50 protein-coding genes, 1 riboswitch and 1 other annotated feature are annotated in these 52,725 nt (G+C 29.4%); of the genes, 35 read left to right on the forward strand and 15 right to left on the reverse strand.

Translation table 11 applies throughout. The features are described from left to right. Nucleotides 1–74: 74 nt before the first annotated feature. Genes J418_RS0111745 through J418_RS0111755 form a run of 3 tightly spaced genes read right to left on the reverse strand, consistent with a single transcriptional unit; the run spans nucleotide 75 to nucleotide 2,741 of the window. A complete protein-coding gene (locus J418_RS0111745; RefSeq protein ID WP_017895659.1) occupies nucleotides 75–797 on the reverse strand; it encodes an NAD-dependent protein deacylase in 723 nt (240 codons plus the stop codon). A gap of 53 nt (nucleotides 798–850) precedes the next feature. Next, nucleotides 851–1,786, reverse strand: a complete 936-nt coding sequence (locus J418_RS0111750) for a S66 peptidase family protein (protein ID WP_017895660.1) — start codon at nucleotides 1,784–1,786, stop codon at nucleotides 851–853. A gap of 13 nt (nucleotides 1,787–1,799) precedes the next feature. Continuing rightward, nucleotides 1,800–2,741 (reverse strand): magnesium transporter CorA family protein, encoded by a 942-nt coding sequence (locus J418_RS0111755; RefSeq protein WP_017750912.1) that lies wholly within the window; start codon nucleotides 2,739–2,741, stop codon nucleotides 1,800–1,802. A gap of 340 nt (nucleotides 2,742–3,081) precedes the next feature. Between J418_RS0111755 and J418_RS0111760 the strand changes: the two genes are divergently transcribed. From J418_RS0111760 to J418_RS0111820, 13 genes are all read left to right on the forward strand, one after another. Then, nucleotides 3,082–3,294 carry a sigma factor G inhibitor Gin gene (locus J418_RS0111760; RefSeq protein ID WP_017750911.1) on the forward strand — a complete coding sequence of 71 codons (213 nt, stop codon included), beginning with the start codon at nucleotides 3,082–3,084 and terminating at the stop codon, nucleotides 3,292–3,294. Further along, nucleotides 3,273–4,700, forward strand: coding sequence for an aminotransferase class I/II-fold pyridoxal phosphate-dependent enzyme (locus tag J418_RS0111765; protein WP_017895661.1), 1,428 nt, complete (start codon nucleotides 3,273–3,275; stop codon nucleotides 4,698–4,700). The genes J418_RS0111760 and J418_RS0111765 overlap by 22 nt, the downstream gene beginning before the upstream one ends. Nucleotides 4,701–4,716: 16 nt before the next feature. Next, entirely contained in the window at nucleotides 4,717–5,403 is a 687-nt protein-coding gene (locus tag J418_RS0111770; protein WP_017750909.1) for a dTMP kinase, read from the forward strand. 102 nt (nucleotides 5,404–5,505) lie between these two features. After that, a complete protein-coding gene (locus J418_RS0111775; RefSeq protein ID WP_017750908.1) occupies nucleotides 5,506–5,835 on the forward strand; it encodes a cyclic-di-AMP receptor in 330 nt (109 codons plus the stop codon). 16 nt (nucleotides 5,836–5,851) lie between these two features. After that, on the forward strand, nucleotides 5,852–6,796 hold the full coding sequence (locus J418_RS0111780; RefSeq protein WP_017750907.1) for a DNA polymerase III subunit delta': 945 nt from the start codon (nucleotides 5,852–5,854) through the stop codon (nucleotides 6,794–6,796). Between the two features lies 1 nt (nucleotide 6,797). Continuing rightward, entirely contained in the window at nucleotides 6,798–7,712 is a 915-nt protein-coding gene (locus J418_RS0111785; RefSeq protein ID WP_017750906.1) for a PSP1 domain-containing protein, read from the forward strand. Nucleotides 7,713–7,729: 17 nt separating this feature from the next. Then, nucleotides 7,730–7,933 carry a heavy-metal-associated domain-containing protein gene (locus tag J418_RS0111790; protein WP_017750905.1) on the forward strand — a complete coding sequence of 68 codons (204 nt, stop codon included), beginning with the start codon at nucleotides 7,730–7,732 and terminating at the stop codon, nucleotides 7,931–7,933. An 87-nt stretch (nucleotides 7,934–8,020) separates the two neighbouring features. Beyond that, nucleotides 8,021–8,194, forward strand: coding sequence for a DUF362 domain-containing protein (locus J418_RS0111795; RefSeq protein WP_017750904.1), 174 nt, complete (start codon nucleotides 8,021–8,023; stop codon nucleotides 8,192–8,194). 152 nt (nucleotides 8,195–8,346) lie between these two features. Continuing rightward, nucleotides 8,347–9,141: a flagellar motor protein gene (locus tag J418_RS0111800; protein WP_017750903.1), complete on the forward strand. Its 795-nt coding sequence runs from the start codon at nucleotides 8,347–8,349 to the stop codon at nucleotides 9,139–9,141. After that, the gene (locus tag J418_RS0111805) at nucleotides 9,138–9,917 is read left to right on the forward strand and encodes an OmpA/MotB family protein (protein ID WP_017895662.1); all 780 of its coding nucleotides are present in this window, start codon (nucleotides 9,138–9,140) and stop codon (nucleotides 9,915–9,917) included. The genes J418_RS0111800 and J418_RS0111805 overlap by 4 nt, the downstream gene beginning before the upstream one ends. 83 nt (nucleotides 9,918–10,000) lie before the next feature. Beyond that, on the forward strand, nucleotides 10,001–10,768 hold the full coding sequence (locus J418_RS0111810; RefSeq protein ID WP_017750901.1) for a tRNA1(Val) (adenine(37)-N6)-methyltransferase: 768 nt from the start codon (nucleotides 10,001–10,003) through the stop codon (nucleotides 10,766–10,768). Then, nucleotides 10,755–11,600, forward strand: a complete 846-nt coding sequence (gene rsmI / locus J418_RS0111815) for a 16S rRNA (cytidine(1402)-2'-O)-methyltransferase (RefSeq protein WP_033372200.1) — start codon at nucleotides 10,755–10,757, stop codon at nucleotides 11,598–11,600. The genes J418_RS0111810 and rsmI overlap by 14 nt, the downstream gene beginning before the upstream one ends. Before the next feature lie 460 nt (nucleotides 11,601–12,060). Beyond that, nucleotides 12,061–13,155: a C40 family peptidase gene (locus tag J418_RS0111820; RefSeq protein WP_017895663.1), complete on the forward strand. Its 1,095-nt coding sequence runs from the start codon at nucleotides 12,061–12,063 to the stop codon at nucleotides 13,153–13,155. 135 nt (nucleotides 13,156–13,290) lie between these two features. Here the strand turns inward: J418_RS0111820 and J418_RS0111825 are convergent, their stop codons facing one another. Beyond that, on the reverse strand, nucleotides 13,291–13,536 hold the full coding sequence (locus tag J418_RS0111825) for an AbrB/MazE/SpoVT family DNA-binding domain-containing protein (protein WP_017750898.1): 246 nt from the start codon (nucleotides 13,534–13,536) through the stop codon (nucleotides 13,291–13,293). A 393-nt stretch (nucleotides 13,537–13,929) separates the two neighbouring features. Between J418_RS0111825 and J418_RS0111830 the strand changes: the two genes are divergently transcribed. Then, the gene (locus J418_RS0111830; RefSeq protein WP_017750897.1) at nucleotides 13,930–15,324 is read left to right on the forward strand and encodes a tRNA nucleotidyltransferase/poly(A) polymerase-related protein; all 1,395 of its coding nucleotides are present in this window, start codon (nucleotides 13,930–13,932) and stop codon (nucleotides 15,322–15,324) included. A 150-nt stretch (nucleotides 15,325–15,474) separates the two neighbouring features. Here J418_RS0111830 and J418_RS0111835 read toward each other — a convergent pair whose 3' ends face one another. Genes J418_RS0111835 through J418_RS16700 form a run of 3 tightly spaced genes read right to left on the reverse strand, consistent with a single transcriptional unit; the run spans nucleotide 15,475 to nucleotide 17,404 of the window. Further along, nucleotides 15,475–16,128, reverse strand: coding sequence for a hypothetical protein (locus J418_RS0111835; protein WP_017895664.1), 654 nt, complete (start codon nucleotides 16,126–16,128; stop codon nucleotides 15,475–15,477). A gap of 29 nt (nucleotides 16,129–16,157) precedes the next feature. Continuing rightward, nucleotides 16,158–16,814 (reverse strand): PspA/IM30 family protein, encoded by a 657-nt coding sequence (locus tag J418_RS0111840; RefSeq protein ID WP_017895665.1) that lies wholly within the window; start codon nucleotides 16,812–16,814, stop codon nucleotides 16,158–16,160. Nucleotides 16,815–16,831: 17 nt separating this feature from the next. Further along, a complete protein-coding gene (locus J418_RS16700; RefSeq protein ID WP_182915945.1) occupies nucleotides 16,832–17,404 on the reverse strand; it encodes a hypothetical protein in 573 nt (190 codons plus the stop codon). A 283-nt stretch (nucleotides 17,405–17,687) separates the two neighbouring features. Between J418_RS16700 and J418_RS0111855 the strand changes: the two genes are divergently transcribed. Next, nucleotides 17,688–18,302: a DUF1836 domain-containing protein gene (locus J418_RS0111855; protein WP_026093861.1), complete on the forward strand. Its 615-nt coding sequence runs from the start codon at nucleotides 17,688–17,690 to the stop codon at nucleotides 18,300–18,302. A gap of 4 nt (nucleotides 18,303–18,306) precedes the next feature. Here the strand turns inward: J418_RS0111855 and ispF are convergent, their stop codons facing one another. Next, nucleotides 18,307–18,786 (reverse strand): 2-C-methyl-D-erythritol 2,4-cyclodiphosphate synthase, encoded by a 480-nt coding sequence (ispF, locus tag J418_RS0111860; RefSeq protein WP_017750891.1) that lies wholly within the window; start codon nucleotides 18,784–18,786, stop codon nucleotides 18,307–18,309. Between the two features lie 76 nt (nucleotides 18,787–18,862). After that, a complete protein-coding gene (locus J418_RS0111865) occupies nucleotides 18,863–19,045 on the reverse strand; it encodes a hypothetical protein (protein WP_017750890.1) in 183 nt (60 codons plus the stop codon). Nucleotides 19,046–19,825: 780 nt separating this feature from the next. Here J418_RS0111865 and J418_RS0111870 point away from each other — a divergent pair. The 4 genes from J418_RS0111870 to metG all read left to right on the forward strand — a co-directional run bounded on the left by J418_RS0111870 (nucleotide 19,826) and on the right by metG (nucleotide 25,228). Then, the gene (locus tag J418_RS0111870) at nucleotides 19,826–20,725 is read left to right on the forward strand and encodes a polysaccharide deacetylase family protein (protein WP_017750889.1); all 900 of its coding nucleotides are present in this window, start codon (nucleotides 19,826–19,828) and stop codon (nucleotides 20,723–20,725) included. 42 nt (nucleotides 20,726–20,767) lie between these two features. Further along, the gene (locus tag J418_RS0111875; protein WP_017895667.1) at nucleotides 20,768–22,261 is read left to right on the forward strand and encodes an Ig-like domain-containing protein; all 1,494 of its coding nucleotides are present in this window, start codon (nucleotides 20,768–20,770) and stop codon (nucleotides 22,259–22,261) included. Between the two features lie 103 nt (nucleotides 22,262–22,364). Next, nucleotides 22,365–22,925, forward strand: coding sequence for a uracil-DNA glycosylase (locus J418_RS0111880; protein ID WP_017751703.1), 561 nt, complete (start codon nucleotides 22,365–22,367; stop codon nucleotides 22,923–22,925). Nucleotides 22,926–23,293: 368 nt separating this feature from the next. Continuing rightward, entirely contained in the window at nucleotides 23,294–25,228 is a 1,935-nt protein-coding gene (gene metG / locus J418_RS0111890) for a methionine--tRNA ligase (RefSeq protein WP_020381130.1), read from the forward strand. Between the two features lie 43 nt (nucleotides 25,229–25,271). Here metG and J418_RS0111895 read toward each other — a convergent pair whose 3' ends face one another. Then, the gene (locus tag J418_RS0111895) at nucleotides 25,272–26,903 is read right to left on the reverse strand and encodes an NAD-dependent malic enzyme (RefSeq protein WP_017751706.1); all 1,632 of its coding nucleotides are present in this window, start codon (nucleotides 26,901–26,903) and stop codon (nucleotides 25,272–25,274) included. A 167-nt stretch (nucleotides 26,904–27,070) separates the two neighbouring features. On the opposite strand from J418_RS0111895, the gene J418_RS0111900 reads away from it, so the two are divergent. Both J418_RS0111900 and J418_RS0111905 read left to right on the forward strand, forming a co-directional pair. Then, on the forward strand, nucleotides 27,071–27,847 hold the full coding sequence (locus tag J418_RS0111900; RefSeq protein WP_017895670.1) for a TatD family hydrolase: 777 nt from the start codon (nucleotides 27,071–27,073) through the stop codon (nucleotides 27,845–27,847). A 226-nt stretch (nucleotides 27,848–28,073) separates the two neighbouring features. Continuing rightward, nucleotides 28,074–29,123, forward strand: coding sequence for a 3D domain-containing protein (locus tag J418_RS0111905; protein WP_017751708.1), 1,050 nt, complete (start codon nucleotides 28,074–28,076; stop codon nucleotides 29,121–29,123). A 24-nt stretch (nucleotides 29,124–29,147) separates the two neighbouring features. On the opposite strand, the gene J418_RS0111910 is transcribed toward J418_RS0111905, so the two are convergent. Continuing rightward, on the reverse strand, nucleotides 29,148–30,077 hold the full coding sequence (locus J418_RS0111910; protein ID WP_017751709.1) for a response regulator: 930 nt from the start codon (nucleotides 30,075–30,077) through the stop codon (nucleotides 29,148–29,150). A 4-nt stretch (nucleotides 30,078–30,081) separates the two neighbouring features. After that, complete coding sequence (locus J418_RS0111915; protein WP_017895671.1) at nucleotides 30,082–31,212, reverse strand: ATP-binding protein; 1,131 nt, start codon at nucleotides 31,210–31,212, stop codon at nucleotides 30,082–30,084. Between the two features lie 468 nt (nucleotides 31,213–31,680). Between J418_RS0111915 and J418_RS0111920 the strand changes: the two genes are divergently transcribed. The 7 genes from J418_RS0111920 to J418_RS0111950 all read left to right on the forward strand — a co-directional run bounded on the left by J418_RS0111920 (nucleotide 31,681) and on the right by J418_RS0111950 (nucleotide 37,896). Next, on the forward strand, nucleotides 31,681–32,958 hold the full coding sequence (locus J418_RS0111920) for a cation:dicarboxylate symporter family transporter (RefSeq protein WP_017895672.1): 1,278 nt from the start codon (nucleotides 31,681–31,683) through the stop codon (nucleotides 32,956–32,958). A 146-nt stretch (nucleotides 32,959–33,104) separates the two neighbouring features. Then, nucleotides 33,105–33,638, forward strand: coding sequence for a ribonuclease M5 (rnmV, locus tag J418_RS0111925; RefSeq protein ID WP_017751712.1), 534 nt, complete (start codon nucleotides 33,105–33,107; stop codon nucleotides 33,636–33,638). Nucleotides 33,639–33,661: 23 nt separating this feature from the next. Continuing rightward, nucleotides 33,662–34,498 carry a 16S rRNA (adenine(1518)-N(6)/adenine(1519)-N(6))-dimethyltransferase RsmA gene (gene rsmA, locus J418_RS0111930; RefSeq protein WP_017751713.1) on the forward strand — a complete coding sequence of 279 codons (837 nt, stop codon included), beginning with the start codon at nucleotides 33,662–33,664 and terminating at the stop codon, nucleotides 34,496–34,498. A 67-nt stretch (nucleotides 34,499–34,565) separates the two neighbouring features. Next, on the forward strand, nucleotides 34,566–35,918 hold the full coding sequence (locus tag J418_RS0111935) for a DUF7922 domain-containing protein (protein WP_017895673.1): 1,353 nt from the start codon (nucleotides 34,566–34,568) through the stop codon (nucleotides 35,916–35,918). A gap of 1 nt (nucleotide 35,919) precedes the next feature. Next, on the forward strand, nucleotides 35,920–36,504 hold the full coding sequence (locus J418_RS0111940; protein WP_017895674.1) for a PsbP-related protein: 585 nt from the start codon (nucleotides 35,920–35,922) through the stop codon (nucleotides 36,502–36,504). A 167-nt stretch (nucleotides 36,505–36,671) separates the two neighbouring features. Then, complete coding sequence (locus tag J418_RS0111945; RefSeq protein WP_017751716.1) at nucleotides 36,672–37,529, forward strand: Mrp/NBP35 family ATP-binding protein; 858 nt, start codon at nucleotides 36,672–36,674, stop codon at nucleotides 37,527–37,529. A gap of 175 nt (nucleotides 37,530–37,704) precedes the next feature. Then, entirely contained in the window at nucleotides 37,705–37,896 is a 192-nt protein-coding gene (locus J418_RS0111950) for a ferredoxin (protein ID WP_017751717.1), read from the forward strand. 59 nt (nucleotides 37,897–37,955) lie between these two features. Here J418_RS0111950 and thiT read toward each other — a convergent pair whose 3' ends face one another. Beyond that, the gene (gene thiT, locus J418_RS0111955; RefSeq protein WP_017751718.1) at nucleotides 37,956–38,579 is read right to left on the reverse strand and encodes an energy-coupled thiamine transporter ThiT; all 624 of its coding nucleotides are present in this window, start codon (nucleotides 38,577–38,579) and stop codon (nucleotides 37,956–37,958) included. A 52-nt stretch (nucleotides 38,580–38,631) separates the two neighbouring features. After that, a riboswitch (TPP riboswitch) is annotated at nucleotides 38,632–38,727 on the reverse strand. A gap of 27 nt (nucleotides 38,728–38,754) precedes the next feature. Next, nucleotides 38,755–38,946 (reverse strand): hypothetical protein, encoded by a 192-nt coding sequence (locus J418_RS0111960; RefSeq protein ID WP_017751719.1) that lies wholly within the window; start codon nucleotides 38,944–38,946, stop codon nucleotides 38,755–38,757. Between the two features lie 279 nt (nucleotides 38,947–39,225). Here J418_RS0111960 and nrdD point away from each other — a divergent pair, with 279 nt between their 5' ends. From nrdD to J418_RS0111975, 3 genes are read left to right on the forward strand one after another with little or no spacing between them, the layout of a single operon-like run. Then, complete coding sequence (gene nrdD, locus J418_RS0111965) at nucleotides 39,226–41,334, forward strand: anaerobic ribonucleoside-triphosphate reductase (RefSeq protein ID WP_017751720.1); 2,109 nt, start codon at nucleotides 39,226–39,228, stop codon at nucleotides 41,332–41,334. Nucleotides 41,335–41,361: 27 nt separating this feature from the next. After that, nucleotides 41,362–41,868 carry an anaerobic ribonucleoside-triphosphate reductase activating protein gene (nrdG, locus tag J418_RS0111970; RefSeq protein WP_017751721.1) on the forward strand — a complete coding sequence of 169 codons (507 nt, stop codon included), beginning with the start codon at nucleotides 41,362–41,364 and terminating at the stop codon, nucleotides 41,866–41,868. 49 nt (nucleotides 41,869–41,917) lie between these two features. Further along, complete coding sequence (locus tag J418_RS0111975) at nucleotides 41,918–42,283, forward strand: ArsR/SmtB family transcription factor (protein ID WP_017751722.1); 366 nt, start codon at nucleotides 41,918–41,920, stop codon at nucleotides 42,281–42,283. A 35-nt stretch (nucleotides 42,284–42,318) separates the two neighbouring features. On the opposite strand, the gene J418_RS0111980 is transcribed toward J418_RS0111975, so the two are convergent. Then, nucleotides 42,319–42,954, reverse strand: coding sequence for an MBL fold metallo-hydrolase (locus J418_RS0111980; RefSeq protein ID WP_017895675.1), 636 nt, complete (start codon nucleotides 42,952–42,954; stop codon nucleotides 42,319–42,321). Between the two features lie 142 nt (nucleotides 42,955–43,096). Continuing rightward, nucleotides 43,097–43,324: a binding site (T-box leader), on the forward strand. A gap of 54 nt (nucleotides 43,325–43,378) precedes the next feature. Between J418_RS0111980 and ileS the strand changes: the two genes are divergently transcribed. From ileS to J418_RS0112000, 4 genes are all read left to right on the forward strand, one after another. Further along, on the forward strand, nucleotides 43,379–46,486 hold the full coding sequence (ileS, locus tag J418_RS0111985; protein ID WP_017751724.1) for an isoleucine--tRNA ligase: 3,108 nt from the start codon (nucleotides 43,379–43,381) through the stop codon (nucleotides 46,484–46,486). A gap of 175 nt (nucleotides 46,487–46,661) precedes the next feature. Next, entirely contained in the window at nucleotides 46,662–47,657 is a 996-nt protein-coding gene (locus tag J418_RS0111990; protein WP_017751725.1) for a LacI family DNA-binding transcriptional regulator, read from the forward strand. Between the two features lie 62 nt (nucleotides 47,658–47,719). Continuing rightward, the gene (locus tag J418_RS0111995; RefSeq protein ID WP_017751726.1) at nucleotides 47,720–48,325 is read left to right on the forward strand and encodes a DedA family protein; all 606 of its coding nucleotides are present in this window, start codon (nucleotides 47,720–47,722) and stop codon (nucleotides 48,323–48,325) included. 193 nt (nucleotides 48,326–48,518) lie between these two features. Then, nucleotides 48,519–52,625, forward strand: a complete 4,107-nt coding sequence (locus J418_RS0112000) for an AAA domain-containing protein (protein ID WP_017895676.1) — start codon at nucleotides 48,519–48,521, stop codon at nucleotides 52,623–52,625. Nucleotides 52,626–52,725: the final 100 nt, after the last annotated feature.

Genomic DNA, 52,725 nt, shown 5'->3' on the forward strand with positions numbered 1-52,725 from the left:
TGGCAGGGTAGGTAGTTGCCAGGTAATTTTTTAAACGCTAAACATTTATGTTTAGCGTTTTTTATACTTGATTATTAAATTGCACTTTTGAGAACTTTACCTATACTGTCATGTATTGCAATATTGGCTTTATAGTCGTATTGTGTAGAAGATTTGTTTATAAGTACAAGATATTTTCCTTTAAAATAGTCTACTAATCCAGCTGCTGGATATACTACAAGTGATGTTCCCCCTACTATTAAAACATCTGCATTTTTGATATATTGAATGGCACTGTTTAATATGTCCATGTCAAGCCCTTCTTCATACAGAACCACATCAGGCTTTACTAGCCCTCCACAATCATCACATTTGGGTATACTACTATTATTTAGTACATAGTCTAAATCAAAAAATTTTCCACACTTGGTGCAGTGATTTCTATGAATTGATCCGTGAAGTTCCAGTACATTTTTTGAACCAGCCATTTGATGTAAACCATCTATATTTTGAGTCACAATAGCTTTTAGTTTACCACGTTTTTCAAGTTCGGCCAAAGCATAATGTGCATTATTAGGTTTTGCATTTTTGTATACCATTTTAGCTCTGTAAAAATCAAAAAAATCCTCTGGATGAGATTTGAAGAAACTATGGCTTAACATAACTTCAGGAGGATAGGAAAAATTATTTTTAGTTTTATATAATCCTGCTTCAGATCTGAAATCAGGTATATTAGATTCTGTAGAAACTCCAGCCCCCCCAAAAAATACGATATTATCACTTGAGTCTATAGCAGATTTTAGTTTTTCATAACTCATGTTGTTCACCTCTTAGTCAATATTATATCATAAGTGTATTTATTTTATAGATATTACTTTACAACTGGTTCAAGTACATGAATTGTTTGATTAACACAATCCATTTTTACATTAGCACCAATTGGAAGAGTTAATCTTGGATAAGAATGTCCACATTGAAAATTAACTATAGTAGGTTTATTAAAACTTAGAATTCTGTCTTCTAACACTTCATCTAATGTTAGACTGCGATTGTAATTTGGAAGTGTGCAATTGTGAAATTGTCCTAATATTATACCGTTGCATGCTTTAATTTTTCCACTGAGAATAAGTTGAGTCATCATTCTGTCAATTTTATAAGGATCTTCACTTATATCCTCTATGAATAATATCTTGTTTCTAGTATCAATTTCATAAGGTGTACCAATAGTACTTGATAGGAGAGAAAGATTTCCACCAACCAAAATTCCATTAGCTGAAGGTTCGTTGAAGTAATTAGAATTTATAAAATAATTACAAGATTTTTCTTCAGGGTTCTTTATAGTGAAAGGTTTGTATCCATAAGTTAAGACATTTAAAAAACTTTCCAAAGTTATTTTGTCTTGAAAGTTTGAATTACACATAGGGGAATGGAAAGTTATAATACCGCATTTCTGATATATGTTATTTATTAATGTAGTTATATCACTAAAACCAGCAAATATTTTTGGATTATTTTTTATAATATTAAAATCTATAAGAGGAAGGATTCTCATAGTTCCATAACCACCTCTTACACACAATATCATATCAACAGTAGTATCCAAAAACATATCCATGAGGTCTTGAGCCCTATCTTCATCTTTTCCAGCTAAATATCCCCATTTATCATATATATGTTTTCCCCCTTTTACATTAAATCCCAATTTCTTTAGGAATTCTACACTTTCTTGAATATCTTCATATTTTAGAGGACCCGCAGGAGATACAAGCCCTATAGTACTATTTTTTACAAGTCTGTTACCTAACAAAATTATCACATCCTTAAAATAAATCTTTTTTCTTTAAGAAAATTACACATGCTATACATATTAAAGCTGTAACACCATATATATACCAAAAACCATGAGGATTTTTATATAGTGGAATACCCATAAGATTCATACCAAAAGAACCGAATATTATATTAGGTATTGCCATAACTATTGTTATTGAAGCGAGAAGTTTCATTACAATATTTAGATTATTTGATATAAGTGAACCAAAGGCATCCATAGTTCCATTTAGTATATTACTGTATATATTAGTCATCTCTATAGCCTGTTTGTTTTCAATTATAACATCTTCGAGTATATCCTGATCTTCTGGATACTTCTTTAATAATTCTAATTTTAACATCTTTTCAAGAGTTATTTCATTAGCTTTTAATGAAGTAGAAAAATAGACTAATGATTTCTCCAGAGACAGAAGTTGAATAAATTCCTTATTTCTCATCGACTTATGAAGTTTTTGTTCTATGAGGACACTTTTTTTATCTATCTGTCGCAAATATAAAAGGTAATATACTGATATTCTATAAAGAATTTGTAAAATGAACCTTGAGCGTTTAAATGTATAAAAAGATTTAATTTTATTATTTATAAAGTCAGTTAATATTTTACTGTTCTTTAAACATATAGTTATTATAGTGGATTCTGTATGGATTATAGCCAAAGGATAGGAATCATACGTTAATGAATTATCTTCCATTTCGGTAAAAGGTATATCCACTATAACCAATAAATTGTTATCCTCTATATCTATACGAGAGGTTTCTTCTTCATCTAGAGCTGATTTTAGAAATTCCATAGGTACTTCGGATTCGCTTGATACAATTTGTAATTCTTCTTCAGAAGGAGCAACAATATTTATCCAGCAACCATGCTGAATAGTGTCAAGTGCTTCAAGAGTCCGCGATTGATCTATAGTTTTATATATTGAAATCATTTAATTTCCTCCTATGTAAGTAATGTAATACATCTTATTATTAGGAATGATGTTGAAAGTGATTAAAATACTATTTTATAAATAAAAAATATCCTATTATATTATAGCTTATATAATAAACTTTTGAATATGTGATAAAAATAATTATTTATTATAATAAATTTATTTTAAAATATGAATATACTATTAATGGAGATAAATTTACAAATATATATAGAAAATGAAAACTAACCCCGTGGATTAAATATTATTACACTAAATAAAAAAATATAATAAACTTGAATATTATTTGTTTTGAAGTCAATAATTTTAATAAGATATTTTAATTGGGGGAATTTTTGTGAATAAAAAACGTTGTATTATATGCGGCAGACCTTTAAATGATGGTATAATTATAGATAATAGAGGTATATGTAAATCATGTGAAGAAAGATTAATTAATGTTAAACATGATACCGACTTTTATAAATATTATAAAACATGTATAAAGAGATTTATAGTGCCTTTAATTATAAGAGAAGAGGAATGGAATTGTCAGAATTACCACTTTTAGAAGGTGTACTGGATTATATCAAGGAAAACAATATATCATTTTGTATGCCCGGTCATAAAAATGGCAAAGGGTTTTTCAATACTTCCATAGGAAGGGAATTTTTGAAAAATATAACTAAATTTGATGTTACAGAGGTAGATGGAGTAGATAATCTACATGATCAGAGTGGAATAATTTTAGAGGCAAGCAAAAAACTTTCTGAACTTTATTGTAGTGAAAAGTCATATTTCTTAGTTAATGGAAGCACTTCAGGTAATATGATTATGATATTCTCCAGTTTAAATGAAGGTGATAAAGTAATAGTTGAAAGAAATTGTCATAGATCTATTTTAAATGCCTTGATTATGAGAAAAGCTGTTCCTATATATGTACAAAATGTTGTGGATACTAAAATAAATGCTCCTGGAGCTTTGGATTTGGAGCATTTTTTAAAAACTATACAGGCAAATAAGGATGCAAAAGCTGTAATTATTACCTATCCTAATTACTATGGAATATGTACCAATTTAAGATATGTAATAGATATATCCAGAAAGTATAATATGAAAGTACTAGTAGATTCAGCTCATGGTGCACATTTTGGGATATGTAATGAGTTACCTGAAAATGCAGTAAAATTAGGCGCAGATATGGTGGTTATGAGCGCTCATAAGACATTACCAAGTTTTACTCAGACAGCATATCTTCATGTGAATAATAACTGTGATATTAACAAAGTAAATTTTTATTTTAATGTATTTATAAGTACAAGCCCCTCATATCTTGCACTTTGCTCTATGGATTATGCAAGATTTTATCTTGCTACATATGGTAAAGATAAGTATAAAAAACTTATCTGTGAGCTTGATTATTACAAAAATAAAATAAATACAATAGATGGAATGAGGGTGTTAGATAAGCGGTATATTGATAATTTAGATTTTGCATGGGATATAGATTCAACAAGATATGTAATAAATTTAGATAAATATTATAGTGCACATCTATTGTTGAAATATCTGAGGAAAAATAAGATACAGTGTGAAATGAGTGATAGTTCCAATGTTGTATTAATTTTTTCTCCATTTAACAATAGAAGTGAATTTGAAAAATTATATCAAGTTTTAAATACTTGTAAATTGGAGAATTTGAGAACTGATAGTATAAAGATTACAAATTATGAAATACCTAAAATGAAACTGCTGCCTTATGAAGTTATTTTTAGGAAAAAGGAATTTATGGATTTAAATTATTCATTAGGAAGAATTTGTGGTGACAGTGTGATACCATATCCACCAGGAATACCTATAATATGTGCAGGAGAGATTATAGATTTAAATGTTTTAGAAACTATAAAATATTATAAACATAATAATATAGATTTAATAGGAATAAGTAAAAATTATATACAAGTAATATCAGATTAAAGCTGGGAGGACAAATATGAGAGGAAAGTTAATAGTCATAGAAAGTGGTTCTGATGGAAGTGGTAAGGCTACTCAATCCCAAAAATTATTTAATAGACTATATGATGAAAATTATAAAGTTAGAAAAATTGAATTTCCTAATTATAAAAGTAATTCATCGGCGCTTGTTAAGATGTATTTAAATGGAGAGTTTGGTAGTAATCCGGAAGATGTAAATGCTTATGCTGCATCTACTTTTTATGCAGTAGATAGATTTGCATCATACAAAACTGAATGGGAGGAATTTTACAAAGCTGGAGATATTATTATAGCAGATAGATATACTACTTCAAATATGGTTCATCAGGCTTCTAAAATAAATGATGAGAAAAAAAGAGATGAATTTTTAGAGTGGATAAGCAATCTTGAGTATAATTTATATAAACTTCCAAAACCTGATTGTGTTATTTTTTTAGATATGCCTCCACAGTATAGTAATAAACTTATAGAAAATAGAATTAACAAGTTTACTGGAAATGAAAAAAAGGATATACATGAAAAAAATTATGAGTACTTAAAGAGATGTTATAATAACTCACTTTATATAGCCAATAGGGGAAATTGGAATAAAATAAAATGTATAGAAGACAATAAAATTAAAACCGTAGATGAAATACATGATATTATATATTCAATAGTAAAAAAAGAAGTAATTTCAGTATAAATTATGATAAAATCAAATTAGATAATTATGTATAATTTCAAAAAATTCAGCATATTAGATGGCTGATTATGTGAAATAACTATGTTGGGGAGGAGATTTTTAATGAAATTGATTATAGCTATTGTTCAAGATGATGATACTAGTGATTTGATAGAAGGATTGACAGAAGATGGCTTTAGGGTGACTAAACTTGCTACAACTGGAGGATTTCTAAAATCCGGCAATACTACCTTGATGATAGGAGTAGAAGATAAGAATGTAGATAAAGTAATAGGGGATATAGAAGAAGTTTGTAAAACTAGGAATCAAATTATAACCACACCTTCAAGTGTTGCAGGTACCACAGGAATCTATATGCCTTATCCTGTGGAGATAGAAGTTGGTGGAGCAACAGTATTTGTTGTAAATGTAGATAAATTTATAAAAGTTTAGTGGGAGGAATCTTTGATTGAATTTCGATGAAATAATAGGACATTATAAAATAAAAGATCAAATAGTTAAATCAATAAAATTAAAAGATTTTTCTCATGCTCATATTATTGTAGGAGAGGATGGAATAGGCAAAAGTATTATTGCCCGGGAAACAGCTGCTCTTATACTCGGCAAAAGTAGTGATACCCAATGTGTAGATATTGTTGAATGTAGGATAAATGGCAATAAGAAGTCTATTGGTATAGATGAGATTAAGGGAATAATAGAAGAAGTTAATAAGAAACCTTATGAAGGGGATAAAAAGGTAATTATAATTTATAATGCGGATAAAATTACTGAAGTAGCACAAAATGCTCTTTTAAAAACTATAGAAGAACCACCAAACGGGATATATTTAATTTTATTATGCGAAAAATTAGATAGTATTTTAGATACCATTCAATCAAGATGTGAGACATATAAATTGAACAGATTGAAAGATGAAGATATAGTAATATTTTTAAATAGGAACTTCCCTAATTTACCTGAAGAAGAACGAAAATCAGTTATAGCTTTTAGTGATGGAATACCGGGAAGAGCTGAAAGATTTGTAGAAGATTCTTCACTCCATGAGATAAGGGATGTAACTGCACAAGTTTTATTGGAATTACAGGCAGAAGGTATAGAATTTATATCGAAATACTCTTTATTTCTATTTAAACATAAAGATGAATGGCAGGAGATACTTACATGTATATTGTCTTATATAAGAGATGCTCTCATATATAAAGAAACTGGAAATAAGAATTTTCTTATAAATAGTGATAAGTTCAATGATATAAAGAATATGTGCGAAATATTCTCATTTAATAAGTTAAATGGTATCATTAATATTATAAAAAGAACAAGGATGAAGCTAGAGGATAATGTAAGCCCAAGTCTGGTTTTTGACTCTATGTTGGTAAACATGCAGGAGGTGTGATATGGTAACAGTTATAGGAGTGCGTTTTAAGAAAGCTGGTAAAATATATTATTTTTCACCAGGTGATTTAGATATAAAAAAAGATACTTATGTTATAGTGGAGACAGCCAGGGGTATAGAATTTGGAGAATGTGTTGTAGAACCCAAACAGATAGAAGAAGATGATATTGTATCTCCATTAAAAAACGTATTGAGAATTGCCTCGGAGGAAGATATAAAAAAACATAATGAAAATAAAGCTAAGGAAAAAGAAGCTTTTTCTATATGCATAGATAAAATAGAGCAGCATGATTTAAAAATGAAACTTATAGATGTAGAGTATACTTTTGACAATAATAAGGTGATTTTTTATTTTACTGCAGATGGAAGAGTTGATTTTAGAGAACTTGTAAAAGATCTTGCATCTATATTTAGAACAAGAATAGAGCTCAGGCAAATAGGAGTTAGAGATGAAGCTAAGATGATAGGAGGTCTGGGCCCTTGTGGAAGGGCTATGTGTTGTTCTACATTTTTAGGAGATTTTGCACCTGTATCAATAAAGATGGCCAAGGAACAAAATCTATCACTTAACCCTACAAAAATTTCAGGTATATGTGGCAGACTTATGTGTTGCTTAAATTATGAACAAAATACTTATGAAGATATAAGAAGAATACTTCCTAAAGTCCAATCCATTGTGGATACACCTTATGGAAAAGGCGAAGTTTTAAGCAATTCTGTAGTGGAAGAAAGCATTAAGGTAAAGATAAAAAGCAAAGATGGAGAGGACATGATAGAAAAAGTTTCAATTAAGGATGTAAAGCTTATTTCAGGTAGTTATGAAGGCAATATTAATGAAGATGAAATTAACAAAAAAGATGTTGAAATTAATGACATACAAGATAAAGATTCAGTAGATAAGCTATTTAAAGAATAATAGGAGGATAGTCCTGTATGGAGTCAATATTTAAAATTTCAAATATGAACACAGTAGAAGATATAAATAATATAAGAAAATCTATTTCAAACAATGAAGGGGTAGTGGCTTGTCAGATAAATTCTGACAAGAAGGAATTAAGTGTAGTATATGATAATTACTTTATAAACAAGGATCTATTTATTCAAATACTTGAAGATTTGGGATATACATTGTTATAAATTTACCTTTTAAAATTTATATAATTATGATAAAATATCATCGAAGGATGATTTAAAATAAATTTTTATGAGGGAGGGGTTTTAGATATGGCATATAAAATTACTGATGCCTGTGTTAGCTGTGGAGCTTGTGCTTCAGAGTGCCCAGTTGAGGCAATAAGTCAGGGAGATGCTCAGTTTGTTATAGATGAGAATACTTGTATTGATTGTGGAAATTGTGCTAATGTCTGTCCAGTAGGAGCACCAGTTCAACAAGACTAGTTAAATCAAAAAGGTTGCCAAAACGGCAGCCTTTTTAATTTATAAAAAAGCATGCTAATTATTAAAGAGTATAAAAATTTACACGATTAATTAAATATATAGTTATAACAAGTTTAACTTGAAGTAAAATCAATTAATTATGGAGGAAAAGAATGGATATATCTGTTTTTATATTTTTAATTTTTGGACTATTATCGATAGTAGTTGGATATGTAATTGAAGGCGGACAAGCAGGAGCACTTATGGGACCTACAGCAGCTATGATAGTATTTGGTGGTACAATAGGAGCAGTAGGATTATCATTTCCCCCAGATATATTAAAAAGAATTCCAAAGATGATTAAGGTAATTATTAGCCCTAGAAAAAGTGATTTACCAGCTTTAATTTCATATTTTAAGGATGTATCATTCAAGACTAGAAAAAATGGATTATTGAGTTTGGAGAGTGAAGTATCAAATGATCCTAATTTAGATCCATTTATAAAAAAAGGTCTGCAGCTTGTGGTTGATGGAGTAGATCCACAGGCCGTAAGAGATATATTGGAATTAGAACTTGAATCTACGTCTGAAAGACATACTCAGGGATCCAATGTATTTGAAAGTGCAGGAGGATATGGACCTACTATGGGTATTATAGGTACAGTTATGGGGCTAGTTCATGTTTTGGGAAATTTGGAAGATACATCTACATTAGGTTCTAAAATAGCTACTGCATTTTTAGCTACATTATATGGTATAGGATCTGCCAATCTTTTATGGTTGCCAATAGCTACTAGATTAAAACAGGCAGATGAAAAAGAATATAAAGAAAAAACACTTATAATTGAAGCAATACTTTACATCCAGGAAGGTATAAATCCAAATACTATAGCAGAGAAATTAAAGAGTTTCTTAAGTAATGATGAATTGTTAAAATATCAACAAATGGATGGGAAGGCTGATGTATGAAGAAAAGGAAAAAAGGTAAAGAGCCAGATGGTATGAGATGGATGCTTACTTATTTTGATCTAATAACTTTGCTTATGATATTTTTTATTGTAATGTATTCAATGAGTCAGGTTGACCAAAACAAATACAAACAACTTTCTCAGTCATTAAAAGTAGCCATGGGAGGTGGAAAAACTATAATAGGAACTGATAATACACCTAGTGTTAAGGACAATGTCAATCAGATAGATATACCTGAAAGAGACAATGGTCAAACCACATCCCAGACTGAACAGCAAAAATTTCAAAACTTAAAAAAAGAAGTAGATCAATATTTAAGCAAAAATGGAATGAGTAAAAGTGTAAGTACTTCAGTGGATCAAAGAGGACTAGTTGTCAGTATAAATGATACATTGTTTTTTGATACAGGTAAAGCCGATATAAAGCCAAATATCAAGAATAAACTAATAGGAATAGGAAAGATAGTAAATCAACTTGGAAGTGCAATAAGAATAGAGGGACATACAGATAATGTTCCTATTAGTAACGGCATATATAAATCCAATTGGCAATTGTCAAGTGTCAGAGCGGCTAATGTTACTCAATTTTTACAAGATAAAGTCGGGATTAGTCCAGAAAAACTTACATCTGTAGGATATGGACAATACAGAGCAATTACAGATAATTCAACAGATGTTAATAAAGCTAAAAATAGACGTGTAGATATAATTATAGAAAATAGTAAATTTAATGACATTGACAGCAATACAGCAAACTCTCAAAATAATAAAAAATAATGTATTACATAATATTTGACCCTTTTCTTAATTTAAATTAATATATATATATTAATTTAAATTATTGAAACGAGGGTATTTTTTTGAAATTAAAATTATTAAAAAATGATGAGACACTTGATGATTTACAACTTAACGGTATATGTATAATACAAAAAAGAGAAGCTTTCAGGTTTGGAGTGGATGCAGTACTACTTGCTAATTTTGCCAAAGTAAAATCAAAGATGAAAGTAATAGATTTATGTAGTGGCACTGGAATAATTCCATTTATATTAGCAGGAAAGACCAATGCAGAGCACATAACTGGTATCGAAATACAAAAAGATATGGTTGATATGGCGAAACGCTCTGCTTGTTTTAATAATATGAAGCAAAGGCTTGAATTCATACATAAAGATCTATCAGACTTGAATTTTATGAATAGTTTGTCTAAAGTAGATATAGTTACTGTAAATCCGCCATATAAATTAAAAAATTCAGGTATTGTAAGTAAGGATGATAAGAATGCTATAGCGCGACATGAAATATGCTGTACTTTAGAAGATGTAATAAAAGCTGCTAAGAGTGTATTAAAGGATAATGGAAAGCTGTATATGATTCATAGACCGGAGCGTATTGTAGATATAATGTATATTATGAGAAAGTATTCAATAGAGCCTAAACTTATGAGAATGGTTCAACCAACTATTAATAAAGCTCCCAATATGGTTTTAATAGAAGGTAAGAATAATGGAGGGAAATTTCTAAAGTGGGAAGCCCCTCTTGCAATTCATAGGGAAAATGGTGATTATACTGAAGAAATAAATATCATATATGGAAGAAATGAGAGTGATAAAAATGGCAATAGGTAAACTCTTTTTGGTTCCTACGCCTATAGGAAATTTACAGGACATAACACTGAGGGCATTAGATGTATTAAAAAAAGTTGATATAATAGCAGCGGAAGATACCAGGCAGACTCTAAAGCTTTTAAATCATTTTGAGATAAAAAAGGCTCTTGTAAGTTATCATAAATTTAATGAAAATAATAAAAGTTCTGTGCTGATAAACAAAATTAGAGAAGGAAAAAACATAGCAATTGTAAGTGATGCAGGAACACCTGGAATTTCTGATCCAGGAAGTGTTATAGCAAAAAAATGTATAGAAGAAGGAATCGACTTTGAGGTTCTTACTGGAGCTACAGCTATAACTACGGCACTTGTCTACTCGGGATTGGACAGCAGTCATTTTACTTTTAGAGGATTTCTACCGAGGCAAAATAAAGATAAAATAAAGATAATAGAAGAGCTAAAGGATAGAACAGATACTTTGATTTTTTATGAGTCACCTCATAGATTAAAGGATACATTATCATTTTTAAAGAATAATCTGGGAAATAGAAAAATAGCTATATGTAGAGAACTTACAAAAATCCATGAAGAAATATTAAGATTTACTATTGAAGAGGCCTTATTGTATTACAGAGATCAAAATATAAAGGGTGAGATAGTATTAGTAGTAAGTGGAAAGTCTGAAGAAGAAGTCATAGAAGAAAAAAAGAAAACTTGGGTTAATATAAGTATTGAGGATCATATAAAAAATTATATGGATGGAGGACTAGATAAAAAGGAAGCTATTAAAAAAGTGGCGAAGGATAGAAATATATCTAAATCCGACATTTATAAGCATTCTATAGGATTATAGTACTTATACAACCTTTTTAATTTAAAGATTGATATTAATTACATAAAATAATTTCTATAAATTGACTTATTGTGAAAACTGATCTAAGAAAAGCTTTAGATTATTAATAAACACGTACATATAATTTTAAATTATAATATTTTTAAAAAATATACTGCAAAAGTTGTGATATTGTTAATTTTATTGTATAATAATAAACATGAGTTTAAATTGATAATAAATCATCAGTTTGCATCTTTAATTTAATTGTACATGACAATATATATAGCGGTACACTTTCGACTTTTTAATACTTCAAATCTAAATTATTGGCATTTCAGTTAGAAATTTATCTATCTTATTATTAAGTGGATCTAAATTTTGTAGCAATTTGTAGTAATATGCTAATAGTATTATTAAAATTTTGAGTATTGTCACTAGCATTTGTTAAGGAATAGTTAATAGGGGGAGGTACAGAATTTTGAATAGAAAAACTATATCTGTTGCTATCGCGTTAACGTTAGCATTGTCAACAGGTGGAAGTGTTTTGGCTGCACCAAGTAGTACAAGCTCTATAAATCAAGTCAAACAACAACAGCAGGAACTGCAAATCAGGGTTGAAAAATTAGACAATCAGATATCACAAGTATTAGATAAAATTAACAACAATAAGAATGACATTAAAACTATAGCTAAAAATATAGATCAAAATAAACAAAATTTAAAAAAAGCAGAAGATAGTATAAATACTCAACAACAGTTATTTAATAAAAGGGCAAGGGCAATGTACATAAATGGTGTAGATAGCTATCTTGGTGTAATACTGAATTCAAGCAGTATAAATGATTTTATGTCAAGAGTAGATACAGTAAAAAGAGTAATGACTTCGGATAAAAATGTAATAAGTGATTTAAAGGACAAAAAGCAACAATTAGCACAGGAAAGAGAAAAATTAAATAGTGAAAGCAATAAACTTCTTGCGCTAAAGACTGATAATGAGAATAAATTAGCCAAGCTTAATAGTGATAAATCTACACAAACTAAATTAATAGCAGATTTAGACAAAAAAGAAAAAGCTCTTGAGGCAGCATCTGCAAATGCTGAAAGTAAAAGAGTGGTAGCTGTAGCAGCGGTTAATGTACAAAAAGTTAGGGAAGCGGCACCTAGAATTCAATCATCTTCATCAGGAAATTCTCAATCTATTTCAAGAGGTGGATCGGCAGCATCTGCGTCCTCAAGTGCAGTAGTAGCTTATGCATCTAATTTTTTAGGGGTTCCTTATGTTTGGGGTGGAACAACTCCATCTGGATTTGATTGTTCAGGATTTGTTCAATATGTATATGCTCACTTTGGAATTTCACTTCCAAGAGTTTCACAGGATCAACAAAATGTAGGTACTCCTGTATCTAGATCAGATCTTCAACCAGGAGATTTGGTATTCTTCGGATCACCTGCATATCATGTAGGAATATATGTAGGAAATGGTTCATACATAAATGCACCTAAAACTGGTGATGTAATTAAAATAGCTCCAGTAGACAGATCAGATTTTAGTGGTGGCAGAAGGGTTAATTAATGTTTTTTCTAAGGATACATAGTAATAAGACTATGTATCCTTTAATTTTTATTCTATATACCATTATGAATATTTGAATTAAATTATTACAATAAAAAATAGGCTATTCTAAAATAGCCTGTTTTTACAGAAGAATTATCTTCCTTCTTTTAATTCATTTAAACAATTCTTGCATATATTTTTTCCTTTGTAATTTACAACATCTCTTGCATCACCACAGAAGATACATGCTGGTTCATATTTCTTTAATATGATTTGTTCACCATCCACGTATATTTCTAAAGCATCTTTTTCAGCAATGTCTAAAGTCCTTCTTAATTCTATAGGAATTACAATTCTTCCTAGCTCGTCCACTCTTCTTACAACACCTGTTGATTTCATTTATTTTCCTCCCTAAGTTCCATAATTCGACATGAGTATAATTAAATAGTAGCAAAAATTACATTAAAAGTCAATAGATTTTCAAAAAATATTTACATATTTCTTATTAAATGACATTGGAGTGTTAATATAGTAGCTATAAATATAAGATTAATATATCCTATAAACCTAGTCATATGAACTATTTTAAAAGATTATAGTTCTAAAAAATTAATAGGAAAAAAATATTAAAATTTTATTTATAATAAAATAGTTATTATATGGTTAATAAGAAATATATGTCGAAAATATTGTGTAATGGAGAATACTTTATTTATTGTATTAAAAGTAATTTTATATAGGAATAAATTACTTTTATATGATAGAATAGTATTTAAAGTAGGTGATATATATATGGATTATATAAAACAATTTATTAAAAATTTGGATCCAATATTAAATGAAATTGGTGGAAATGTTTACCTGGTTGGAGGATATATAAGAGATAAATTGATAAGTTATAGAAATAAACCCAAGGATGCAGATTTTATATATGATGGAAATATAGAAAAGTTGATAAAAAGGCTTGAGAAATTGGAATATAAATTTTTCCCAATAAAAAAATCAGCAGGAATATATAGATGTTTGTTAGATGAAAATATTATAGATATTTCTGAAATTAAAGGAAATTCTATCGAGGAAGATTTAAGTAAAAGGGATTTTACGGTAAATGCCATCGCAATGAAAGTATTACAAAATAAAATAATAGATCCCTTTTATGGAAGAAGGGCTATTAAAAATAAAATAATTAAATCAGTATCTAAGGAGAGCTTTAATAATGATCCTATAAGAATTTTAAGAGGAATAAGGCTGTATTTGACATTAGGAATGCATTTTAATAAGGAGACAGAAGATATGCTTGTTAAAGAAGCATATAAGATTTCTGAGGCACCAAAGGAACGAATTCTCTCTGAATTAATGACTATGATAGAAAATGATACAGAAGGAAAAGTTTTTGAGTTATTGGATACTTTTTCAGTGCTTAAGTATTTAATACCATATACAGAAGAGTTAAAAACTATTGGAAAATGTAAATATCACGTAGAAGATGTTTTTACCCACAGTAATTTAACTTATAAGGTTTTTAAAGATATTGTAAAACAAAGAATAAATATAAAAGGTATTGATTTAATTGAATTTAACAGCAAAATTGGAGAGTTTAGTATTAGAGAATATATTGCACTTGTTTGTTTCTTACATGATATAGGAAAGTACAAGGCTTATACAAAAAATAGTGATGGAAGTATAAGTTTTTCTGGACATGAAGAGATTGGATCACAAATATGTAAAGCAATATGTGAAAATTTAAGATTTCCTAAAAAAGCATCTAAGTTTGTAGAGGATATTGTAGGAGCTCATATGTATCCACTTAAGTATTTTAAAGATACTGCAGACAATAAAAGAAAAAATTATTATAAATTTTTCTCCAGGTATGATAAGCTTTCAAAAGTTATACTTATAGTTTCATTTTGTGATAATTATGCTACCAGGATGCTTTTAGATAAAGAAAACGAAAAAGAAAAATATAAAAGGTTTGTTGAAGATATGCTTCATGAATATGATGTATATGCTGAAATAAAAAATAATAAAATTATAGATGGGAATTATATTGAAGATATTTTAGGTGAAACAGGTTCTATTGTTGGGGATGTTATAAAAAATATGGATGAGTTCAGGTACTTGAAAAGGATAAATACAAAAGAGGAAGCTATAGAATACGTCAAAAAAATAAAGCTGGCTAGATTATAATATATGTTTAGTTATTGACAAACAAACTTATCCACAGTGTGGATAAGTTTGTTTGAATTTATGTCTAAATTAATAGTGACAATGATATAAAGTTATACACAGAAAATGTGTATAACTTTATATGTATTGTGTATAAGTTTATAAAATTAATTATTTATCGATAGTTTGAAATGTAGAGACTATGAAATCAAATTCACCAGGATCAGTTATTTCACCATAATTATCTTCTGATATTCCAGGATAATAATATAATATAAATTTTTCTCTTGTAATAATATCCTGTATTATTATATATTTTTTATCATTTCCTACATTTTGAAGAGTTGCCAAGGTGGTATATTTGCTGTCTTGATTGGTTTTATTATTTGTAAGCGTCAAATTGAAATTATAGTGTTTTGTGACATTTATCTTTTTTCTATCACAGTAGGCAATAAATGAGTCGCTTTTACATGCCAGACAACTGCCGAATTTACAATCAATTGTACAATTAAGACATTGACAAGAGCTGCAATTTTTCAGTTGTTCAATTGATTCTAGGTTATCTTCTTTATAGGTGTTTAAAAGATATATATATTTATCACTTTTGAATTTATTAAAAAAGCTGCCGTGTTTAATTTCTGATTCAGTAGATTCGAGTAGATCCATATACTTTTTTAATATATCAAGCTTTACTACATATTTTCTTCTAGATAAAATAACATTATCTAAAAAAGGGGATACATTATCTATTGCATAACTTATATCTACAAATAATTTTCCATAATGAGTTTTTTCATGATTTATAAATTCATCAACTTTACTCATTGTTTTCACCTCATTAAAGTTTAACATGTCTATTGATTATTATTTTTATACTTTTTAAGTTCTTCATCTAAGTTGACTTCATCTAATTTCTCAAACTCTTTATCCAATGAATTATCGTCCCTTAAATCTTCAAGTCCTTTAGACAAAGCTTCTTTTTTTTGAATCTTTCTTTCGACTTCATCTAAGTTTATTCTATTACTTCCATCATCTACGTTTGCAAGAATTTCATTTACCTTTTTACTTGCTTCAGCATTGTTATATCTTGCAGCAGCTTCATCTCTATAATTTCTGGCTTTTTGAATTTCATCTTCCAATTCTTTTAACTTTATTTTTATAGCTTCACCTTTAGAATAGGCATCTTTATAGCTTGTCTCTAAAGATGCATAGGTTTTATCTGCTGTTATTTTTCTTTCCAGGGCTTTTTTTGCCAACTCCTCATTACCCTTATTTAATGCTAGTTTGACTTTACTGTCAAATTCTTCGGAAGTTCTTTTTGAATCCTCCATCTTCTTTTTTATTTCATGAACATTGCCAAGTATTTGAGCAGATGATAATTTTGCTTTATTTAAGCTATCCTCCATGTCACGTAATTTTTGGCCTAAAAGTTCTATAGGGTTTTCAACCTCATCTAATTTATTATTTATCTTAGCCCTGAAGATATTTGATACTCTTTTAAAAACACTCATTTAATTAACCTCCTTAATTATTTTTTTCTAAATTTATTTATTCTATTAATAATAAATATTAGTATTAATATTACTACTATAAATTTAACAAAACCCCAGAAAAACCTTGATAAAAGACTAGATTGTCCATAACTACTGGCTGAATTGTAATTATGCCCCCATGGAATTGGAATGGGGATAGGGAAAAATGATCTTCTATTATTTCCATTATTATAATTTTGAGTTGATGAAGAATTACTAGCTTTTTTATTATAGGATTTTGAATCAGATTTTGTAGAATTTGAAAAACTTCCTGACTTAAAATCTCCGCTGCTGCTAGAAGAACTATTGTTGCTTTTATATTCCGATTTAGGTTTTGAAAAACTTCCTGATTTAAAGTTTCCACCCTGAGATCTTGAACTATGGAAGGAACTTCTTGTGGAAGAATGTGATGCAAAACCTCCAGATTTAAAACTTATTAGAGTTGGGGATTTGGCATATGCGGTATTTCCCTTATTATGTAAAAAACCTGGTAAAATAGTATTTATTAACAAAAATAAAAAAACAAGAAATACAGCTGTATAAGATTTCTTTTTAAATATTTTGGACACCTCCAATAAAATACTTGTTTTTTTATTAATATAATATCATAATAATATTAACTTATCATTATGTGTACAAGTTATAATTATATAATACAGTATTGCATACTATATTACAAGTACTATATTATCTTATTTTAAAATAATATGAACTATTTAGCCAACATTTCATTATAAATCTAATTATGTATTACAATACCACTAAATTTCTAATATATAGATGATTAAATCCTCAGGATACTTACATTGTAAAGTGGTTATAAATAACTTATAATGATATTATAAGTTATTATTGGAGGGATCAAAATTGAAAAAAAGTGAATTCGATATGGAATATGTAAAAAATGCTGCTGAAGAAATATCTAAAAATACAATTATACCATATGAAGATTTACCAAGATATGATTTATTCTTATCTCAGGTAATAGATTATTTAAATGATAAATTTTCAGGGGAAAAATACACAAATAACATAGTACAAAATTATGTTAAAAATGAAGTAATATCAAAACCTGTAAATGGTAAAAAAAGAGGCTATACTAAAGATCATTTAGCTCAGCTCGTATTATTAAGTTATATGAGGCCTATATTATCTACAGAGGAAATTAAGAAAGTATTCAGATTGGCCTTTAATGAGATAAATGATGGAGAAGATGATATAATATCATGGGAAAAGGCATATAAAGTATTTTCCTATATACAAAAAGATAGTTTTAAAAAGATTATTGCAAAGGATTTATTTGATAAGGAAAGATTAAATAATATGATTAAAGACATGAATTTGAAATCCAATGAAGAAGAGGAAAGAATAGTATTGTTTTTTTCAGTCATGTCTTTAATCTGTCAAGCAAGTTCAATAAAAAATTTAGTACACAGTATAGTAAGTAATTATGAAAAAGAAATTTAAAACGTTATTCAATCTTCTTATTTAAAAGGCATATGCTTTTAGATGATATGCCTTCTTTTCTACCGGTAAATCCAAGCCCTTCTTCAGTAGTTGCCTTTATACTTATTAAGTCAATATCGATGTTCAATGTTTTGGATATACAATTTCTCATTTTATCTATATAAGGAAAAATTTTTGGTTCCTGGGCAATTATTATAGAATCTATATTGCCTATAGTATATCCCTTGTTAATTATTAAATTATTTACATAATATAATAATTTAATGCTGGATATATTTTTATATTTTAAGTCGGTATCAGGAAAGTGTTTTCCTATATCACCTAAAGCCAATGCTCCAAGCATACTATCCATTATTGCATGTGTGAGCACATCTGCATCTGAATGTCCTAAAAGACCTTTTGGATAAGGTATAGTTATACCTCCTAGTATTAGTGGTCTATCATCTACTAATTTATGTACATCGTAACCTATTCCAATTCTCATATTTATCCTCCATAATATGTAAAAATTTGTTTTTATAAAATAAAAAGGTGCTTTAAAATGCACCTTGAAATTACTATCAAGAGATATATTTTGAATAATTTATTACTTTTTTATTAGATATGCTTTTGTTTGAAGAGCTTTCTCTTGTAGGGCTAAATATATTATTAAACAAGTTTTTCAAAAAAGTGATAAGATTAAACTTTCCATGTTTTTTCTTTCTTGCTTTTGAAAAATCAATTGTGATAACGTTATCTTTCATAATAGCTCCCACCTTCCTTAAATTGTATCTAATTAAATGATATCATATTTTGATATCTTTGTTAATAAAATAGTAAGAAATATTTAACTTGAAATGTATTAACATGATAAATTTTAAACACAATATTTATTGAATAAATACCATATAAAAATAATTGAATATTTTAAGAGGTATAATTCCTAAGTTCTGATTTCAGAGACTTAGGAATTTATTATAAAATAAATATTGTGCATAAGGATAAAAAGGTAAAATAATTTGTTTTAAGAAATAGTACTTTTGAGCTAAGCAGTTTCATTCGGGTAATATATTATATGAAGAATATTATTAAGTTGTTACTGTATATTTTGAAATTTTAAAATATATCATAAAAAAAGTTATGCACAAGTTATACACAAATCTGTGGATAATGTTAATATATATTAATAAAAAAAGTATTAAAAAACATTTTATTTACTGAAAATTATAATAATAACTGATATTAAACAACTTATAAACAAGCTATCTGTGGATAATGTGTATAAAATGATGAATTAAGTTATTTTAATATTAAAATAACAAAAGGTTATAAATATATAATCTGTTGATAATGTTTATAGCTTATATATAAGTACAGTTATACAGAGTATTTAAAAATTTTGTTGATAAATATGATTGTTATTAGCATTATATATTATTATAATAAGTATGTAACTATTAAATTTAGTATATATGTTATTTTATGCATATTTATTATATTAATGAAAATAATACTTTATAAAGCCTGTAGAAAGAAGTGAATACATGAACAAAAGAGGATTGAAAATAATAATTGCATGTATAATAATTGTTATAGGATTGCTTGGTTTGTGTAATATTTTAAAGCCTAATTTTTTGCAGGACATAAAATCAAACTCAACCATAAGTAATAAAAATAACATTGATAAATCATTAAAGGTAGTAGATTCTAATGATTATAAAATACCTAAAGAGAGGGAATTTACAGGAGATGTAATATATAACAACAGTTCTGTACCTGTATTAATGTTTCATTCTATAGATTATGAAAAAGGTAATGAATTAAGAATTCCAAAGGATGCATTTAGAGAAAAGATGAAATTTTTAAAGGATAGTGGATATACTACACTAACTTTAAACGAGTTTTATAAGTTTATTGAGGAAAATAAGCCAGTACCTGAAAAATCTGTGCTTATAACCTTTGATGATGGATATGAAGATAATTATACAAATGCATATCCTGTTTTAAAAGAATTTGGATTACATGCTACCATATTTGTCATAACTAGTACGGTAGATAAAGATAGTGGTTACTTAACTTCAAATCAGTTGAGGGAAATGAATAGAAATGGTATAGACATTGAAAGTCATACTGTTAATCATGATGATTTAGATAAATTAAGTTATGAAAAGCAGCTTGAGACTTTAAGAAATTCCAAAGAATCTTTAGAAAATATATTAAATAAAAAAATAGATTATATAGCATATCCATTTGGGCACTTTAATCAAAATACCATTAAGGCTGTACAGGTATCAGGATATAAAATGGCATTTACTACAGAAAGTGGCTGGGGAAATAAATCTCAGGGAATATACAAATTGCATAGAGTTTATGTAAGTGCCAATCATAACATAAATGAGTTTATGAGAAGATTAAAAGATCCCGAATATGATATACATAAATGATAGAGAAAATATTATTCAATAAATAACATGGGGGGAAATATTTTGAATAGAAAGTTAAGAACATTGATTTTGGTTGCAGTTATTTCTTTTACGAGTTTCCAATTTAAGACAACTGTAAGTGCTTATTCAGGCACTAAAAATAGTGTAGATGTTAACAAGGAGTGGTCTGTAAAATTTAATAAGACATTAGAATCAGATACGGTTAACAGCAGTAATATAATTGTTAAGGATGCGAGTGGCAATAGTATACCTGTAGCTATAACTTTATCTCAAGATAAATATACAGTGTTTATTAGTCCACAAACTTCAGGATATATACCTGGTGCTCAATATACTGTAAATATAAGTAAGGGAGTTAAAGATTCAGCAGGTATTCCTTTAAGTGAGGCTGGTACGTTGAAGTTTACTCTTGTAAATAAGTATTCTGATGGGACAAGCTATTTAGGATTACCGGTTATAAATTCAAATACATTTCAACATATGCCACTATTATCTTCCCAAAAACAAGGATTTATATTAAATTCTACAGCTGGTCAGAATGTTAAATATAGAATATTTGTAGCGCAGGATAATCCATATAGTGATGGAGCTTTTCAGGAAATAACCCAAAACTATGTATCTCCTGTAAATGGTGTAGTTACAGCAAATAAGGCTTTGGATTCTGGAACAAATGGACAAAAATATAAGGCTATTATATATGTAAGAAGAGCAGGGGTATCTACTGGAGCTCATAGGGATATGAATACAGATTATGATAATTATTACATAGATTATTTTAGATGCGTTGATAGTTCAAGTATTTCAAATGTAAAGTATACCAATTATGATACATCATTGAGTTATGGAGTAAATAAGCAATTGGCATGGGAGAGTTATCCTAATGAAGGACCCTATTTTTCTAAAACTGCTAGTTTTACTAATTTAGCCTCTGCCAATCAGATAAAATACTATATGAATCCAAGTAACTTTCTTGATTCATATGGAAAATATCAATTTTTGAAACTTAGTTATGAAGATGGTATAAGTGTAGATGATTTAAACAATTTTCTTGCAAACAAGGGTATTTTTAAAGGACATGGACAGGACTTTATAAATGCAGCTAAAGCCAACAATATAAGTGTAAGTTATCTTGTTTCTCATGCAATGCTTGAAACGGGACTTGGAACTTCATATCTTTCAAGTGGACAGGCAAAATATAATGGAAAAGTTGTTTATAACTTTTTTGGAATAGGAGCAGTAGATAGTGATCCAAATGGTGAAGGTTCCAAAAAGGCATATGAAGAAGGATGGTTTACACCTCAACTTGCCATATCAGGTGGAGCTCAATGGCTTTCTAAAAGTTATATAAATAATGCTAATTATAAACAGGACACTATCTACAAAATGAGATGGAATCCTGCAGATCCAGGTCAACATCAGTATGCGACAGATATTTCATGGTCATATAATCAGATATCAAATATAATTAATATGATAAATATGGCACCTTCATTATATCAAACAGTGTATTTTGACATACCTAAATATGCACAATAAAATTTATTTTAGAAATATGTATATTTATAGTATAAATTGTATATTTTAAAATTAGGATGTATAATATATATTATTATACAATTCTTAATTGGAGTGAGTAAAATTGCTTAAGTGGAAAGAACTTTATGATGAGTGTGTAAATTGTCATAAATGTGCTCTGGGAAATACAAGAATAAATATGGTTTTTGGAGATGGAAATTCCAAAGCGGATATTATATTTATAGGTGAGGCACCAGGAGCAGACGAGGACAGAACTGGTATTCCTTTTGTAGGTAGAGCAGGCCAGTTCCTGACAAAGTATTTAGAAGAATTAAATCTTTATAGAAATAAAGACTATTATATATGTAATATTTGCAAATGTAGACCTGAAAAAAATAGAACACCTTATGAAGAGGAAGCAAAGACATGTCTTCAATATGTAAGAAATCAGGTTGCACTTGTAAAACCTAAAATAATAGTATGCTTAGGTGCAACTGCCATGAGATATATATTGGGAACAGATTGGAGAATTACGAGGGATCGGGGCAAATGGGTTGAAAGAAAGGGATTTTATATGACAACAACTTTTCATCCTTCTGCAATCCTTAGAGATCCAAATAAGAATCAATTGTTTTTAGAAGATTTAAAAGCTATAAATAAAAAATATAAAGAAATTTCAGCATGAATATTGACAGACTGAAATATATAATTTATTATGTTACTGAAAAATGCAATGAAGGAAAGAGTAATAAATCAAGGGTTCAGGAGAGAGTCAGTGCATGGTGAAAACTGATGAGATATTGATTTATGAATATGGCTCTGGAGCATATTATCTGAAGATATATTAGGGTAATCCGGATTTACAGGCGTTATACTGTATAGTGATTTAAATTACTTAGTGAGATTTTTACTGTGAGGTAAAAATGAAATAGAGTGGTAAAGTGTTATTGTATGCCTCTATATGGATATGTTATATCTATATAGAGGTTTTTTATTGTCAGTATTATAAAAATAATCCATTAAACAAATGTAAAAGGAAAGGAAGTAATGGAAGTGAATAAAAAAACTTATTATATTACAACACCAATTTATTATCCATCAGCTAAACTTCATATAGGAAATACCTATACTACTGTGGCTGCGGATGCATTAGCAAGATTTAAAAGATTAACAGGTTATGATGTCATGCTTTTGACTGGAACAGATGAACATGGTCAGAAAATTCAAAGACTGGCTGAAGCCAAAGGTATTACTCCAAAGGAATATGTAGATAAAATAGTAAGTGGTATAAAAGAACTTTGGGGAATGATGAATATAAGTTATGATAAATTTATAAGAACCACAGATGACTATCACGTAAATGCAGTACAGAAAATATTCAAGAAATTGTATGATCAGGGAGATATATATAAGGGAAAATATGAAGGATGGTACTGTACACCATGTGAATCCTTTTGGACAGAAACACAACTTGTAGATGGCAAATGTCCTGATTGTGGAAGACCTGTTGAGAAGACAAAAGAAGAGGCATATTTTTTTAAAATGTCAAAATATGCTCCAAAACTTATAGAATATATTGAGAATCATCCTGAATTTATACAGCCGGAGTCGCGAAAAAATGAGATGTTGAATAACTTCTTAAAACCTGGGCTTCAGGACTTATGTGTATCAAGAACTTCATTTGACTGGGGCATACCTGTAACTTTTGATAAAAAACATGTTATATATGTTTGGATAGATGCTCTTGTAAACTATATAACTGCCCTTGGTTATGGAAGTGACAATACGGAAATGTTTGATAAATATTGGCCTGCAAATGTACATTTAGTTGGAAAGGACATATTGAGATTTCATACAATTTATTGGCCCATAATGCTTATGGCACTCGGACTTCCTTTACCTAAACAGGTTTTTGGTCATGGATGGCTTCTGGTAAATGGAGGCAAGATGTCAAAATCCAAAGGTAATGTTGTAGATCCTGTTGTACTTGTAAATAATTTTGGAACAGACCCTGTAAGATACTATTTACTTAGAGAAATTCCATTTGGATCAGACGGACTATTCAACAATGAAATATTTATAAATAAAATAAATTCAGATTTGGCAAATGATTTGGGAAATCTTCTTTCAAGAACATGTGCTATGATAGATAAATATTTTGATGGGATAATACCTGCAGCTTTGGAAAAAAATGATGCAGATGATAGTTTGAAAAAGATAGCTCTTGAAGTTCCTCAAAAAGTAGAGGACAATATGAATGCGCTTAGAATACCTGAAGCATTGGACAGTATATGGGAGCTTGTAAGCAAATCCAATAAGTACATAGATGAAACTATGCCGTGGATACTTGCTAAAGATGAATCTAAAAGAGGAAATCTAGCAACAGTACTTTATAATCTGGCAGAATCTTTAAGGATAATTTCCGTATGTATATCTTCATTTTTACCAGATACCAGCAAGAAAATAAATGACCAGTTAAATATTAAAACCATATCATGGGAAAGCCTGGATGCCTTTAAGGGTACAAAGTCCGGTACTAAAATAAACAGAGGAGAAGCAATATTCCCAAGAATAGATGTTGATAAAAAGATAGAAGAACTTAACAAACTGAAGGAACAGCAGGAAGCTAAAAACAACAAAAAGATGCAACCTATAAAGAAAAAGATAACTATAGATGATTTTGATAAATTGGATTTAAGAGTAGCAAAAGTAATTAATTGTGAAACTGTAAAAGGAGCTAAAAAACTTCTTAAGTTTAAGGTTGACATTGGGGGAGAAGAAAGGCAGATTGTATCAGGTATAGCTAAATACTATAAGCCTGAAGATCTTGTAGGTAAATTTGTTATAGTTGTGGCAAATTTAAAGCCTATTAAATTAAGAGATGAGATTTCCCAGGGAATGATACTTTCAGCTGCATCAGATGATGAAAGCAAACTGTTTACAGCTACCATATCTGGAGAATTGGATACAGGAAGTATAGTAAAATAGAAAATAAACTGCCGGTATATAATTACCGGCAGTTTATTTCTTGTTATATATAATATGGTTCCCATATTTCATTTTCTACTGCTTTTTCTGGATCTTCAATAGGATTTCGGTTTATGCCTTCTTTAATTGCTTGAGTTACTACAGCAGTTGCTACAAGTTTTGATGATTCTTTAAGCATTGATACCGGTGGAAGGATAGGTGCACCTAATTTTGACAGATCCTGAAGAGAAGCAATTCCATTTGCAGCAGCAGAGAGCATGCCATCCGTAACTACCTTTGATTTTGCAACTATTATACCAAGACCAAGACCTGGATAAAGAAGTGCATTATTAGCTTGGCCTATTGTGTATGTAACTCCTTTGTATTCCACTGGATCAGAAGGACTCCCGGTAACTACCAGGGCCTTACCATCTGACCATTTTATAACATCTTCTGCAGTTGCTTCACATAGTTTTGTAGGATTTGAAATAGGCATTATGGCAGGCCTCTCTGTGGATTTACACATGTTTTTTACAACTTTTTTTGTAAAAGCACCATGAACACCTGAAGTTCCAATAAGTACTGTAGGTTTAACTGCATCTACTATTTCTGCCAGATCTTTTAATGGATTTTTAAATTCTCCACTTGGGCGAGCATATTTCTTTTGCCCTTCTGTAAGACCGTCCATATCCTGAGTTAAAAGTCCCTGCCTATCTACGAGATAAAATTGTGCTTTGGCTTCATTTTCAGTCAATCCGTTTTTAACTTTTTCAAGAAATATTTGATCAGAGACACCAACACCTGCAGTACCTCCTCCAAACACCAATACTATATGATCTTTTACAGGAATTTTTGTAACTTTGGCTATAGCATTCATGGCAGATACCATCATTACTCCAGTTCCCTGGATATCGTCATTGAATGTGCATATGTCTTTTCTATATTTTTCAAGAATTTTTCTCGCATTGCCACGGCCAAAATCTTCCCAGTGTATGAGAACTTCTGGAAAAAGGTCGAGGGATATTTTAACAAATTGGTCTATAAAATCATCATATATCTTTCCTGTAATTCTATTATGTTTATTTCCTATGTATAGTGGATCATTTAAAAGTTTTTCATTGTTTGTACCTGCATCTATTACTACAGGAAGAACATTTTTAGGATTTACACCAGCAGCTACAGTATACACTGCCAATTTTCCTATTGATATGTCTACACCGTGTACTCCCCAGTCACCTATTCCAAGTACTCCTTCTCCATCTGTTACAACTATAAGTTTAATTTCATCCAGATCTTTTAAAGCTGTTTCAATAGAGTTTCTTATATTTCCTGGATTATCTACAGATAAGAATACAGCATCTTTTGGAGTATCAAAATTTTTTGAATAGTTTATTACTGCATCTCCTATAGTTGGAGTGTAGATAATTGGAAGAAATTCTGTAACATGTTTTCCAATAACATAGTAGAAAAGAGTGCGATTTGTGTCATATAAATTCATTAGAAAAAGGTGCTTTTCAAGGTTATCTTGAATGGACACAATCTTTTCATATGTAATCTTTTCCTGTTCATCTATTGTTCTTACTGCATCAGGCAAGAAACCCACCAGGTCATATTTTTCTCTTTCATCTTTTGTAAAAGCAGTTCCTTTGTTGAAAAAAGGATTTCTTAATAGATCTTGTCCCATTAAATTAGGCATTTATTAAACACTCCTTGTTGATATATTTTAATAGTTTTTCAACTTTTTATAACTTATAAATCCATATAATGAAGTATACTATACCTATAGCAAAAATTAAACTATATAAGGCATATTAAAGATTGTAGTTATATTGTACAATATAAAATAAAAGGAGAGAATTTAAAATGGATTTTGATATATTTGATGCTCATGCACATTATGATGATGAGCAATTTGACCAAGACAGGGAAATCATAATAGAAGAACTTGTAAAAGATAGAATTGTAGGAGTGTTGAATTGTGGCGCATCAATAGAAGGATCAAGGGCTTCTGTGGAGCTTTCAAAAAAGCATGATATATTTTATGCAGCTGTAGGCATACATCCAGAATATGCAGATAAATTTTCAGAGGATACAGTTACAGAACTCAAAAATTTGTCTAGAATGCCTAAAGTTAGGGCTATTGGTGAAATAGGACTTGATTATTACTATAAAGAGAATCCACCTAGAGATATCCAAAAAAAAGCTTTTACAAGACAAATGGAACTTGCTGAAGAGTTGAATCTTCCAGTAATTATTCATGATAGGGATGCTCATGGAGATACCCTTGAAATAATAAAGCAATTTAACAGTGTTAAAGGTGAGATACATTGTTTTTCTGGAAGTGTTGAATTTGCTAGAGAGTGCGTTAAACTTGGGTATTATATCGGTTTTACAGGAGTGGTAACTTTTAAAAATGCAAAGAAAGTAGTTGATGTGGCAAAAGAAGTTCCACTTGATAGAATTTTAGTTGAAACTGACTGTCCCTATATGGCACCGACTCCCTTTAGAGGTAATAGAAACAGATCTGAATACATAAAATTTATAATAGAAAAGATAGCTGAAATAAGACAAATAAGTGCAGAAGAATTGAGTAGTATAACTATTGCCAACAATAAAAAATTACTTGGAATAAAATCATGATATTCATCATATATATATAGTAATTTAGTTATAATATTTTCCATCCGAAAGTATTTTCTTTATAGGATTTATAAGGCTGTTAATAAAGTCAATTTGGAATCATAATAATATTTTATTAGTTTATGCATAGAATGCATTTAACAGCCTATTAGAGCGATTATTTGACAGAAATTAAGCTTGCCGTTATAATATTGTGTATCGCTCTTGCCCAGAGGAGGTATTTTTTATGATGGGAAAGTTAAGGACATACGTAAACAAATATTTTTCCAATGGTCCTAAGACATCAGCAGTTATTATAGCGGTTTTAGTTATAATATTGACTGCAGTAATTTTTAATATGAGAAAGACAATAACTATTTCAGTAGATGGCACAGACAAGAAAATAACTACTTTCAGCAGTAACTATGGAAAAATATTGAATGATAACAAAATTAAGGTAGGGCCTAAAGATAAAGTAACACCTAGTCTAAATAGCAAAGTTTACAACAACGGAAAATTATATATTAAAAGAGCAGTAAAATTGGAAGTTGCTGTTGACGGAAGAAAGGTACACATATATTCTGCAGAAGATGATGTTTTTCATATGTTGGAAGCAGAAAAAATTAAATTGAGAAGTTTGGACAGAGTATCTCCAAGTGGAGATTTACCATTAAAAAATGGATTGAAAGTATCTGTGACTAGGATTGACAGTAAGGAAGTAAGGACAAATAAATCTATAAAATATGAAACAGTTGTTAAAGATGATGCTGATATCCAGCTTGGTAGTAAAAAAGTTATTCAGGAAGGTAGAAATGGAGAAAAAGAGACTGTAACAAGAATTATATATGAAAATGGAAAGGAAACCGCCAGGAAGGTTATAAGAGAAGTAGTCAAGAAACAGCCTGTACAAAAGGTTGTTGCAATGGGTACTTTATCAGCAGATGCAGTATCTTATACCCCTTCAAGAGGAGGTAATTTTTCATATGCTAAATCTCTACAGATGAGATCAACTGCATATACTGCAGATTATGAAAGTACAGGTAAGGGACCTGGGGATCCGGGATTTGGCATAACAGCTACAGGTACCGTAGCTAGAAGAAGTAATGTTAGTTCTGTAGCAGTTGATCCAAGAGTAATACCATTAGGCACAAGGTTGTATATAGACGGTTATGGTTATGCTATAGCTGAAGATACTGGCGGTGCCATTAAGGGAAATAGACTGGATCTGTTTTTCAACTCCAGTTCAGAAGCAAACAACTGGGGAGTAAAAATGGTTAATGTATATTTCATTGAATAGGAGTTTAAACTCCTATTTTTTTTATTAAATATTTTTACTGCTTTTTTTAGCTTCCATATAAAATACTTTTACAAATTTTTTTGTATTTATACGTATGTGAGACATGGAACTATGAATTTCATTTTGTAGTTCAAGCATTCTTTTGCGTACTTCTGTAAAATCAAAAAACTTAGATGAGTATTCCTCGAATTTAGTATTAGAGTAATCTGTAAGCCCAAGAGAAGCTATATAACTTAAACTCTGGAATATTGCTCTTCTTACCCTTTGTTCTGAAGCTTTGAATTCTTTTTGTAAGTTTTCTTTTGTGTAAGAACCGCCAAGTCGTTTTATTGCTGTATTCGTAAATAGATCTTTTAAAGAGGGAAAATCCTTTTTAAAAGAGTTTTCTCTATAATAATCTGAAAGATATTGAAGTATGTCAATAATATCATTACTTCCGTTTTCACTTATCATACCAAGATCTGTTAATATAAATTCTCCACATTCGATAATATTTTTCTGTACAGTAGATTTTTTATCTATTTTTTTAGATTTTTCAAGACCGAGTATGCTTATAGTTTTCTGAATGTCTTTTATAGATCTTTGAAGTTTGATATTATTCGATACCTTTTCTATTACTTTTATTACTTCCAGTCTATTAATTGGTTTTGTAATGTAGTATTCTATATTAAGAGAATATGCATCACCTATTATCTTTTTATCTTCTACTTGTGAAAGCATTATAATTTTAAAATCAAAAGATGGTCCTAAATCCTGTACTGTTTGAATCCCATCTTTAATAGGCATAAGCAAGTCTATGATAAGAATATCCACTTTTTTAAAAGTCAGAATATCTGTATTTATATAAGAGCCATCCTCAGATTCTCCTACTACTTTTCCAAGATCATAATCTTCAATAATTTCTTTTATCATGGAACGGACTACTTCATCATCGTCAACAATAAAAAAGTTCATTATATCATCCTTTCTCAGATAAACTTTTAATAGGGAGTGTAATAATAAAAACTGTATTGTTTGCATTTACTTCACTTTTTAATTCTATAGTACCATTTAGTTCTTCTACTAATTTTTTGATATATGGAAGCCCCATACCAGTAGAAGGAGTACCATACATATCATATTTAGTAGTATAGCCAGCTTTAAAAATCAAATTTCTCTTTTTATCAGGAATACCAATACCGTTGTCATGGACTTCAAATCTGATATAATTGTCGACTCTATAAATTATAATTTTTATCATTCCATTTTTGGATATAGATTCTATAGAATTGGATACCAAATTATTAATAAGTGATAAAGTTGTATAAATATGAATATGTTTTACAGGTGATTTAATGATAAGAAAAAATTTTATATTTTTACCTAATGAGTCTGCATATTTTTTATTGCTATTAATAATTATATTACCTATTTCTTTTATATCCATGTAATCTGTAGAATTTTCGCCGGAAATCATTTTGGAAATACCAGAATATATTCTTTGATTATCTTTTTTTATGTCATGTACTTCTCCAGCAATAACAAGTAATTTTTTAGATAATTCATCTATATTTATATTTAAATCTTTACTTTGTATTTTTCTATATAAATTATAACAGTTTCTAGTTATATTTTCTGCATTTTGAAGGGATTTTTTTAATTCTATAGATTCCTCATACAAATTGGATATTAAAAAAATCATATGAGCATTTTGTGTTTGTTGATGATCTATTTCCTGTTCGGTTTTCTGTAATTTGATCATGCTAAAAATTCCAAGAACAAAAATACTTCTTATGAGAGCTATGAGTATTATTTTGCCTAGTATTATTCCATTAATAGTATCTGATAATATAAAATGTCTGAATACAAGTTCAACTGTACTTGAGCATATTTCTATAAGAGTAGATAAACCTATTATTATAGGCAAATGGCTTTGAAATCTCTTTACTTTTATTAAATAAAACAGAAGGGAGTAAGTAAAATAATAGAAAAATGTAGATAAATGTGTTGAAAAAGAAATAATAAATTCAAAATTATTATTTGAAATTAAATCAACAAATATTCTAAAGGATACTACAACTATGCCTACTATAAATGTAGGTAAAATCATGGGCATCCTATGTGTAAATAATAACCAGAAGAAAAATATTGGAGTACCTAAGCTTATACGAAAACTATCGTGAAAAGGGAAAAATTTAAATTCACCTAATACAGGTACTAATAATATAAAAAGGACTATTATGTAAAAATTCTTTTTCGACAATAATTCACATCTCCCAATTTAAAATGGTATATTTAATCTATATAAAAGAATATCAGAAATCTGGTAAATATACTATAATATTTAAGAATTTATAGGTAAAAAAATATAATTAAGTGTATTGTCATAAAAATAGATATATCGTTAAGAATTTCTTAACAATATATCTATTTTGTTATTAAAGTTAGAAAGTACATTGTAGTTTTATGTAGATTAATATAGATAAGGATATATTATAAATATAAAGTAAGATAATGTTGGTTTCAATATATAGAAGTATAAAACAGATATTTTAAATTATTAATGAGGTGGAATAGAATGAAAAAATTTAAATGCGGTTTGGCAGTACAGATAGTTATCGGTCTGATACTGGGTATTGTAGTAGGAAGTGTTTTTTATGGTAATCCAGCTGTTGCAACCTATCTTGAACCTATAGGTCAGATTTTCCTGAACCTTATTAAGATGATAGTCATACCTATTGTCTTTTCATCATTGGTAGTTGGAGTTGCAGGTGTAGGAAACATTAAAAAATTAGGAAAATTAGGCGGTAAAACTATTATATATTTTGAACTTATAACTACTATTGCTATTTTTATAGGAATTGGATCCGCTAATATATTTCATCCTGGAAGTGGCGTAAATATTCATGAACTTTCAAAGGTAAGTATTAAAAGTTATGTGAATACTGTACAGAATACACATCACAGTTTGGCAGATACATTTATAAATATTGTTCCTAGTAATTTCTTTGAGGCACTTTCTACAGGAAATTTACTTCCTATTATATTTTTCTCTGTTATGTTTGGATTGGGTATAGCAGCTATAGGTAAAAAAGGTAAAATCGTAATTGAGGTCTGTCAGGGTGTGGCGGATGCCATGTTCTGGATGACGAATCAAATTATGAAGACTGCTCCAATTGGTGTATTTGCTCTAATTGGAGTTACAATATCAAAATTTGGTATTTCGTCTTTAATTCCATTGGTAAAATTGATTATTACTACATATGGTACAATGGCATTTTTCATAGTAGTTATATTAGGTATAGTATCCAAAATAGCAGGTACAAGCATTTTTAAAATGTTTAAAATTTTAAAAGATGAAATTATTCTTGCTTACACTACTGCAAGTTCTGAAGCGGTATTACCAAAGCTTATGGAGAAAATGGAGAAATTCGGATGTCCAAAGGCTATTACATCCTTTGTTATTCCTACAGGATATTCTTTTAATCTGGATGGATCTACATTGTATCAATCCATAGCAGCCTTATTTATTGCACAGATGTATGGGATTCATATGTCTTTCCCAGCACAAATTAATTTAATAATAGTATTGCTTGTAGCTTCTAAAGGTATGGCAGGAGTTCCTGGAGCATCTTTTGTAGTTTTACTTGCGACTTTAGGTTCTGTAGGCATACCAATAGAAGGAGTTGCATTTATTGCAGGTATAGATCGTATTCTTGATATGGCAAGAACTGTAGTAAATATTATTGGTAATTCTCTAGCTGCAGTAGCTATATCAAAATGGGAAGGTAAATACAATGCTGTAAAAGGTGATGAATATATTCAAAATTTAAATTCAATAGAGGAAATAGCATAAAAGTATATTCTTGTGTATAAAAAGGTAGTCTGGAGTTTATATAGCTCAAGGCTGTTTTTTTATTATGAATAATTGAGAAATACATAGTAAAAGTTATAATTTATGATAAAATAAAGCTATTATATTCTATAAATTATGGAGGATTTATGATTAAAGAAATTATTGTAGTTGAGGGTAGAGATGATGTAACAGCTGTAAAAATGGCAGTTGATGCAGAGCTTATAGCAGTAGGTGGATTTGGAATAAATAAAAAGGTAATAGATAAAATAAAAGAGGCTCAAAAAAGACGTGGGGTTATAGTACTTACAGATCCTGATTTTGCAGGAGAAAAAATCAGAAGAATTATTTCAAAACGCGTAAAAAATATAAAACATGCATATATATCCCAGGAAGATGGTATGCGTGATGGAGATATAGGAGTAGAAAATGCATCCCCTGAAGTTATAAGAAAAGCACTTGAAAATGCAAAGTATGAAGAAAAAGAAGAAAGACATGAATTTGATATAAATGACATGATATTTTTTGAACTTACAGGAGATAAAAAAGCTAAATGTAGAAGGGATAAACTTGGAAAAAAATTAGGTATAGGATATGCTAATGCAGCACAATTCTTAAATAGGCTAAATAATTATGGAATTACAAAAGAAGAGTTTAAGAAGGCTTTAAATGAATTAAAATAATATATGTATATAAGGAGATTTATATGGAGAAGTTTTCTACCAAGGATATTGTTTATAAATACAAATTTAAATTTTCAAAAAATCTAGGACAAAATTTTCTAATAGATGATTCGGTATTGGAGGATATAATATGTGCAGCAGATATCTCAAATGGCGATTTGGTTATAGAGATAGGGCCAGGAGTTGGAACCCTTACTAGGGAACTCTTAAACAGGGCTAATAAGGTATGTGCAATAGAGCTGGATTCAGGATTGATACCCATACTTCAAGAAGAATTAAAGGACTTTCCTAATTTTGAACTAATACATGGAGATGCATTAAAAACAGATTTCAATAAATTGATTGGTGATTATAGTGAAGTAAAATTTGTAGCCAATCTTCCATACTATGTAACTACACCTATAATATCAAAAATTTTAACTGAAGATTATAAATTTAAATCTTTAACTATAATGATACAGAAGGAAGTAGGAGAGAGAATAGCGGCTAAGCCTGATTGTAAACAATATGGTGCTCTGTCTATTTTAGTTCAATATTATTGTGATGTATCTGTAATCAGAAAAGTAACTCCAGATGCATTTATTCCGAGTCCCAAGGTAGATTCTATTGTAATAAAGCTAGATAGGCTGAGTGAACCTAAAATAGTGTTGAAAGATAAAAAATTATTTTTTAAAATAGTAAGGTTGGCTTTTAATATGAGAAGAAAAACTTTATGGAACGCATTGAAACCATTGAAAATTTCCAAAGTAGATATGGAACTTGCCTTTGAAAGATCAAGTATTGATCCAAGGAGAAGAGGAGAGACTCTTTCTATAAAGGAATTTGGTAAATTATCTGACTCCATACACGAATTATTGTAATTAATTGTTCACTTTTTGGAAGTTGCCTCATATATTATAATGAATAAAATATATGGAGGTATAGAAGTTGGCGCAAAAAAAGAGTTATAGTAGATATTTTATAATATTGCAGGAAGATGAAAAAGGATACTCTTTAGCTTCTGATAAAATTGCTTCAGGATATGCCAAGTTAGAAACTAAAAATGATAAGTGCAAAGTATCTTATTACGTACAGAATCTAAAAAAAGATAAAACACCTTATTACATGATACTTATATGCAATAAAAACGATGCGAAGAAGATAATTAATGTTGGAGAAATGAACATAGATGATTATGGCAGAGCTGATGTTAGCTATGAATATCCGATAAATAATGTATCAGGTAGTGGAATAGGCATAGATAAAGTATCTGGAGCGGCTATTGTCAGACTTTTAGATGGAAATATAATAGCTGTAATGAGTGGATTTGCAAGTATGGATATACCTGATTGGCAGTCGTTTGATGTTTCAGAAAATAAAAATAAAAAAGCTGAGGGCCAAAAGCCAAAACCAGTAAAACAATCAGATAAAAAGACAGACAATAAAGATAACTCTGGTGTTAAAAAAGAAGTTGAAAAAGCTAAGGATACTAAAAAGGACAAGAATGCTAAAGATGATAAGGATACAAATAAGAAAACTGTAAAAGACAATAAGAAAGATGACAAAAAAGATAGTCAAAAGGATAAAGCTAAACTATCCAATAATAAAAGTATATTTGATGAATATGAGGAAAATATAGAATTGAAGAAAAAAGAAATTAATCCAGAAAAGATGGATAATATTAAAGATGATAAACCAAAACAGAGATTGGATAAAGAGTCTAGTTTATCAAATAAAATTTCTGATTTAGTTGAAGATGAGAAGATGGAAAAACTACAGGAAATCAAAAATATAAATGAAGATGAGTCTAATGATGATAAAATTTATATAGATAATTCAGCTGTAAAAGTTTCACAGAAGAATTATAGAGGACATAATAGGAAATCAAAACATGATTTCTTTGGCTTGCTTGTAAAAGGATTTAAGGAAGTTTCAGATGTAACTGGAGAATTAAAAAGATGTAAATGGTATAAGGTACCCGCAACATCAATAAATAGTCTTCAAAATACTAGAGATCATAATAAATACACATTCGTATATTGTCCTATGATGCCATATTATAAGTATATAGAAGAGAATTGTCATATTTTATTTGGATATAAATATGATAAGAATGGAAATGTTAAATATATGCTTTATGGAATACCTGGAACAAAAAGTAGAAAAGACCAGCCTTATGAAGGCAGATCTGGATTTGTTACATGGGTACCCTCTTACAGGGGTAAAGATAAATCCGGTTACTGGATAATGTTTTATGACTTTAAAACTGGAACTATACAAATACCTATAAAGAAAAAGTAATATGAAATCAACAACTTTAAATAAAAGAAATCTGGGCGTTACTATAATTATAATAGGACTTATAATTATACTATTTATATTTGGCAATAGTTTTCAGAAGAGATTAAGGTATACGGTATTAATCCAAAATAATATAAGTTCTCTATCAGAATATAGTGAATTAAATGGTAAATTAAAATATAAACTCCCGTCAAAATGGCATGTGAAAAGGCAGGATATATTTGGAAGGGATATAATATGCCATACAGATTTTATAAGTGATGATAATAAAGTAATCGGTTTTTTTGAAACATGGAACTTTAAAGGTAATCTCAAAGAGTTTCTAATAAACAGCAAGCTAATATCCGATAAGCAAAATCTTTATAAGACGTATTCTTTGAATAGTATAAGTATTGGACAAAAAAATGGATATCTATTAAAATATACTATTACTAAACCAGTAGGAGATAGTTATGTTTGTAATGAGTATTTTATAAAAGATGGAGATAGATTTTATAGATTTTCATTCTTTATGAGACAAAGTGATTTTAAGGATGATATGGAAACTATATTTAAAGCTATAGTGGAAACCCTTAGGTATGATTGAACAATGCTTTCCCTTCAAGTTTGTTATTGAAAGGGAATTTTTTTTATTAAATTATGTTATAATATTGAGAGAGATTTTTAAATATCATGATATTTAAAATCATATAAAAATTAGTATTATACGAATATTAGAAATTAGTCATAATGAAGAAGGGAAGTAATAATAAAATGAGTAATTGTAATACCTGCCCAAGTAATTCCAAGTGTGGCGAGGAAAATAAGAATAAATGCTCCAAACTAATTCCAAGATTTGGAAATATAAAACATATAATAGGCGTCATGAGCGGAAAAGGCGGAGTGGGCAAATCGACAATAACCGGTACCCTTGCCATAAAATTAGCGCACAAAGGATATAAAGTTGGAGTACTAGACGGAGATATAACTGGACCATCCATGCCCAGATTTTTTGGAATAAATACTAAAAGAGCTAATATAGCTCAAGTAGAAGGTACACAAGATGTAAAATTTTCTACTGTAAATACAAAATTAGGAGTAAAGGTTATCTCATTGAATCTTTTGACGGAAAAAGAGGAACAGCCGGTTATATGGAGGGGACCTGTTATTACTGGAGTATTGACACAAATGTATTCAGATACTCAGTGGGGAGAATTGGATTATCTTTTAATAGATATGCCTCCTGGAACAGGTGATATAGCACTTACTATAATGCAGGAAGTACCTCTTGAAGGTATAGTTATTGTTTCAACACCGCAGGATATGGTATCAATGATAGTTAAAAAAGTAGTTATAATGGCTGAAAAGATGAATATAAATATAATTGGAGCTGTAGAAAATCTCTCATATGTTAAATGTGAAAAATGTGGCGAAAAAATAAGATTATTTAGTAAAAAGTCTGCTAGGGAACAGGCTGCGTATTTAGGATTACCTCTTCTTGCTGAATTACCTATGGATCTAGAATTGGCGGATAGTATGGAAGATGGAAATGTAGAAGATTACATATGTAATTCAGTTGATTATAATACTTTAATTGAGAATTTTATGGATAGCTTAAATAAAAATAGATAAAGTATTTAAAGCTGAAATGAATATTAACATCCTAATTGGTCAATAATTATTAATGTATAGTATGTTGTGAGTTGTCGAATTAAGTCTTTTTATATATCAATATAAATGAAGATTAAAATCGAAAAATTGCATATTTTTCTATGTAAAACTTTATTGAGGAGAGGATGTGATATTTGTGGAAGCAGAAGTTGATAAGGATGTCTGTATAGGATGTGGCATGTGCCCAAGTGTATGTCCAGATGTGTTCACTATGGAGGATGACGGAAAAGCTGGTACATTGGTAAGTGAAATTCCAAATACATCTGAAGATTCAGCAAGGGAAGCAAGGGATGGATGTCCTGTGGATGCTATATCTATAAATGAGTAATTATTGATATAAAAAACTGTACGCAAATAATTATGTACAGTTTTTTATTTTATGATTATTTAATAAGTTCCCTTTAAAATACTTTCAATACGTTTAAGTGGTAATAAAGCAACTATAACCAAGCATATAATACCTTCAATCAACATAAAAATACCATTCACAGATAATGAATAAATTATAGGAGACATGCCTTTTGGAGCAAAACTTCCGAAAAATAATACCCCTGATATAAAGTGACATATAAATCGTCCTAAAATAGCAGCCAAAGTTCCCAGTAATTTATAATTTTTAAAATATCCTGCAATACCAAGCATCATAAAAGGAAGAGGATAGTCGAATATAACTTGTACAGGTTGAAGTATATATGGATCTAATATTAAATTTATAATACCATATAGAAAACCTGTAAGAAAACCTAGTTCTGGACCATAAAAAAAGGCTATAAGCAATATAGGTATCATACTTCCCAGAGTTATGTTTCCACCTTGTGGCAAATGATACAATCTAAATATTTCTAATATAGTAGCAAGTGCCAATGCAATTCCTATATGAGTTATTATGTGAGTATTAAATTCTACCTTTTTTATTTTAGTAATAAACAAAATAAAAATTATCAAAGCTATGAGTGTAAATATTGCGCTCGGATGTGATATTATTTCTACAAAATTTTTTGATAATGACATGGGAATCCCCCTTTATATTTTAGAGGTACATAAAAAGAGGAAAGTTTTCCATAAAAACCACAATTAGCTTCCCTACGCTGGTATTATCCAGATCAGGTAAAGGGTTAATGTATATTTCTCAGCTTTAAAAGCACCCCTAGCATCAAAATTATTATAGTATATCCATATAAATAATTCAACAAATTGGAGGACTTGATATATTAGTATGACCTCTTCCAGTCATATTTGTATTAGATAGTTCTATGTTAATATTATCTCCTGTTTTAAAGTTACAGGGAAGATAAGAAGTTGATATATTTACAGTTGAACCGTCACAAAAGGCTACTGTGGCTTCTGTATTACTTGAATCTATTATTTTTCCCATCATAGATATATTACTCCTTTAAATTTCACGTAAAATATGTTTTCGGTTTTTAATTGTAGTATAATATTTAAGCATGCTCTTAAATTTATTTTGTGAAACCTTAAAAAAATTATTCTATGAATTTTAATATTATAATTCAGACCAAATTGGAGAATTTTTATAGTAATCCAGTAAAAATAGGCTTAATGTAAAATAAGCACTAAAGATAGGAATTGATATTTATAAAGGTAAATAGTATAATTACATGGGTACGCAATATATAGTGGTTTGGAGGAATATTATATGCTACATGTTGTAAAAAGAGATGGAAGAAAAGTAGAATTTAATTCTATTAAGATAACTAATGCTATAAAAGGGGCATCAGATGAAATAGGCTTTGAGCTAAAAGAAAGTGAATTTATTGATTTAACTCAAAAAATTACCGAACATATAGAAAGTTTGAATTTGAAGGAAATAAAAGTAGAAGATATACAAAATATAGTTGAAGAAGTACTTATAAGTAAAGAATATAGAACGATCGGACAAGCTTATTCCAATTATAGAAGAGACAGGAATAATATAAGAGAAATAAAATCTGATCTTATGAAAGCTATAGATAAAATAGGTATTGAGACAGATAGGGATAATGCAAATGTTGGTAATAATTATAGCTCAAAGCTTTTAAGAATAGCAAGCGAATCAAATAAGTGGCATAATCTGGCTACCATGCCTAAATATTTAGCCAAGGCACATGAAAACGGAGATGTATACTATCACGATCTTGATTCCTATAACTTAAGCATTAATTGTCTGCACATACCTACAAAAGAGGTATTGTTGAATGGATTCAATACAGGATATGGTAATATAAGAAAGCCAAAGAGAATAGGATCTGCCGCTGAATTATCATGTATATTATTACAATCATCACAAAATGATATGTTTGGTGGACAATCTCATCCGGATTTTGACAATGACATGGCTGTGTTTATTGAACCTACAAGGAAGGAAATAATAAATGATCTAAAAGAGATAGGAATAGATGACAATAACATGGAAGAAATATCCAATAGGAAATTAAGAAAAAATGTAGAACAATCAATGCAGGGTATAATATACAACTTGAATACTATGCACTCAAGAGCAGGTTCCCAAGTACCATTCAGCTCTATTAATTTGGGTATTCCAAGGTCAAGAGATGCGGCTTTGGTATGTGAAGTATTTTTAACTGAGTATGAGAAAGGACTTGGACAGGGAGAACAGCCCGTATTTCCTAATATAATATTTAGAGTAAAAGATGGGGTAAACAAAAAGCAGGGAGATCCTTATTACTATTTGTTTAAAATTGCCTGCAGGGTAGCGGCAAGGAGAATGAATCCTACTTTTATGAACATGGATGCAGATTTCAATAAATTTTATTATGACCAGGGAATAGTCCCATCTACTATGGGATGCAGAACATATGTATGTTCAAATGTAAATGGACAGGCCGGACCAAAGGGTAGAGGCAATATAGCTCCAACTACAATTAACTTACCACGAATAGGTATTTTAGCTAAAGGGAATATAAATAAATTTTTTAGACTTCTTGATGATAGATTGGATCTTTCAAGAGAATCCCTAATGCATAGATACGATACACTTAAGAAGTTAAAGGTTAAAGATCTTCCCTTTGTTGCAGGTCAGGGACTTATGAAGGGTTCTGAAAATTTAGGTGAAGAGGATTCTATAGAGCCTATATTAAAACAGGGAACATGGGGTATAGGATTTATTGGACTTGCAGAGACTTTAGTTGCTCTTACAGGAAAACATCATGGACAAAGTAAAGAATCAAGAGAACTTGGTTTTAAAATTATATCTTATATCAGAAATTATACAGATAAGTTGACAGAAGATACTCATTTGAATTGGAGCTGTTATGCCACACCAGCAGAAGGTCTAAGTGGCAAGTTCATAGTCAAGGATAAAAAGATATTTGGAGAAATAGAAGGAGTTACAGATAAAGATTATTATACTAATTCATATCATGTACCCGTAAATTATGCCATATCCATAAAAGACAAAATTGATATAGAAGCGCCATATCATAAATTATGTAATGGAGGGCATATAAGTTATATTGAGCTTGATGATTATCCATCAGAACAGACAATTTATGATATAATAAACTATGCATATACCAATACTAATATAAGCTATATAGGAATAAATTTTCACATAAGATATTGTAGAAAGTGTGGTACTTATCTTCATGGAGAGGATAAATGTCCGAAGTGTGGCAGTAGTGACATTCAGGGAATATCAAGAGTTACGGGATACCTTTCATTAGATGAGAGATTCGGAGAAGGAAAAGTAGCAGAAAGAAAAGATAGAATATCACAGGCTTCTGGAAAGCATGTTTATAACGTATAATACAAATATTGAAAACAGGTGATGGATATGGAGCATAACAAAGTGAGGTTATCAGGTATAGCTTATGAGAGCCTGGTAAATGGACCTGGGCTTAGAAGGGTATATTTTGCTCAAGGCTGTGGACACAATTGCCGCGGCTGCTTTAATCCATCTACTCATTCTTTTTATGATGGAGAATTGAGAGACATAGATATGTTGGTTGAAGATATAAAATTAAATCCTATGATACATGGCGTAACATTTTCAGGTGGTGATCCATTTTATCAGGCAGAATCTTTTTCATATATGGCAAATAAAATTAAAACCCTTGGATTGAACATATGGTGCTATACAGGATATAAAATTGAGTATATACTAGATAATAAGGTTGAATATGGTCTAGAACTTCTAAAAAATATAGATGTGCTTGTAGATGGAAAATTTGATGAAGATAAAAAGGTTGCTTCACTTAAATTTAGAGGTTCTAGTAATCAGAGAATTATAGATGTAAAAGCAAGTATTCATTCAAGAAATATAGTTCTAATTGATATCTAAACATAATATTATATGGAATAGTTAATACTTTATATAGGGAAGTGATATTATGAGTGATGATTCTAAAATAGAAGTGTGTGATTGTTATGAAGTTCATGATAAACTTATAGATTGTGTAAAAAAGACGATGCTTGATGAAGATACATTCGTTAAATTATCCTCTCTCTTTAAAGTCCTGGGGGATTATACCAGAATAAAAATTATATATGCTTTGTTTAAAACGGAATTATGTGTTTGTGACATTGCAGAAGTGCTTAATATGAGTCAATCTGCTATATCACATCAACTCAGGATATTGAAGTCAGCACGCCTTGTTAAATTCAGAAGAGCTGGAAAGCTTGTATATTATTCCTTGGATGACGAACATATAAATCAATTGTTTAATGCTGGTTTAGAGCATGTAGTTATAGGATAAAAAACTGCCTCAAAATAAATTTTGAGACAGCTTTTTTATTTGTAATCTAGTATTTTTACATCTTTATATTGATTTTTACAATCATCAGATAGGTTTAAATAATTTTTATCAATATATTTTCCACTTTTAATATATTTGAGAAAAGTTTCTAATCCATCTAATTCAAATGATAAATCAGGTGTTTTATAATGCATTGGAATTATAATATGAGGATTTATTAGTTTTGCTACTTCAGCAGCTTCTTTTCCATCTATAGTAAAATTACCGCCTACAGGTATAAATAGTACATCTATTGATTTAAGATTATTAATTTCTTCTTTGGATAATATGTAACCTAGATCTCCTAGATGACATAGTCTATATCCATCCATCTCAATTATAAAAATTATGTTTTTACCTCTTTTTGCACCTTTTACTTTATCATGATAGGAAGGAAATCCTTTTATTGAGATATTTTGAAAATTAAAATCACCTGTTTTATCTATTATATTTGGACATGTTATTTTTTGTGTGTAGTCGTGATCAAAATGATGATGACTTATAGTAACTGCGTCTACATTACCACTAAATACCTTATATCCAGTTGAATCATCAAAAGGATCGGTTAAAACTTTTATGTTGTTTGAATCTTCCAGTATAAAACTAGAATGACCAAGCCACGTTATTTTCATAAAATCATCTCCTAGTTTAATATTAAGAACATTATAACATTATATTTAGATATTTATTGTAAAAAATAGTATAAAAATATTTGACAATAAAAAATGTCTATAATATAATTAAGTCGATTACGTAAAATAGTATAGTTGAATATTGAAAGTTTTGAACAGGAAGAGTATTTAAATCGTGTTACTGAAAGAGAGCGAAGTATAGGTGAAAATTCGCAGGAGGATTTAAAGAAAATCACCTGGGAGCTAAAGAACTGAAATAATTATTAATTTAGTAGGTTTTTTCGTATTTCCACGTTAAGGAGTAAAATGTATTTGTATTTTTTGAAATTTACACATAGGTGGTAAAGCGAATATCAACTTCGTCCTATTTATAGGATGAAGTTTTTTTATTTAAGATATTGTAGGCTATAGAAAGGAGTTAATTATGTATAATAAGATTGATAACTCTAAAAGTTTTATTGACAGGGAAAAAGATGTAGTGGACTTTTGGAAAAAAAATAAAATTATTGAAAAGAATTTTGAACTAAATAAAGATGGTAAGTATTTTACTTTTTATGATGGACCACCAACTGCTAATGGTAATCCGCATATAGGTCATGTTCTAACTAGAGTCATGAAAGACTTTATAATAAGATATAAGGTAATGAAGGGCTATAATGTTTTAAGAAAAGCAGGATGGGATACACATGGACTTCCAGTTGAACTTGAAGTGGAAAAAAGTCTTGGAATATCAGGAAAACCACAGATAGAAGAATATGGAGTTGAAAGTTTTATAAAAAAGTGTAAGGATAGTGTATTTACTTATATAAGTGAATGGAAGGAGATGTCTGATAGAATAGGATTCTGGGTTGACATGGATAATCCTTATGTTACTTATCATAATGACTATATAGAATCAGAATGGTGGGCTTTAAAGCAGATATGGGATAAAGGCCTTTTGTATAAAGGATACAAAGTTGTACCATATTGCCCAAGATGCGGAACAGCACTTTCATCACATGAAGTATCTCAAGGATATAAAGATGTAAAGGAAACATCAGTTTATGTTAAGTTTAAACTAAAAGATTCAGATAAGTATATGCTTGCATGGACTACAACTCCGTGGACTCTTCCAAACAATATGGCACTTGCAATAAATAAAACTTATGATTATGTAGAAGTAATAAATAAAGGCCAGCACCTTATATTGGCAGAATCTCTTTTAGGAAAATTGGAAGAAGAATATGAAGTAGTAAGAAAGTTCAAGGGAGAAGAGCTTTTAGGATTGGAATATGAGCCAATGTTTAATTTTGTAAAATATGAAGGAAAGGCTCATTATGTTATACATGGAGACTATGTTACTCTTACGGATGGTACGGGAATTGTTCATACAGCACCTGCATTTGGTGAAGATGACAGCAATATATGTAAAGAGTATGATATACCAGTTGTAAATTCTGTAGATACTCAAGGAAGATACAAAGATGAGGTTACCCCATGGAAAGGTTTGTTTGTCAAGGATGCAGACCCTAAAATAATAAAATATTTAGAAGAAAACAATATTTTATATAAATCCGAAAAATTCACTCATTCATATCCATTTTGCTGGAGATGTGATACGCCGCTTCTATACTATCCAAGAGACACCTGGTTTATAAAAATGTCTTCCATGAGAGATAAACTAGTTGATAATACTAACAGTACCAATTGGTATCCAGATAACATAAGGACAGGAAGGTTTGGAAAATTCGTAGAGGGTGCTATAGATTGGGGACTCAGCAGGGAGAGATACTGGGGTACACCACTTCCAATCTGGGAATGTGAATGTGGCCATAAGGAATGTATTGGAAGTATTGAAGAACTTAAGGAAAAGGGAATAAATGTACCTGAGAATATAGAACTTCATAAGCCATACATAGATAATGTTAAATTGAAGTGCCCGCACTGCGGCAAAGAAATGAAGAGAGTAACTGAGGTAATAGATTGTTGGTTTGATTCAGGGTCAATGCCATTTGCACAACATCATTACCCTTTTGAAAACAAAGAATTGTTTGAAGAAAATTTCCCTGCTCAATATATAACAGAGGCAGTAGATCAAACAAGAGGATGGTTTTATACTCTTATGTCAATATCTACAATCTTATTTCATAGAAGTCCATTTGAAAACTGTATGGTATTAGGTCATGTTTTAGATAAACATGGACTTAAAATGTCAAAGCACAAGGGAAATGTATTGAGTCCAACTGTAGTTTTGAATAATGAAGGAGCAGATGCTACAAGATGGTATTTTTATACTTCAAGTGCACCATGGCTTCCATCAAGGTTTTATGAAGAAGCAGTTCAGGATACTCAAAGAAAATTTTTGGGAACCTTTTGGAATGTATATTCATTTTATGTGTTATATGCTGATTTAGATAATTTTAACCCGTTGGATTATAAAGATTTTAAATCTGAGAATATAATGGATAAGTGGATATTATCAAGATTGAATTCACTTATAAAAGAGACAGAGAAGCATTTAGACAAATATGAAGTAACTCAAGCTGCCATAAATATAGGAGAATTTGTAGATAGCCTTTCTAATTGGTATGTAAGAGTTAACAGGGCAAGATTCTGGAATTCTAAATTGGATACTGACAAAATAAGTGCATATGTAACACTTTATAAAGTGTTAACTACTTTAAGTATGATAGCAGCACCATTTGTACCATTTATGACAGAGGAAATTTATCAAAATTTAGTAGTAAAATTAGATAAAGATGCTCCTGAGAGTGTACACTTGTGTAGATGGCCTGAATATGATGAAACTGTTGTAGATAAAACTCTGGAAGATGATATGTCAGAAGCATATAGAATAGTTAAGCTTGGAAGAAGTGCCAGAAATACAGCTAATATAAAGAACAGACAGCCACTTTCAGAAATGCTTGTAAGTTCCAAGACTCTTCAAGATTATTATGGAAATATAATAAGAGAAGAACTCAATATAAAGAAGGTAGAATTTGATGCAGATCTATCAAAGTATGTTAATTTTGATATAAAACCAAATCTTCCTGTATTGGGTAAAAAATATGGAAGATTTATACCGGAAATCAGAAAACAAATATCTTCATTGGATCAAATGGAGCTTTCAAAGAAGATAAAAGCAGGTGAATCTGTTTATCTTGATATAAATGGACAAAAAATAGAATTGAATTCTGATAATTTACTTATTACAATGCAGGGATTAGAGGGATTTGCATTTGCAGGTGAGGGCACTATAGGTATAGTACTTGAGACAACTATAACGGAAGAACTTAAAGAAGAAGGAAATTTGAGAGAAATATTAAGTAAAGTACAAAACTTGAGAAAAGAAAGTGGTTTTGAAGTTGCAGATACTATAAAATTATATGTTTCAGGTAATACTTATCTTGAAGATATAGTTAAAAAATTTGAACAGCAAATTAAGCGGGAAACACTTGCATGTGAAATTCTGTATAATCAAAATTTTAATTACAATGATTACAAGATAAATGGAGAAGATTTTAAAATTGCAGTAGAGTTATTAAAAAAATAAGTTTGATAAGTTTTATTTATAAAATCAAGGTTATAGTCATATGGATGAATTTGTGTGATTATAACCTTTATGTAGATAATTTTTGTAGTATATGTCAATATAATAAAATTAACTTGTAATAGTTACAATTTACAAGTATAATTATTAAAAGAAAACGTATCGGTAGGTGAAAAAAATGGCAGCATCAATTAAAGATGTAGCTAAAGAGGCAGGTGTTTCTATAGCTACAGTTTCAAGGGTATTAAACGATGTAGACGTTGTAAATGAGGAAACTAAGCGAAAAGTATTAGAAGCTATAGATAAGCTTGGCTATAGGCCGAATATAATAGCTAGAAGCCTTAAAACACAAAGAACCAAAACTATAGGGATAATAATACCTGATATATCAAATCAATTTTACCCTGAGATAGTGAGAGGGGCTGAAGATGTAGCGAACATATATGACTATAATATAATGCTTTGCAATACGGATTTGGACTTTGAAAAAGAAATGGAATACCTTAGAGTTCTCAAAGAAAAAATGGTAGATGGAGTTCTGTATATGAGTGCATCACTAGAACCAGCTATATTGAAGTTAATAAAACAACTTCAACTTACCATGGTATTAGTGGAGACTGCAAATGATAATGAGGATATACCAAGTGTTACTATTGACAATAAAAAAGCAGCTTATGATGGAGTCAATTATTTAATTGAAAGAGGTAATAAAAAAATAGCTTATATAGGTGCTCATGAGGATGAAGAAAATGCCAGTGCAGTTAGATATATAGGATATAAGGAAGCTCTAAAGGACAATAACTTTAGTATTGATGATAATATTACTTGTTTTGGAGGCCTAAAAGCTAAAGATGGATATGATGGCATGAATCAAATACTGGATAAGCAGAGTATAGATTCAGTATTTTGCTGTAGTGATGAACTTGCTATGGGGACTATAAATGCACTTAGAGACCGCAATATAAGAGTTCCGGAAGATGTAGATGTAATAGGATTTGGAAATATATATTCAGCATCTGTATTCTATCCAAAGATAACTACAGTAGCTCAACCTATGTATGATATGGGTTCGGTAGGTATGAGAATGCTAATAAAGCTTATAAACAAACAAAAAGTTGAAAATACAAAATATGTATTAAATCATGAATTGATTAAGAGGGATTCATGTAAATAACGAAGAATATTTCTGGAATAATATATATAACAAAGGGGTAAACTATTAAGAAAGGGAAATTTATGGTAGAGAGATTAATAGATTTGGTTGTTCTTGTATTGGATAAAACGGGGTATGTAGGTGTATTTATAGCCATGGCTCTTGAAAGTGCATGTATTCCAATACCTAGCGAGGCTATTCTACCTTTTGGAGGTTATTTGAGCTATTTAGGAAGGCTAAGTATAATTCCTGTTGTGATTTTTGGAACATTAGGAGGAACTGTAGGTTCTTGTGTAGCTTACTATATAGGAAAAATTGGTGGAAGGCCTCTGGTAGAAAAATATGCAGATAAACTTAGGTTATCTAAATCACATATACAAAAAAGTGATGATTATTTTAATAAATATGGTGAAAGAATAGTATTTTTTTCTAGATTATTGCCTATAATTAGAACATTTATATCACTTCCTGCAGGAATAAGTAAGATGAATTTTAAAAAATTTGTTGTATATACCTTAATAGGTTCTACTTTATGGAGTGTTATTTTAGGTTTTGCAGGATACAAAATGGGAGAAAATTGGATAACCATACGTGAATGGTTTCATTTTGCAGATGTAGCTTTAGTTGTTATAGTGATTGCATTTGTAGTTTACAAGATACTTACCAAATTTAAAAAGTCAAAAGTGTAATTAAAAACTATACATAAATTAAAGGAATTTTGTACATTGAATTATATTTAATGTACAAAATTCTTTTTTTTTGTCTAACGGTTTTTTTGTAAATCATATATTTCCATGGTATAATTTAACATAAAAGTAAGTATATTAATAAGTTGAATGGATTAATTATCGGTGCCTTACATATGAAAAAGGAGGATATTATATGCATGAAAGAGAAAAGATAGAGAATATATTTTCTTATCTGTTAAGTTTAAAGAATTTGAATGAGAAGACTATAAAGGATGTATATGATTACGAAAGAGTGTACTGGGAAGAAAAGTTTTTAAATTTATCTGGGTGTATTATAAACAAAAATTCTGCAAATGATTCTTGGATAGAAATAAATGAAAAATCCGCATATATGTATGATGAATTCTTTAAATTATATCAGGAAAGTGAAAAAAGAGGAGAAAACTTTGAGATAATATGTGGATCTGGACTTATATGCTGGGAAGTAGATAATGAAAAAATTAGATACCCACTTCTTGAAACAAGGATGAGAATAGAATTTAATAACTTAAAAAAGACATTTGCCTTAGTACCTTCAGGGAAGACTAAATTTCAGAGTTCAATATTTGAAGATATTCAAAAACTAAATATAAATAGTATATTAGATTTGGAAGACAAGATAAATAATATGAATTTGGATCCTAGAGTTAAAGAGGATGCTAAGATGGCATTTTCAAATATAATAGCATGCATAAGTAAAAATGGGAAAATAGAAGATGGATATTTTTCAAAGGATAAAGTTAAATTTTATAATTTCCCTGTAATATATAATACTTTTGTAATATTTGTTAGGAAAAACAATATGAGATTATGGCAGGTTGAGATTAATAATATATTAAAAAAGGTAAGAGAAGGATATCCTATACCTGAAACTATCAAGGCCTTAGTTCAAGAAAACAATGACAATCAACAAAAGGCGAATAAGGGAGAAGATATGAATGAATGGAAAAAGGTGTCACAAGATGTACTTTTCCCACTTCCTGCAAACTCAGAACAAAAAGAGATAATAAAGAGAATATCAGAAAATTATGGAGTAGTGATGCAGGGACCTCCCGGGACTGGAAAAAGTCAAACTATAGTGAATTTAGTATGTCATTTGCTTGCTCATGGAAAAAGGATATTGGTTACAAGCCAGACGGATAGGGCACTTAGAGTACTTATCAAAAAAATACCTGAGAATATAAGACCTCTTTGTATAAGTCTCCTTGGAAATGATGCGGAATCATTTAAAGAGCTTAGTGATTCAGTAAGACAAATAACCAACAATTTATCTTTAGATCCTAAAAACATGCATAATGATGCGGAGTTGTTAAGAGAGCAGCTAAAGTCCTGCATAGAAAACCAAAAGATTCTGTATAGAAAACTAAAAGAAGTACAAGCATTGGAAAATGAGACTATAAATTATGATAGCAAAAAGTATACCATGGTAGATATTGCAAAGTGGGTAAATAAAAATTCAAACAGGTATTCATGGATTGAAGACGATGTTAATATAAAAAATGATATGCCAATTTCAAATCAACAATTTGATTTGCTTACGGGTTTATTAGGTGAAGTGGATAAAGAACAAAAATTAAGATTTGATAGTATAAAGAGTGTTTTGGATAAGTTTCCTGAAAATGAGAAGGTATATTCTACTATATCCAATTATAAAAAATTGAAAGCAGACAATAAAAAAGCTATAGAGAACTTAAAAGATTGGTATATACCATATAAGCATAATTGCAATTATGATGAACTTTTAAAAGCTATTTATGATTGTAGAGATAATATAATTAAACTCAAGGGTAGTATGTGGGAGGATATTTTTAAAAGTTATCATCAGAATGAGGCTACCAGGCAGGTATTTAAAGATGTATATTATAAGTCTTCAAATTTGTTATTGATGCTTACTAAAATTTCAAATGATTTAAGAAACCATAAAGTAGAATTGCCAGAAGAGAGTATAGATAAATTTACTAAAGGATTTGAAATTGTATATAGAGCATTAGATGAAAAGAAAAAGATAGGCAGACTATTTAAAATTGTTCATCCAGAATGTGGATATATATTTTCCAAGTGCACTATAGATGATAGACCACTTTCAAATATGGACCAGGCATTTGTTATAAAATTATTTCTTCAGAAAAGGGACATATTAAGAAAGTTAAAGAATGTATGGATTAATACTATGAAAGATTATGGATTTCAAAATAAGAATTTTAGTAAAAATGATATAAATATATTGGATATACAAGAAAACTTTAAAAAGTTAAAACTTATTGTTGAGTGGAATCAGAAGTATAAAGTAAATATATTAGCTAATATTGGTAAGATAGTTTTTCCTAAATCAATAGATTTATATGACATAAAAACTTATGATTATTTGATAGAATGTGTAAATAGTATGAAAAATGTTGATGAGTACAATGAGGCCAAAGTATATTTGAATACTATTAAAAAATTGATGCGCTCAATTGATAATGATGTAAATAATCAATTAGAATCAGGTAATATATCCGAGAAACTTGCGGAAAAGCTATCTACAGAGTTAAAGAATATAAAAGAAGTAAATCATAAGATATCGTTAATTAATGATTTGACGAAAAAATTGTCAAGAATATGTCCTAATACTACTCGAAAAATAGTTAAATATTGGGATCAATCAAAAAATATGTATAAGAGTTTTGAAAAGGCATGGCAATGGTCCCAATGGAACAATCTTTTAAATAAGATAGGTTCACTGAATCCAGAAAAGATTGAACAAAAATTGGAGAGAGAAAAAGCAAGAGAAAAACTTATAATAAAAGAATTAGTAGCCAAGAGTACATGGTACAATCAGATAGTTAACACAAAAGAAAGCCAAAAGAGAAGTTTGTTTTCATGGATGCAGGCAGTAAAAAGAATTGGCAAAGGTAGAGGAAAAATGGTATCAAAGTATAGAAAAATAGCTCAAAACGAGATGGAAAAGTGTAAAGAAGTTATTCCTGTATGGATCATGCCTTTAAATAGAGTAATTGAAAATATAAAATTAAATGATAATTTGTTTGATGTAATAATATTTGACGAAAGTAGTCAGAGTGATATATTTTCACTATGTGGACTTATGAGAGCTAAACGTGCAGTTATAGTAGGAGATGATAAGCAAATAAGCCCTGAAGTTATAGGTGTTGATCAAAAATTAGTATCAAGTCTGATAGAAAAATATCTTAAGGATATACCTGATAGACAGTGGTTTGATCTTCAAACAAGTCTCTATGATACTGCACTTAGAGTATTTCCTAATAGATTGATGCTAAAGGAGCATTTTAGATGCGTACCTGAGATAATAAGATTTAGTAATGATATTGTTTACTCAGGAGATATAAAACCATTGAGATATCCAAGTTTGAGGGAAACTTTCAATCCTCCTATAAATGCTATTAAGGTAGATGGTAAAAGGGATACTAGAAAACCTATAAATAATATAGAGGCGGAAGCTATAGCAGATAAAATAACAGAATGTTGTAAAAACAAAAAATATAATGGTATGAGTATGGGGGTTATATCACTTTTAGGAGAAGCTCAGGGAAATTTGATAGAAACTATTTTAAGAAGAAAAATTGGAGTAAAGGAAATGATAAATAGGAGAATAGTATGTGGAGATGCCTATTCTTTTCAAGGAGATGAAAGAGATGTAATGTTTTTGTCCATGGTAATTTCAAATAATGTCAAATTTGCACCACTTTCCAGGGACAATGATATGAGAAGATTTAATGTAGCTGCAAGTAGGGCTAGAAATCAGATGTGGCTTTTTTATTCAGTTAATTTGGAAGATTTGAGCGAGGAGTGCATAAGATACTCATTGTTGAATTATTGCTTGAATTATAACAAGTATAGTATTCATAAGAAAAATTTAGGACAAGTATTTCAATCTGATTTTCAAAAAGATGTATATACAATTATAAAGAATGCAGGATATAGAGTAAAACCTCAAATAAAGATAGGAAAATACAATATAGACTTTATGATAGAGGGTTCTAGAAATAGAGTTGCTATTATATGTGATGGAGACGAATTGGAGGAAAAATATAACTTTAAGGAAAATATAGAAAGACAGCTTGACCTTGAAAGGGTTGGATGGACATTTTTAAGAATTAGAGGTAGTGAATTTTATCTAAAATCGGAAACTGTTATGAATAAGATATTTAACAAGCTGGACAGTATTGGAATAAAAAGATATAGGGCCCAGATTAATTCTTCTAACAGCAGTGAAGAGACCAAAAATCTTAAGGCCGTATAGTTTCACAACTTATATATAATAGACATATATTATAATATGCTTTAATAATTAGGAAGTTCACAAGCAATAATTAGACCAGCTAGTAAAAGTCAATAGAAAT

Source organism: Clostridium tyrobutyricum DSM 2637 = ATCC 25755 = JCM 11008, from assembly GCF_000359585.1.
GTDB lineage: Bacteria > Bacillota > Clostridia > Clostridiales > Clostridiaceae > Clostridium_B > Clostridium_B tyrobutyricum.

Excerpts from the sequence above, each read along its gene's own strand:
- J418_RS0111895 (WP_017751706.1), bottom strand. The coding sequence starts at position 26,903 with ATGCCTAATTTAATGGGACAAGATCTATTAAGAAATCCTTTTTTCAAC.
- J418_RS0111980 (WP_017895675.1), bottom strand. The coding sequence starts at position 42,954 with ATGAAAATAACGTGGCTTGGTCATTCTAGTTTTATACTGGAAGATTCA.
- J418_RS0111805 (WP_017895662.1), top strand. The coding sequence starts at position 9,138 with ATGAAGAAAAGGAAAAAAGGTAAAGAGCCAGATGGTATGAGATGGATG.
- rsmA (WP_017751713.1), top strand. The coding sequence starts at position 33,662 with ATGGAGAAGTTTTCTACCAAGGATATTGTTTATAAATACAAATTTAAA.
- J418_RS0111770 (WP_017750909.1), top strand. The coding sequence starts at position 4,717 with ATGAGAGGAAAGTTAATAGTCATAGAAAGTGGTTCTGATGGAAGTGGT.
- J418_RS0111840 (WP_017895665.1), bottom strand. The coding sequence starts at position 16,814 with ATGAGTGTTTTTAAAAGAGTATCAAATATCTTCAGGGCTAAGATAAAT.
- J418_RS0111960 (WP_017751719.1), bottom strand. The coding sequence starts at position 38,946 with ATGATGGGAAAAATAATAGATTCAAGTAATACAGAAGCCACAGTAGCC.
- J418_RS0112000 (WP_017895676.1), top strand. The coding sequence starts at position 48,519 with ATGCATGAAAGAGAAAAGATAGAGAATATATTTTCTTATCTGTTAAGT.
- J418_RS0111835 (WP_017895664.1), bottom strand. The coding sequence starts at position 16,128 with ATGAGTAAAGTTGATGAATTTATAAATCATGAAAAAACTCATTATGGA.
- J418_RS0111915 (WP_017895671.1), bottom strand. The coding sequence starts at position 31,212 with ATGATTTTACCTACATTTATAGTAGGCATAGTTGTAGTATCCTTTAGA.
- J418_RS0111975 (WP_017751722.1), top strand. The coding sequence starts at position 41,918 with ATGAGTGATGATTCTAAAATAGAAGTGTGTGATTGTTATGAAGTTCAT.
- J418_RS0111870 (WP_017750889.1), top strand. The coding sequence starts at position 19,826 with ATGAACAAAAGAGGATTGAAAATAATAATTGCATGTATAATAATTGTT.
- J418_RS0111905 (WP_017751708.1), top strand. The coding sequence starts at position 28,074 with ATGATGGGAAAGTTAAGGACATACGTAAACAAATATTTTTCCAATGGT.
- J418_RS0111800 (WP_017750903.1), top strand. The coding sequence starts at position 8,347 with ATGGATATATCTGTTTTTATATTTTTAATTTTTGGACTATTATCGATA.
- nrdD (WP_017751720.1), top strand. The coding sequence starts at position 39,226 with ATGCTACATGTTGTAAAAAGAGATGGAAGAAAAGTAGAATTTAATTCT.
- J418_RS0111910 (WP_017751709.1), bottom strand. The coding sequence starts at position 30,077 with ATGAACTTTTTTATTGTTGACGATGATGAAGTAGTCCGTTCCATGATA.
- J418_RS0111990 (WP_017751725.1), top strand. The coding sequence starts at position 46,662 with ATGGCAGCATCAATTAAAGATGTAGCTAAAGAGGCAGGTGTTTCTATA.
- rnmV (WP_017751712.1), top strand. The coding sequence starts at position 33,105 with ATGATTAAAGAAATTATTGTAGTTGAGGGTAGAGATGATGTAACAGCT.
- J418_RS0111790 (WP_017750905.1), top strand. The coding sequence starts at position 7,730 with ATGGAGTCAATATTTAAAATTTCAAATATGAACACAGTAGAAGATATA.
- J418_RS0111830 (WP_017750897.1), top strand. The coding sequence starts at position 13,930 with ATGGATTATATAAAACAATTTATTAAAAATTTGGATCCAATATTAAAT.
- J418_RS0111945 (WP_017751716.1), top strand. The coding sequence starts at position 36,672 with ATGAGTAATTGTAATACCTGCCCAAGTAATTCCAAGTGTGGCGAGGAA.
- thiT (WP_017751718.1), bottom strand. The coding sequence starts at position 38,579 with ATGTCATTATCAAAAAATTTTGTAGAAATAATATCACATCCGAGCGCA.
- J418_RS0111785 (WP_017750906.1), top strand. The coding sequence starts at position 6,798 with ATGGTAACAGTTATAGGAGTGCGTTTTAAGAAAGCTGGTAAAATATAT.
- J418_RS0111865 (WP_017750890.1), bottom strand. The coding sequence starts at position 19,045 with ATGAAAGATAACGTTATCACAATTGATTTTTCAAAAGCAAGAAAGAAA.
- J418_RS0111940 (WP_017895674.1), top strand. The coding sequence starts at position 35,920 with ATGAAATCAACAACTTTAAATAAAAGAAATCTGGGCGTTACTATAATT.
- rsmI (WP_033372200.1), top strand. The coding sequence starts at position 10,755 with ATGGCAATAGGTAAACTCTTTTTGGTTCCTACGCCTATAGGAAATTTA.
- J418_RS0111825 (WP_017750898.1), bottom strand. The coding sequence starts at position 13,536 with ATGAAATCAACAGGTGTTGTAAGAAGAGTGGACGAGCTAGGAAGAATT.
- ileS (WP_017751724.1), top strand. The coding sequence starts at position 43,379 with ATGTATAATAAGATTGATAACTCTAAAAGTTTTATTGACAGGGAAAAA.
- nrdG (WP_017751721.1), top strand. The coding sequence starts at position 41,362 with ATGGAGCATAACAAAGTGAGGTTATCAGGTATAGCTTATGAGAGCCTG.
- J418_RS0111775 (WP_017750908.1), top strand. The coding sequence starts at position 5,506 with ATGAAATTGATTATAGCTATTGTTCAAGATGATGATACTAGTGATTTG.
- J418_RS0111755 (WP_017750912.1), bottom strand. The coding sequence starts at position 2,741 with ATGATTTCAATATATAAAACTATAGATCAATCGCGGACTCTTGAAGCA.
- ispF (WP_017750891.1), bottom strand. The coding sequence starts at position 18,786 with ATGAGAATTGGAATAGGTTACGATGTACATAAATTAGTAGATGATAGA.
- J418_RS0111745 (WP_017895659.1), bottom strand. The coding sequence starts at position 797 with ATGAGTTATGAAAAACTAAAATCTGCTATAGACTCAAGTGATAATATC.
- J418_RS0111995 (WP_017751726.1), top strand. The coding sequence starts at position 47,720 with ATGGTAGAGAGATTAATAGATTTGGTTGTTCTTGTATTGGATAAAACG.
- J418_RS0111795 (WP_017750904.1), top strand. The coding sequence starts at position 8,021 with ATGGCATATAAAATTACTGATGCCTGTGTTAGCTGTGGAGCTTGTGCT.
- J418_RS0111920 (WP_017895672.1), top strand. The coding sequence starts at position 31,681 with ATGAAAAAATTTAAATGCGGTTTGGCAGTACAGATAGTTATCGGTCTG.
- J418_RS0111900 (WP_017895670.1), top strand. The coding sequence starts at position 27,071 with ATGGATTTTGATATATTTGATGCTCATGCACATTATGATGATGAGCAA.